This is a genomic window from uncultured Sphingomonas sp. (genome assembly GCF_913776855.1).
In the GTDB taxonomy this organism is placed as follows: domain Bacteria; phylum Pseudomonadota; class Alphaproteobacteria; order Sphingomonadales; family Sphingomonadaceae; genus Sphingomonas.
The window spans coordinates 1-42,956 of the sequence record NZ_CAJYQD010000012.1; the positions used below are offsets into that span (position 1 = coordinate 1).

Below are 42,956 nucleotides of genomic sequence, written 5' to 3' on the forward strand. Positions count from 1 at the left end.
CGTCGACATCGAGGTTGCTGACGCCCCATTGGCGGATCTTGCCGGCGGACTTCAGCGCGTTCATCGCCTCGACCGTCTCGTGCAACGGCACCGATCCGCGCCAATGGAGCAAGTACAAATCCAGGCGATCCGTCCCCAGGCGTCGCAGGCTCGCTTCGCAGGCCGCCTGCAAGCGATGCCGAGAAGCATTCTGTGGGTAGGCCTTGCTCACTAGAAAAAGTTCGTCCCGCACAGCCCCGAGCGCCTCACCGACAAGCACCTCGGCCGCACCGTCGCCGTACATCTCGGCGGTATCGATCAACGTCATACCGAGCTCAACGCCGGCGCGCAGTGCTGCGATCTCATGGTCGCGGCGATCGGCCCGCTCTGCCATCATCCACGTGCCCTGCCCCAGCGAAGGTACGGTCTCGCCCGATGGTAGTCGAACATTTCGCATGGCGGGTCCTTTCCCGGATGAAGGTGATAGCAAACGGGCGGGGGCGCGGGAGGATGCGTCGCCTGATGGTGAAAGGCGGAAAGACCGCTTACGGGAACCCCAAGGGCGATAGCCGACGTAGCGCGGCACAGCCGTCGACGGGCGACCGCTCAAGGAGACGCTGCCCCGATAACCGACCTAGCGCGGCACAGCCTCTCTTGAAAACGACGGCTGATCAAGAACGGAAAAGCGTTCCCAAAACTTACCGCTGGTGAGAAGCCTGCGGATCAGCCGGTTACAGATTGGCGAGTGGCTTGGTGCCACACCCTGCCGTATCGTGAAGGCATGAACATTGCCCAACTTGACGCCGCGATCCGGGCGGGTGCTGTCGGCACGATCCTCCTGCTGGCTTGGCTGCTGTTCAGCGCACATCGGCGGGTTGGCTTGCCCGCGGCGCTCTTCGCGCCTTTGGCGCTCTGCCTATCCGGCTTCGTAATAGGCAACACTCCGATCGCTGCGCTGTCCCCGGCCGGGATCTTTGGCACCATTGCTCACACCGCGAGCGGTTTCGCAGTCGTTTTCCTATGGTGGTTCTGCCTGTCGTGCTTCGATAGCCGGTTCAGGTTGGGAGGGGGCGTGCTGGGCGTCGGTCTGGCCTGGGCCGCCGTCGCCGCAGTGGATCGCGGGCTGCTTGGCGACGCGCTCGCGGGAAAGGGGCTTTCTCTCCTGCTCGTACCTATGGGTTTCGCAATCGTTGGCCATTTGGTCTGGCGGCTGCTGGCCGAACGTCAGGGCGATTTAATCCAGCAACGTTCCAACGCCCGTATCATGGTTGCTGTTCTTCTAGGCGGAATGCTCTTTATCGACCTAGCGGCCGATGCGCTGTTCGGCTTCACCTGGCGCCCGCTCGCGTTCGCCATGACCCAGAATGCAATGGCGCTCGCCTTTGCCCTTTGGTTGGCGGGTAGGCTGCTGACCGTACGTGCCGATGTGCTGACGTTCGGCATCATCGAGGAAGCATCGTCGCCGGCGGAAGTAACGCCGCAGCCCGGCCTGCGGCATGACGGCGAGCTGCATCGCCGGCTGTCCGGCCTGATGGAAACCGAGCGTGTGTTCCTCGATCCCGAACTGACCTTTGCGGCTTTCGTCGAGCGCATGGGAGCATCGGAACGCAACGTGCGAACGCTCATCAACCACGAGCTGGGCTACGATCATTTCCGCACGTTCCTGAACCACTACCGGGTGGCGGAGGCATGTCGGTTGCTGAGCGACGAGGGCCATGACAAGCTCATCACCATCGCGCTGGACAGCGGCTTCGCCTCGCTTGCCAGCTTCAACCGCGCTTTCAGAGCCATCCAAGGATGCGCCCCCAGCGATTACCGAGCCGCTGCACGCCAAGGCGAAACTAACGACCCGCACTTGGCAAAAGCCGGGTTTTGAGGAGCGAGATGCAGCTTTCTGAGAAGGCGCATCGTCTCCATACGAGTAGCACGCTTCTACTGCATGGCATGAAGGTGGGCGCGTGAACGGAATGATTAGTTTGGGAGGAACGCTGGCGATCCTCCTTGTCTTGGGAGTGTTGGTAGGATGCACCGATCGGCAACGCTTTTCACCGCGTTGGCTACTGATCGCGGCGCTACTGGTAGCGGTCAACGATGGGCTCCTGACCCGCGCCTACGGCTTGCTGCCTGACCTGATCGGCGGGGAATGGAACTGGCAAGGCAAACTTCTGTCGCTGATCGCCACGCTCGCCATCGCCGCGGTGCCGGCATTCGGCTTTCGCCGTGTCGGTCTGACGATCGCGCAGGAACCGGGTAGCCTGAAGGCCGCATTGCCGGTCGCGGCAATCTACTGTGCCTTCTTCGCCGTGATAGCGATCGCCTTTCAAGGCGGCAGGTCCAGCGGCGAAGAAATCGCATTCCAGTTGACCATGCCTGGTCTAGAGGAGGAACCCTTCTATCGCGGCATCCTGCTCCTCGCGCTCGATCAGGCGTTCACCGGCAGGAAGCGTCTTCTCGGGGTCGACTGGAGTTGGGGTGCCGTGCTGTCATGCTTCCTCTTCGGGATGGCGCACGCATTCGGCTTTTCGCACGGCAGCTTTTCCTTCGACCCTATGACTATGGCGTTGACGGCTATCCCTTCGTTTGTCGCCGTCTGGATCCGTCTGCGAACGGGTAGCCTGCTCCTGCCGATCCTGCTGCACAATTTCGGCAACTCATTCTCGCTGCTCGCATAGAAGCTGCCTTCCCGATCGGGACCGCTGCGGCTTCCCAGAAGGATGCTGAAATGGAAAACCGGAGGTTCGATTTTGGCATACGCCCCGCCCGTGCCGCCCCTTATCGGAGAGCGTTAACGGTACCCCGCATGGCGACCTCGTGCACCTTGTCGAGATACGCGTCGAACTGCGGCTTGTGCGCTGGCCCGACGATGACAAGCAAGCGCGCCCCTAAACCAACCGATAGGCAGCGTTAATTGGGCCAAACACCCGCATTAGCGTGCCCAAAGCGAACGGCGTTTCCCAGCCTGCCCCCCGAGGCAAGAAACCCCGTGAGACGGTGCGGGAGCACACCCAATCCGACGGCTCCCACTATGCCCCGCCCGCGCTAAGCCGTTGATAGTTAATGGTAAGCTTTCTAAGCCGTATAGGGCAACCAACATTGATTCTATTCAACAAATTGGCTCCACGGCGAAAACACGAGTTCGATTCTCGTAGGGGTCACCAGCCCGGCTATTCGGCCGCCGCCGCCTCCGCATCGGCCCATGACGGGAACGGATCGCGCAGGTCACGCCACTGCGCCGGCGTAAAGGCCGCCGCGGGCAACAGGCAGGCGTCCAGCCGCCGGCGAATGCGCGCCGCGTCCATCCCGATCCCGATGAACACCAGCTCCTGCCGCCGGTCGCCCCAGAGCGGGTCCCAGTGCTTCGCGACGAATTGCTCGAACCGTCCATCGTCGGGCCAATGATGTTTCGGGATCGATCCCCACCACCGCCCCATGCGCGATGTCATCGTCTGGCTGCCGGCGACCGCCAGTTCGCCGACCCAGTCGGGCCGGGTCGCAAGCCAGAAATGCCCCTTTGCCCGGACGACATGATCGAGGCCGCCATCGGTCAGAAAGGCGTGGAACCTGGCCGGGTCGAACGGGCGACGGGCACGATAGACGAAGCTTTCGATGCCATATTCCTCGGTCTCTGGCTGATGATGGGCATAGCCGTACAATTCCTTGGCCCAAAGCGGGTGGCGGGCCGCCTTCTCCTCGTCGAACAATCCGGTGGCGAGGATTCGGTCGAGCGCGACGCGCCCATGATCGGCATTCACTATCACCGCATCGGCGTTCAGGCTGGCCACCAGCTTGCGGACGATGGCCAGGTGATCGGCCGGCACCGACGACGCCTTGTTCACCACCACCACATCGGCGAACTCGATCTGTTCGACCAGTAATCCTACCAAGCTGCGCGTGTCGTCCTCGCCCAGCGTCTCGCCCCGGTCCGCCAGGAAATCCTGGCTCGAATAATCGGCCAGCAGGTTCACCGCGTCGACCACCGTTACCATCGTATCCAGCCGCGCGACATCGCCCAGCGAGACGCCCGTTTCGTCGCGGAACGAAAAGGTGGTGGCGACCGGCAGCGGTTCCGAAATGCCGGTGCTTTCGATCACCAGGTAATCGAACCGCCCAGCCTCGGCCAGGGCACGCACCTCTGCCAGCAGGTCGTCGCGCAGCGTGCAGCAGATGCAGCCATTGGTCATTTCGACCAACGCCTCCTCCGATCGCGACAGTGCCGCCTCGCCCCCGCGGACCAGATCGGCGTCGATATTCACCTCGGACATGTCGTTGACGATCACTGCGACGCGTCGACCCTCCCGATTGGCAAGAATATGGTTGAGCAGCGTGGTCTTTCCGGCGCCGAGGAAACCGGACAGCACCGTAACCGGCAGGCGATGATCAATCGGAACGGGGGTTGCCATATGCAGGCTCCATAATGATATGTTGTATCATTCTATAAAAGGTGACGCCGCGACATGTCCAGTCCCCCGCCTGCCCTCCAGCCCCATCCCATGCCGCGTCGGCAACGCTTGCTCGACGGATTCGCCGTTACCGCGTCGCTACTGTGCCTTGTCCATTGCCTGTTGCTTCCGATGCTGCTGATCGCGCTTCCGGTATTGGCGACGGTGCTGATCGTGCCCGAAGCGTTTCACGCCGTGGCGTTCGCCGTCGCGCTGCCGACCAGTTTCCTCGCGATGGCATCGGGCCGTGCCCGGCACGGTCGCCACCAGCCGGCGATGCTGGCGACCGTGGGGCTGATCCTGCTCGGCCTGGGCGCCTTCGCGATCGAGGGGGAAGCCCTTGAGCGGATCGTGACGTCGATCGGCGCGGTGACGCTGGCGATCGCCCATCTGCTGAACTGGCGCGCCCTGTCCGCCCGGTCCGCGACGATCACAGCCTGAGCGCGGTCCCACGCCCGGCCGATTTCGGACTTTCGACACTGCGACAGGGAGCGTAGAGCCGCTCGAGGCGTTCCGCCCCCGCAACGAAATCGTCCGGCAGCAGCGCCGGCATGACCGAAACCGAGGCTGTCCAGCATGGCAATCGTCCGTCAACGCGTCGAGAATGGCGGGTTCCTACTCTTTCTTGCGCTGGTCACCGTTGCGCTGACGCTGGTCGTATCGAGCTTTATCGGCGCATTGCTGTGGGCGGCGCTGGCGGCGTTGCTGTTCCAGCCGCTGTTCCAGCGCCTGCTGCGCTGGCGGCCGGGCCAGCGCAATCTGGCCGCTGCGTTGACGATGCTGATCATCACGGTCGCGGTCGTCATCCCGGCGATGGTCATCGTCAGCATGGTGATCGACCAGGCGGCGGGCGTGTACAGCCAGTTGCGCAGCGGGCAGATCAATTTCGCCACCTATTTCGAACAGGTTCATGGCGCCCTGCCCGCCAAGCTCCAGCGCACGATCGACAGCGCGGGTTTCGGCAGTTTCGAACGCGCCCAGCTGAAGATTTCGCAGGCGGCCAGCGCGAGCGCGAGTGTGCTGGCCCGCAGCGCCCTGTCGATCGGGGCCAATGCCGCCGCGTTCCTGCTGGCGTTCGGTGTCGGGCTGTACGTCACCTATTTCCTGCTGCGCGACGGCGACCGGATCGGACCGTCGATCGTCCGGGCGCTGCCGCTGGAGCCGGCCGTCGCCGGGCGGCTGGCCGACAAGTTCGTCGCGGTGGTCCGCGCCACGATCAAGGGGTCGGGCGTCGTTGCGCTGGTGCAGGGGGCGCTGGGGGCAATCACCTTCTGGATCGTCGGCCTGCCCGCCGCCTTGCTGTGGGGCGTGGTGATGGCGATCGTTGCGCTGTTGCCGGCGGTAGGGCCGGCGCTGATCTGGACCCCGGTCGCGATCTACCTGCTGGCGACGGGCGCGATCTGGCAGGGCGTGGTCGTGATCCTGTCCGGCGTGCTGGTCATCGGGCTGGCCGACAATATCCTGCGGCCGATACTGGTCGGGCGCGATACCGGCCTGCCCGACTGGCTGGTGCTGGTCACGACACTGGGCGGGATCGACCTGATGGGACTGAGCGGCATCGTCGTCGGGCCGGTCGCCGGGGCGCTGTTCCTGACCGGGTGGCAGGTGCTGACCGAACAACGCAAGCTGCGCCTGGCCCGCGCAGACGATCCAGACGAACAATAAAGTATAATCATACGAATGGCTTGAACGGCATCTCCTGCGGCGGCATCGTTACCATGCAACCGCCGGAGACGCCGACATGACCCTTGCCCGCCGCGACCTGATCCTCAGCGCGGCCGCGCTGTCGCTGGCCTCCAGCACACGGGCCGTTGTCGCCCGCGACAGGCCGCTCGGCTATGCGATCGTCGGTCTCGGCAATTACGGGCTGGGCCGGATCATCCCGGAATTCGCCAATTGTCGACACAGCCGCCTGGCTGCCGTGGTCAGCGGCGACCGGGCCAAGGCGGCGAAGGTCGCGGCCGATCACCGGCTCTCGCCCGATGCGATCTATCACTATCGCGATTTCGACCGCATCCGCGACAATCCGGATGTCGACATCGTCTATGTCTGCCTGCCTAACGCGATGCACGCCGAATACACGATCCGCGCGGCGCGGGCGGGCAAGCATGTGCTGTGCGAAAAGCCGATGGCGGTATCGGTCGCCGAGGCCGAGGCGATGATCGCCGCCTGTCGCAAGGCGGATCGCAAGTTGATGATCGGCTATCGCTGTCATTTCGAACCGTACAATCTGGAAGCGATACGGCTGGCGCGCAGCGGGGCGGCGGGCAGGATTCGCTATGTCCGGTCCGAACACGGCTTCGTCGCGGGCGACCCGACGATGTGGCGGCTCAAGCGCGCGATGTCGGGCGGTGGGTCGCTGATGGATATGGGTATCTACAGCCTGCAGGCGGCACGCTACCTGACCGGCGAGGAACCGGTCGCGGTCACCGCGCGCGAATCGACCGATCGCCACGACCCGCGCTTTGCCGAGGTCGAGGACATGATCGACTGGACGCTGGAATTTCCCTCCGGCGCGATCGGCAGTTGCCAGTCCTCCTATAGCGCCAACCACAACCATATCCTGCTGATGGGCGACAAGGGCCGGATCGAGCTGGAACCGGCGACCGGCTATGCCAGGCAGCAGATGTGGGTCGGGAACGGCCGCGACCGCGCGGTTACCCCGCCGGCGGGTCCCGGCAAGACGCAGTTCGCCGGACAGCTCGACCATATGGCAGACTGTGTCCGCGCCGGGCGGACCCCGATCGTGTCGGGAGAGGAAGGGCTGCGCGACATGCGGATCATCGAGGCGATCTACCGCTCCGCACGCGAGGGGCGGACGATCCGGCTGGATGGCCGGGCATGAGGATCGGCTTGCGTATCGCGCCGCTGCTCCTGTTGGCGACCGCCCCGGCGATAGGACAGGACCTTGCCAGCGGCAGCGACATCGCCGCCCGTGTCGAGGCGATGGGCAAGGCGATGAAGCCGGGTCAGGGCTTTGCGTGGGAGCCGGTCGTGCGCGATGGCGATCGCGTCGCGGCGCTGGAATATTGGAAGGCCCCCGGACGTCCGGCGGTCCACCCAGAACAGGCCGAATATGCGATCGTCGTCGCTGGAGAAGGGACGCTGCGCACCGGCAGCCGCATGGAGGGTGGACGCGAAACACAGCCCGGACTGGTCGAAGGCGACCGGATCGTCGATGCGGTCGACCGGCCGCTAAAACCCGGCGATGTCCTGCTGATCCCGGCGGGCGTCCCGCACTGGTTCGGGATCACCGGAGACCGGCTGGTGCTGCTGGGAACCAAGCTCCCCGCAAAATAAGCGGCGGGCAGGCGCGATGCCCCTGCCCGCCTGCCCCCGTCAGAACTTCACGCCGGCACGGGCGTACAGATAGCGCCCGTTGAAGCCGAACGGCGAGAAGCTGGAATAGGGGATGAAGTAGTTGTTGATCGCCGTCGCGCCCAGGATCGGGTTGCGCGTCGGATACACGTCGAACAGGTTGTTCGCGCCGATCGCCAGCTCGAACTGCCCCGGCGTCGCCCGGACTTCAAGGTCCGTCAGCCACTTCGGCGCGAGTTCGACGTCGGTGATCGCCGCCCCGCCCGGCGACAGGGTGTTGCCGAACCGGTTGGTACGCGCGGTGACGCCGAAGATGCCCTGCGACCAGTCGAGACCGGCATTGATCTTAGAACGTGGCTGCCCCTGCGTCAGGCGCAGCGATTCCTGCCGCCCGAACAGGGTGACGCCTGGAATCGCCGACAGCGTCGACCGGTTGGTGATGTCGGTCTGGTTATAATTGTAGCCGGCGGTCAGCGTGACGCTGCCGATGCCCAGGTCGGGCACGCGGTACGTGCCGACCACCTCGACGCCCTGCGTCCGGGTGTCGATGCCGTTGATGAAGAAGCGGGCCGAGGTGATGTCCTGGATACCCGCCGCGCGCAGCACCGCGACGACCGCCGTACCCTGCAGGTTTTCGGACAGGATGATGCGGTCGTCGATCTTGATGTTGTAATAGTCGGCGGTCAGCGTCAGCCCGCGCAGCGGCGTGAGCGTCAGGCCCCCGCCGATGTTGACCGACTTTTCCGCCTGCAACTGGCGCGACCCCAGCGCACGGGCGACCGGATCGCCGACGCGGAACGTGCCGATCTCGACCAGCGTGCCGCCAAGGTTCTGCGTCGCGAAGGACGAGAAGAACTGCTGCGCCAGGCTCGGCGCGCGGAACCCGGTCGAGATCGACCCGCGTGCCGCGATCCAGTCGGTCGGGGCGAAACGCGCCGCGACCTTGCCGTTTACCGTATCGCCGAAATCGCTGTAATGTTCGTAGCGGCCGGCGGCGACGATGTTGAACGCATCGCTGACCTTCGCATCGAGTTCGCCATAGCCGGCAAAGCTGTCGCGCGACGCGTCGACCCGGCTATTGGGCGAGAAGCCGGGGAAACCCTGCGACCCGGCGGCCGCGCCATTGCTGAACGCGAACGGTCCGGCCGCATAGCTCTGCAGTTCGCCGGCGACGATCTTGTAATTCTCGTTGCGATACTCACCGCCCAGCGCCAGCGACAGCGAGGACAGGAACCCGACGCTCAGTTCACGTTGCAGGTCGAGGTTGACGGTCTGCTGCCCAAACCGCGTCCCGCCCGCATTGAATGCCCGCTGCGACTGGGGACCGAAGGAAGCATTGTAGCTGTTCTCGATCCGGAAATCGAAGCTGTTGGTGCCGTACACATAGGACAGGTCGTATTTGAACCCGGCCATTTCGCCCTTCACGCCCAGCGCACCGGAGAAATCCTCCATCTGGCTGGTGATGAGCGGGAGGAAGCCACCGTCGTAGAAGGGCGTGCAGACCGTACCGGTGAAGGTGCAGTTGCGCAGGTCCTGGATGTTGCTGTTGCTGTCGCGTCCCGATGCCCGGCGATAGAAGGCCGCGCTTTCGCCGTCGCGTACGCCGTAGCTGCCGAAGATGTAAAGTTCGGACGTCGCGCCGATGTCGACGCCACCGTTCAGGAAGAAGTTGAAGTCGGTCGTCTTCGCATCGCCATAGCGGTGGTTCACACGGTTGACGCTGAACTCCCGCGGATCGACGGTGCCGGTCGACGACAGCGGATAGATGCGGCGCGGATCATAGCCGGCCCGGTCGGTCGGATTGCGGTCGCGATACTCGCCGGTCAGGTTCAGATAGGCGGTTTCACCCATCGGCAGGCCCATATTGGCGGCAAAGGTGACGGTGCGGCCATCGCGCACTTCGCGATCACGCCCGGTTTCCTCCAGCACATAGGTGCCATCGGCGCGGACCTGCGGCTGGCCGTTCGCCTGGCGCGCGACGCCCGATACTTCGGCGACACCCTCCATCGACGAGACGTACTTGCCGTAGGTCATGGTCGCCCGACCGCCTTCGCGGCGCTTCAACTGGACGTTGATGACGCCGGCGATCGCGTCCGAACCATATTGCGACGAGGCGCCGTCGCGCAGCACGTCGATCCGTTCGATCGCGAGGCTGGGGATGGTGTTGAGGTCGACCGCCGACGATCCGCGCCCGACCGAGCCGTTGGCGTTGAGCAGCGACGTGGTGTGGCGCCGCTTGCCGTTGACCAGCACCAGCGTCTGGTCGGGCGACAGGCCACGCAGCGTCGCCGGGCGCACCACGTCGGTACCGTCGGTGATCGATGGCTGCGGGAAATTGAACGACGGGACCAGCTGGTTCAGCAGCTTGTTGGTTTCGGTATAGCCGGCGTTGACCAGCGCATCACCGGTGATGACGTCGACCGGCACCGGGCTTTCGGCGACCGTACGTCCCTGCGCACGCGTGCCGACGACCAGGATTTCCTCGCCAGCGGGCACCTGATCGGCGGGCGGCGGCGCATCGGCGACTTGGGCGATGGCTGGCACCGCGACGAGCGCGCTCGACAGGACCAATGCCGTGAAAACGGATTTACGCATGAAAATCTCCCCCTGACCCGGCGTGTTGGCCGGGCCGTTGCGCCGCAACCCTCCCTTGCGCAATTTTCTGAGGCAAGCCTTTGCAGCCATCCGTAACTCGATTGTCACAGCACCGTTGCGGCAGTGCAACACGGCTTTCGTCGTCGAATCGCGCCTTCGCCATTGACAGCGTGCGTAGGCTTGCCTAGTCACAATCCACTTGCCGCGTGGGGTATCTCCGCGCGGACATATGCATTTGGGAAAGAAGCAAGGGCCATGTTCGCAATCGTGCGCACGGGCGGCAAGCAGTATCGCGTTGCCGCAGGAGACAAGATCGTCGTCGAGAAGCTCGATGGCGAAGCTGGCAGCAACGTGACGCTCGGTGACGTGCTCCTTGCTGGCGAAGGTTCGGAACTGAAGTCGGTCGCAGGGCTGACGGTTTCGGCGGAAATCATCGCGCAGGCGAAGGGCGAGAAGGTCATCGTCTTCAAGAAGCGCCGCCGGCACAACTACCGTCGCAAGAACGGTCATCGCCAGCAGCACACCATCCTGAAGATCACCGCGATCGGCGACAAGCGCGCCGACGACAGCGCCGCCGCATAAGCGCCTGAGCGAATACGAGGAGTTTGATCCATGGCACATAAGAAAGCAGGCGGTTCGTCGCGTAACGGTCGTGACTCGGCCGGCCGTCGCCTTGGCGTGAAGAAGTTCGGTGGCCAGGAAGTGGTCGCCGGCAACATTATCGTGCGTCAGCGCGGCACCAAGTTCTATCCGGGCGTGAACGTCGGCATGGGCAAGGACCACACCCTGTTCGCTCTGGTCGATGGCCGCGTGGCGTTCAAGGAAGGTAAGCTGGGCCGCAAGTTCGCGTATGTCGAAATGCTGGCGCAGGCCGCAGAATAACGGGCTACCACACGGGTCGCCCACCAGGGTGATCCGGGTTCCGGCGACGGAACCAGCCAACAAGAGGGAGGCGGGTCACCCCGGCTCCCTTTTTTTATTGCTCTCTCCGGCCCCTGCCCGCCTCTTAGCGGAGGCGTGGCGCATTGGAGAGACGCTGATGTTCGCCCGTACCGAACGCCTGACGCTGCGCCCCGGCTGGACCGAGGACGCCCCCGCCCTGCTTGCCGCGATCGGCCATGAACCGGTCGTGCGCAACCTGTCGCGTGTCCCCTGGCCGTACACGCTGGCCGATGCCGAAGCATTCATCGCCGGCTGGACGGGCGATGCGGGACCGACCTTCCTGATCTTTGCCCATGACGGCGGGCGTTGCGATCTCATCGGCGGGATCGGGATCGGGCCGCTGGGCGATGTGCCACACATGTTGGGATACTGGCTGACCCCGTCGGCATGGGGGCACGGCTATGCGACCGAGGCGGGGCGCGCCGCGCTCGACATCGCCGCGACGCTGGGCATCGGCCGGATCGATGCCGGCCATTATGTCGACAACCCCGCATCGGGTGCGGTGCTGCGGCGGCTGGGCTTCGTCGCGACCGGCACACGCAGCATGATCCATTCGCGCGGCCGGAGCATGACGGTCGAGACGATCGACTATGCCATCGACCTGTCCGATCGTCACAACGTTCCGCGGCTCGCGGCCTGATCGCGACGGAACGCGGCGCCCGCCCGGCTGGTTGATGCCGGGCGGCGCTGCTGCCGTATCGAGAGGACGCCCCGATGATCGATCCCGAAACGCCCGAAGAACAGGAAATGGAAGAGGTTCAGGAAGAGGCCGCCGAGGAACGCGAGGAAGAAGGCGGCTATCAGTGATGTCGGCGGCCGGGGCGCGTGTCGTGCGTCGCCCCGGTTACCCCTCCAGCAGATCGAGATAGCCGACCACGTCGTTGCTGGTCTGCAGATACAGCCCGGCCTGGATTTCCTCCGGCTCGCGCGCCGCCGCCGCCATCGCTTCGGTCAGCGTACCGTACAGAATCGTCGTGGCAACCCCACCTTCGTCATCGAGGTGGTAGAGCCGGACCGAGGCGTCTTCCGAAACCGTTCGCATGGCCTTCCCTCTGCCGTGGCGCGGCCGGGGCAGCAAGCCTCTAGACGCGGATAAGCCGTGCAGCTTCGAATTCGCTGTCGATCAGCCCGATCAGGTTGCGGTCGTCATGGTTCCACGGGTGGAAGCCGGGCAGGAAGAAGGCGAACCACAGCCCCATCACCTTGCGCGCCATGCCGGGCCGCCCAAACGCATAGGCGAACAGGCGCCATTTCACGCGCGGGCCGGTCAGGCCGTCCTGCGCCAGCAGGTCCAGCATTCCTTCGGTCCGGCCGCGAAAGAATTTGGCGGTGACGATCAGCATGACCAGCGCCTTGATCCGCCAGCGCCTGAACCGGCTCCAGTGCCGCGTCGCGTGCAACCAGGTGTCGTAGGCGACGCCCTTATGTTCGATCTCCTCGATCGCGTGCCAGCGCCACAGGTCGGCTGCAGCCTGGTCCCCGCCGGCCAGATGGCGCGGATTGGCGACCAGCTGATGCGCAAGGATGGCGGTGAAATGCTCCAGCGCCATCGTCGCGGCCAGATTGGCGATCGGAGGCCTGCCTCGCGTGATCGCCAGTTCGCGATCGACCCGCGCCTCCAGCCGGGAAGTGTCATATCCCTGGTCGGCGACGTGGCGATTGAACGCCACATGTTCGCGCGTGTGGATCACCTCCTGCTTCACGAAGGCGCGGATTTCGGCAGCGAGGCGCGGGGGAACGTCGTCGCGGAACTGGCGCACGCTGTCGATGAAGAAACCCTCGCCCTTCGGAAAGGTCACCGACAGCGCGTTGTAGAAGGCGGTAGCGACCGGATCGTCGTTCAACCAATAGCGCCGATAGCCGCCTTCCCGCCCGAACCGTACGTCGCGCGGGGTGATGGTCAGGTCGTCGGGAGTCTTTGCTTTCGCCACGGTTCTGCTCCACATCATCCCATGCCAATTGCGAATTACTTACACGGATGTCAATAGTTCGTCGCCGCCTGTCGCCCGAGGCATCGCGCGATGCCGCGTTGGATGCGGCGCGCGATCTGCTGATCGAGGCGGGGCCGCAGGCGGTCACGCTGAAGGCGGTGGCGACGCGGATCGGGCGGACCCATGCCAATCTGCTCCACCATTTCGGGTCGGCGTCGGGCCTGCAAAAGGCACTGGCGGAACGGATGGCGACGACGATCACTGCGACGATCGGTGCGGCGGTCCTGCGCGCGCGCGATGGCGACCATGACCCGCGCGAGATCGTCGACCTCACCTTCGACGCGTTCGACCGCGAGGGTGCCGGGGCGCTGGCCAGCTGGATGATCCTGTCGGGCAATGACGACGCGCTCAACCCGATTCTCGATGCGATCCACGCGCTGGTCGACCGGCTGGGCAGCGAGAACAGCCTGAGCGGGATGCCGCTGGCAGACGAGACGCTGCAACTGGTACTGATGGCGTTGGGCGATGCGTTGCTGGGCGGGGCGATGGCGAAGGCGCTTCGCCTGCCGCGCGAACGGGCGCGCGAACTGGCGATGCGCAGCCTGATCGCGGTGCGCGACGAAACGCAGCCATGTTGATCCGCGCGGCGACGACCGCCGACCGGGCGGCGATCGCCGGGATCATCATGCCGATCATCCGCGCGGGCGAGACCTATGCGCTCGACCGCGACATGGACGAAGAACCGGCGCTGGCCTTCTGGTTCGCGCCCGGCAACGCCGTGTTTGTCGCGGAGGTCGAGGGCCAAGTGCTGGGCAGCTATTTCTGTCGCGCGAACAAGGCCGGCGGGGGTGCCCATGTCGCCAATTGCGGCTATGCGACCCACCCGCAAGCTACCGGGCGCGGCATCGCACGGGCGATGGCACTCCATTCGTTCGACCATGCCCGTGCCGCCGGTTTTCGGGCGATGCAATATAATTTTGTGGTCGCGACGAACGACCGCGCGGTGCGACTGTGGCTGTCGCTCGGCTTCGAACAGGTCGGGCGCCTGCCGCAAGCGTTCGATCATCCGGCATCGGGCGAGGTCGATGCGCTGGTGCTGTACCGGCGGCTGTAGCACAATCCCCTTCCCGTTTGGGGCGACTCGGACTAAGCGCACGCCATGCATTTTCTCGATCAAGCCAAGATCTTCGTCCGTTCGGGCGGGGGCGGCCCCGGCGCCGTCAGCTTTCGCCGCGAAAAATTCATGGAATATGGCGGCCCCGATGGCGGCAATGGCGGCAAGGGCGGCGACATCATCTTCGAAGCGGTTCCCGGCCTGAACACGCTCATCGATTTCCGCTATACCCAGCATTTCCGCGCGCCGCGCGGGTCCGGCGGTTCGGGCGCCAATCGCACCGGGCCGGGCGGGCGCGATCTGATCATCCGCGTACCGGTGGGAACCCAGGCCCTGTCGGAGGACAAGGAAACCGTCCTCGCCGACTTCACCTTTGCCGGCCAGCGCGAGGTGTTCCTGCGCGGCGGCGACGGCGGGCGCGGCAATGCCAGCTACAAGACGTCGACCAATCGCGCCCCGCGCCAGCACGGCACCGGCTGGCCGGGCGACGAGGCATGGGTCTGGCTGCGCCTCAAGCTGCTGGCCGATGCCGGGTTGGTCGGGCTGCCCAATGCCGGCAAGTCGACCTTCATCAACGCGGTGACCAACGCGAATGCCAAGGTCGGGGCCTATGCCTTCACGACCACCCGGCCGCAACTGGGCGTGGTCAGCCACAAGCAGCGCGAGTTCGTCGTGGCGGACATCCCCGGACTGATCGAAGGTGCCGCCGAAGGGGCCGGGATCGGCGACCGGTTTCTGGGCCATATCGAGCGGTGCCGCGTGCTGCTGCACCTGATCGACAGCCATGCCGACGATCCGGTCGAGGCGTATCGCATCGTGCGCGGCGAACTGGAGGCGTACGGCGCCGACCTGGACCAGAAGCCCGAGGTGATCGCGCTCAACAAGGCCGACCTGCTCGACGAGGAACTGACCGAGGCGCTGATCGCCGAACTGGAAGCCGAAAGCGGGGCGAAGGTGCTGCCGCTGTCGGGCGCGACCGGTCAGGGGCTGGAGGCGGTGCTCGACCGGCTGATCGAGGCGATCGGTCCGAGCGAGATGCACGCGCAGGACACGGGCGAGGACGAGGAACCGCGCGAATGGTCGCCAATCTAGGGGCGAACGACCTGTTCAGCCCGGCCGCCTGCCCGCGCCTGATCGTGAAGGTCGGGTCGGCGCTGCTGGTCGCGCCCGATGGACAGGCGCGGCGGGAATGGCTGGCGTCGCTGGTCGCGGACATTGCCGTGCGCGTGGCCGCCGGGCAGCAGGTCGTCATCGTTTCGTCGGGCGCGATCGCACTCGGAGCGCGACGGCTCGGCCTGTCCAAGGGCGGGCGAGCGAGCCTCGAGGATGCGCAGGCGGCGGCGGCGACCGGACAGATCGCACTGTCGAGCATCTGGGCCGAACTGCTCGGGCAACATGGCCTGACCGCCGCGCAGCTGCTGGTGACGCTCGACGATCTGGAGGATCGGCGGCGCTACCTCAACGTGTCGGCGACGCTCGGACGGCTGCTGAAGCTGGGCGTCGTGCCGGTCGTCAACGAGAATGACAGCGTCGCGACCGAGGAAATCCGCTTCGGCGACAATGACCGGCTGGCCGCGCGGGTCGGGGCGGCGGCGCGCGCCAACGGCGTGGTGCTACTGTCCGATATCGACGGGCTGTACGATTCGAACCCGCACAGCAACCCCGATGCCCGGCTGATCCCCCACGTCGCGCAGATCGATGCCACGATCATGGGCATGGCCGATGGCAAGTCGTCCTCCGGCATGGGATCGGGCGGGATGGTGTCGAAGGTGGAGGCTGCACGGATCGCCACCGCCGCCGGCGCGAACCTCGCCATCGCGACCGGGCGGATCGACCATCCGCTCGCCCGGTTCGGCGATACCGGTCATGGCACGGTATTCGCCACCGCCGGCCAGGCGCCCGCGCGCAAGGCATGGCTGTCGGGCGGGCTGACCGATCGCGGATCGATCCGCATCGATGCGGGCGCGGCCCATGCGCTGTCGACCGGACGCAGCCTGCTGCCCGCCGGAGCGACCGAGATCGCGGGCGATTTCGCACGCGGCGACCTTGTGCGGATCATCGATGGCGCGGACCGCGTGATCGCACGGGGCCTGGCCGAATATGACGCCGCTGATGCCGCGCGGATCGTCGGGCGACGCAGCGAGGAACTGGCCGAGCTACTCGGCTATGCGCCGCGTTCCGCGCTGATCCATCGCAACCATATGGCCTTGCTGTGAGGACGATGGCGCTGACCGGCGGGACCGGTTTCGTCGGTCGCCGGGTGATCGCGCAGGCGGTCGGCCATGACTGGCACATCCGCGCGCTGACCCGCCGCGCGCAACCGGCAGAGCCGAACGTGAACTGGCTGCGCGGCGCGCTCGACAAGCTGGACAGCCTCGTTGAGCTGATGACCGGCGCCGATGTCGTGCTGCACGTCGCCGGAGTCGTGAGCGCACCCGATGTCGCGGGCTTCACCGCCGGCAATGTCGCGGGGACGCAGGCGGTGCTGGACGCGGCACGGGCGGCCGGGGTGCGGCGCTTCGTCCATGTTTCCTCGTTGTCGGCGCGCGAGCCGCAGCTTTCGGCCTATGGTGCGTCGAAGCGGGCGGGCGAAGATCTGGTGCGGGCAAGCGATCGCGACTGGACCATCGTCCGGCCGAGCGGCGTCTATGGCCCCGGCGATACCGAGATGCGCGACATGTTCCGCATGGCGCAGATGGGCCTCGCCCTTCTCCCTCCGCCGGGCATGGTCGCGCTGGTTGCGGTCGACGACCTTGCCCGGCTGCTGCTGGCGCTGGCCGAACGCGATGGTCCGCGCGACGTGCTGGAGGTCGACGACGGCAATCCGCTGAGCCATGCCGACCTCGCCCGGTTGATCGGCGATGCGGTAGGGCGGCGGGTAATGCCGATGCATCTGCCCGCCGGGCTGTTGCAACTGGGAGCACGGATCGACCGCAGGTTGCGCGGTGCGGGCGCGAAACTGACGCCCGATCGGGCCAGCTATCTTGCCCATCCCGACTGGACCGCCGATCCCGCACGGCGTCCACCGCCCGACCTGTGGGAGCCACGGATCGACACGGCACGCGGCCTTGCCGACACCGCGGCATGGTATCGCGCGCATCGTCTGCTATAGCCCCGCGCAATCATCTATTCTGGAAAGACCCGCATGAGCGACCGCGCCGCAACCCTCGCCACGATCACCAACCTGATCGAACCGTTCAACAAGAAGGGCGTCGAACTCACCGAGGCGACGACCTTTGCCGGCGATCTCGAATGGGACAGCCTGACCGTGATGGATTTCGTCGCGGCGGTGGAGGACGAATTCGACATCGTCATCACCATGAACATGCAGGCGGACATCGAAACCGTCGGCCAGTTGGCCGATGCCGTCGAGAAGCTGAAGACCGCCTGATCCCCCTGCCCGGCCCCGAAAGACCGACATCATGACCGAAGCCGCCGCCACCCCCCACGCCCTGCCCGCATCGCCGGAAACGGTCACGCCCGAACGCGACCTGTTCAGCAAGTTCGACGCGCTGATCGCCGAACGCGAGGCCTTGCTGGCGACGGGCGTGCGCGATCCCTTCGCCATCGTGATGGACAAGGTGACGTCGCCGACCCAGGCAGTAATCCGGGGCAAGGACACGATCCTGCTCGGCACCTATAATTATATGGGCATGACGTTCGATCCGGACGTCGTGGCGGCGGGCAAGCAGGCGCTGGACGAATTCGGATCGGGCACGACCGGCAGCCGGGTGCTGAACGGCACCTATGACCCGCACAAGGACTGCGAAGCGGCGCTGCGCGAATTCTACGGCACCGATCATGCGATGGTGTTCTCGACCGGATACCAGGCGAACCTCGGCATCATCTCGACGCTGGCCGGCAAGGGCGAATATATCATCCTCGACGCCGACAGCCATGCGTCGATCTATGACGGCTGCTCGCTCGGCAATGCCGAGATCGTCCGTTTCCGTCACAATTCGGTCGAGGACCTCGACAAGCGGCTGGGTCGCCTGCCCAAGGAACCGGGCAAGCTGGTCGTGCTGGAGGGCGTTTATTCGATGCTCGGCGACATCGCTCCGCTACCCGAAATGGTCGCGGTGGCGAAGAAGCATGGCGCGATGGTGCTGGTCGACGAGGCCCATGGCATGGGCTTCTTCGGTCCCAATGGGCGCGGCGTGTACGAGGAACAGGGTGTCGAGAAGGACGTCGATTTCGTCGTCGGGACCTTTTCCAAATCGGTCGGGACGGTCGGCGGCTTCTGCGTATCGAACCACCCCAAGTTCGACGTGATGCGGCTGGTGTGCCGCCCCTATGTCTTCACCGCGTCGCTGCCGCCCTCGGTCGTCGCGACCGCTGCGACCTCGATCCGCAAGCTGATGCACGCTGGCGACAAGCGCGCGCATCTGTGGCGCAACTCGAAGCGGCTCCACGGCGGGTTGAAGGACCTCGGCTTCAAGCTTGGCACCGACACGCCGCAATCGGCGATTATCGCGGTAATCCTTGAGGACCAGCAGCAGGCCGTGCTGATGTGGCAGGCGCTGCTCGAAGGCGGGCTGTACGTCAACATGGCCCGCCCGCCCGCGACCCCGGCGGGCACCTTCCTCCTGCGTTGCTCGCTGTGCGCCGAGCATAGCGCGGAACAGGTCGAGACGATCCTCGGCATGTTCGAGGCCGCCGGAAAGGCAGTAGGGGTTCTCGCCTGAGATCCTCCCCGCTTCGCGGGGAGGGGGACCGCCGCGAAGCGGTGGTGGAGGGGCTGGGCCGCGAACGCGACCATTCAGTCTGTGGAAACGCCCCTCCACCATCCGGCGGATGGCCCCCTCCCCACCGTGTGGGGAGGATCGCTAGGGACTAGCATCCCGCCGCACCTTCGCTATAGCCTTGGCCCATGCCATCGATCGATCGCTACATGGCCCGGCTGATCGCGGTGCCGCTGTTCTCCACGCTGCTGATATCGGCAATGCTGCTCGTCCTCGACCGGATGCTGCGGCTGTTCGATTTCGTCGCGGCGGAAGGCGGCCCGGTCAGCGTCGTGTGGCGGATGCTCGCCAACCTGTTGCCCGAATATCTGGGCCTGGGCATCCCGATCGGCCTGATGCTCGGCATCCTGCTGGCGTTCCGCAAGCTCGCCACCAGTTCCGAACTCGATGTGATGCTGGGCGTCGGCATGAGCTATTGGCGGCTGCTGCGCGTGCCGTTCTACTATGCGACGGTGTTGGCGGCGGCGAACTTGGCCATCGTCGGCTTCGTGCAGCCGCTGGCGCGCTATAATTACGAAGCGCTGCGCTTCGAATTGCGCACCGGTGCCTTGGGCGCTTCGATCAAGGTCGGCGAATTTACCAAGCTCGGCGAACGGATGACGCTGCGGATCGAGGAGAGCCGCAATTCGGGTTCGGACCTTCGCGGCATCTTCGTGCAGGCGAGCCGCCCGAACGGCCAATGGCTGGGCGTGACGGCGGAGCGCGGACAGTTCCTGCGCACCGACGATCCCAACACGATCATCTTTCGTCTGACCAACGGCACCCTGATCCATAACGCACCCGATTTCCGCGTTCCCCGGACGCTGACCTTCACCGCGCACGACCTGCCGATCGATCTGCCCAAGTTCGGCAGTTTCCGCCCGCGCGGCGGACGCGATCTGGAGCAGACGCTGCCGCAACTGGCGATCACGGGCCACAATCCGAAGGTCAGCGAAGAAGATCGCGACGCGGCGCGGGCAAACTTCCATTTCCGGCTGGCGGAGGTGGCGACGATGTTCCTGTTGCCGATGCTGGCACTGGCGCTCGGCGTTCCTCCCAAGCGGTCCTCGTCCGCGCTGGGCGTGTTCCTGTCGATCGTAATCATCGTGACCTACCATAAGGTCAACGAATATGGCGAAGCGGTCGGCGGCCTCGGCCGGATCGATCCGATCATCGCGCTATGGGGACCGTTCCTGTTGTTCGCCGCCCTGGTATTCCGCCTCTACTGGGTCATTGCACGGGTGCCCGGCGGTGAACCGATCGGCGGACTGGAACGCGGCGCGTCGAAGGTCGGCAAATTCATCGGCCGTTACTTGCCCGGCCGGCGCAAGGCCGCGGCGTGATGCGCGGCTTCTTTCCATCCTCGACCGTCGCGATATACATGGCGCGACTGTTCCTGATCCGCACCTTTGCGATCCTGTTCGCGCTGGTGCTGGTGTTGCAGGCGCTCGACCTGTTGAGCGAAAGCGGCAAGATCCTGGCGGTGCCTGGGAACGGCCAGGCAGAAATCCTGCGCTATGTCTCGCTGCGCACGCCGCAGATCATCGCGCGGTTCCTGCCCTTTTCAGTGCTGCTCGGCACGATCCTGACGCTGACCCAGCTGAACCAGAATAGCGAGATCATCAGCCTGAAGGCAGCCGGCCTGTCGGCGCACCAGGTGCTGGCTCCGCTGATCCTCGCCAGCTTCGGCGTGGCGGCGCTATCGTTCGCGTTCAACGACCGGGTGGTGGCGCGAGCGACGGCAACGCTGACGATCTGGGACAATGTCGATTACGGCCCGTTGCCGATCGATCGGGGGGAACGGACCAATGTCTGGGTGCGCGATGGCGACAACCTGATCCAGGTCGCCCGTGTTGCCGGTCGCGGCGAAGCCACCCGACTGCGGGGCATCACCGTCTATAATCGCGAAGGCAGTTCGCTGCGCGAGCTGGTCACCGCCAGTAGCGGCCGGCGCGAAGCCGGGGCGTGGCGGATCGAAAACGCCGAGCGCTTCACCGTCGCGACCGGCATTCGCGAGCGGCTGGGATCGCTCAAGATCGCCGGCGGCGTGCGGCCCGATCAGTTCACGTTGCAGAATGTCGATCCCGATGGGCTGTCCTTTGGCCAGTTATCGACGGCGATCGGTGACCTCAACGAAGCCGGCCGTCCGACCAAGGCGCTTGAGGGAGCGTTGTGGCACAAGCTGTCCGGCCCCCTGTCGGCGGTGCTGATGCCGCTGCTGGCGGCGGTCGCGGCGTTCGGCGTTGCCCGATCGGGCAAGCTGTTCGTCCGCGCGGTCATTGGCATGGCGCTCGGGTTTACCTATTTCGTGGCGGACAATTTCGCGCTCGCGATGGGCAACCTTGGGGCCTATCCGCCGTTCCTAGCGGCGTGGGCACCGTTCCTGCTGTTCTTCCTGATCGGCGAAGCGGTGCTGATCCGGACCGAGGAATAGCCCCAGGATCGTCCCACTTTGGCCGCAAAGCGCGGGCAGAGCGGAAACGATGGGCGAATCGTCCGGTTAAAGGAATGGATTGAGGAAGTTAGGCCGATGAACGCGATCACCGAGAAGCAGGGCTTCTGGAAAAAGTCGCACCATCTCGACAAGATGACCTTTCGGCAGCTTGTCGTTGCGTATTTTCAGTATCCGGCGATCATCGCCTACATCGCGCTGTCGTTCGTCGCGATGGGTCTGTTCGCGTGGCGCCCGGCGCCGTTGGTCCCGACGCTGGCGTCGGTTGGCATCGCGATCATCGCCTATCCGCTCGTCTGGTACGTGCTGCATCGTTGGGTGCTGCACTCGAACTGGATGTTCAAATTCGCGCCGCTCGCCGCGACGTGGAAGCGGATTCATTACGATCATCATCAGGACCCGAATCACCTTGAGGTGCTGTTCGGTGCGCTGCACACCACGCTGCCCGCGATCGCGATCGCGACCGCGCCGATCGGTTACGCGATCGGTGGGTTCGGCGGGGCGATGGCAGCACTGGCGACCGGCCTGCTAACCACCTGCTTCTACGAATTTTGCCACTGCATCCAGCATCTGGCTTACAAGCCCAAGAACAAGCTGCTGGTGGAATGGAAGCGCAAGCACATGGCGCACCATTTCCACGACGAGCATGGCAATTTCGGCATCACCAACTTCTTCTGGGACAAGATGTTCGGCACCCATTACGAGCGTTCGGAACGTCCGGAAAAGAGCCCGACGGTCTTCAACCTCGGTTATACCGAGGAAGTCGCGAAGAAGTATCCGAAGGTCGCCGAGCTATCGGGCGGCGTCGCCAAGGGGCACCCGCGCTATCGCGGATGATCGGATGACCGATTTGTCATTTGAAGTTTGACACGGGGCGGCGCATTGCCGCCCCGTTGCTGTTTGGGGGATAGCCATGTCGATCACCGTCCGTCCGGTCCTGACCGCTGCCGATCGCAAGGCGTTCATCGCCCTGCCCTACCGGCTGTACGCCAACGACCCGCATTGGGTCCCGCCGCTGAAGAGCGAAGTGGCCGGGCAGATCGATCCGAAGAAGAATGGCTGGTTCAGCCATGCCGAGGCCCAGCTCTACATCGCGGAGCGGAACGGGCAGGTCGTCGGGCGGGTGTCGGCCCATATCGACACGCTGGCGCTGACCATGCCGACGGACAAGGGCTTTGGCCCCGGCGTCGGCTTCTGGGGGATGTTCGAGGCCGAGGACGCGGCAACGGGATCGGCATTGATCGCACAGGCCGAATCGTGGCTGCGGGGCAAGGGCATGACCCGCGCGGTAGGGCCATGCGGCCTGTCGGTATGGGAAGAACCAGGCCTGCTGATCCAGGGGCATGATCACAGCCCGACGGTCCTGATGGGCCACCATCTTGCCAGCTATCAGGGCTGGATCGAAGCAGCCGGTTACGCCCCGGTCAAGCAGATGGTCACGTACGAACTGGACATCACCAAGGACTTCCCCCCGATCGTGCAGCGCATCGTGGCGGCGGGCGAGAAGAACGCGCGTATCCGTATCCGCCGCGTCGACAAGTCGCGCTTTGCCGACGAAGCCAAGATCATCGTGTCGATCCTGAACGATGCCTGGTCGGACAACTGGGGCTTCGTGCCCTTGACCCAGCCCGAGGTCGACGACGTCGGCAAGAAGCTGAAACCGTTGGTGTTCGAGGACCTGATCCGTATCGCCGAGCTGGATGGCGAGCCGGTGGCGTTCATGATCACGTTGCCCGACATGAACGAACCGCTGAAGCCGATGGGCGGATCGCTGCTGCCGTTCAACTGGCTGAAGCTGCTGTTGTGGCTGCGCGCGCCCAAGGCGCGGACGATGCGCGTGCCGCTGATGGGCGTGGTCAAGAAGTTGCAGGCCTCACGCATGGCGAGCCAGCTGGCCTTCATGATGATCGAATATATTCGCCGCGACGCAGTGGCGAAGTTCGGGGCTTCACGCGGGGAGATCGGCTGGGTCCTCGATGACAATCAGGGCATGAACGCCATTGCGACCACGATCGATAGCAAGATCAACCGCGTTTATCAGATGTACGAACGGACCCTGTGAGCGCCGCCGCCGGGATCGTTTCCCGGCGGCCCAAGAGGCAGGCATAGCCGATTCCGATTGGGATATTCCGGAGTACCGGTCATCCGGCGCCGGTTGGCAACCGATGCGCAGGCTGCCCCGTCCCTGCTTGATCGGACGTTATATCCCGCCGATCGTCACGACCGGGTCGAACCCCCGCGCGCGCCATTCGTCGCGCGTCCGGCAGATTTTGGGGCGGATGTCCGCACCCTCACGGCGATCCTTGATGCAGTAGCGTTTTTCCCGGACGACCGGTACGGCCGCAGCCTGTCCAGCGGCCGCGGCCGATAGGGGCATCGCGATCGGAGCGCCTTGTGGTTCCGACAAGGGCGGCGTGGTCGCCACGACCAGCCCGAGGACGGTCGAGGTGATGAGATGGATGGCGATCATGACGTGTCTCCCGATGATGTCAGCGATGGTTCGCCGGACTTGCCGGAAGCATTGCAGCGACCGTGCCAAGCTGTTGCCGCATCTGATTTCAACTACTTAGCGGCAAATCACCACAGCATTGGTGGCATACGCCACCAACACACAGCATGATAGACCAGATGTTCGCACGCGAACGACTTGCGCTGCCGCGATCAGAAGCGCCGGGAAATCCCGCTATAGAGCCGAAGCTCTGGCGTGTGATCGTCCAGACCGGCCGCACCGCCCGTATCGATGAAGAAATCATCCGAAACCTGCCAGGCCACCGCCAGCGCGACGCGATGCTCGGTCACATGGTCGGCGCGCTCTACCTGAACCTCGGTAGTGAACTGACAGGCGTCGTTGAGCGCAACGCCCAGCCCGAGCGTTGCGGTAGTGACGACCGCATTGCCGCCGCGGTCCTCACGCGGCAGCCAGGCGACTTCGGGCGAGAATTGCAGGTTGAGCCGGTCGCTGAGGTCATAGGAAACCGGCGCGACTACGCCCGTGCCCCATCCGCCACCGCCGATCGGCGTACGCCCTACCGGCACCACCACCGATGGTTGCAGACCATAGGAAAGTCCTTTCCCGTCCGGGTTACGCAGCGCAATGCGGGTACCGATCTGCAAATCGCCGACCCGCGCGGTATTGCGCCCGGCCGGTCGGTCGCGGGCAATGCCGATCGGAGTCCACTCGACCTGCACTTCGGTCCGAGCGGTCATGCCCAGTCGGAACAGCGTGTCACCGAACAGGACCGTGTCGCTATCGCTCGACCGCTCCCAATCCGACAGCGCCGTTTCGATCGCATAGCGGCCCGGTTCGATGGTGCAGGCCGATTGGCCGAGGCTGGGCCGGGTCGGACAATAATCCCGCGCGGCAGCAACCGACGGCACCAGCAACGCCATGCCGACCATGGCGAACGCTGCGCCCTTCAACGCAGGCGAACCCAGGTCGGCGCGTGATCGCTGGCCTTCTCACGACCGCGATAACCCTTGTCGACACCGGCATCGACGAAGCGGTCGGCGGCGATCGGGCTAAGCAGCAGATGATCGATGCGAAATCCGGCGTCGCGTTGCCACGCACCCGCCTGATAATCCCAGAAGGTCCAGACGCCCCCCTTCGGAAAGCGGGTTCGCAGCGCGTCCGTCCACCCCTGTGCGAGCAGCGCGCGATAGCCAGCACGCGATTCGGGCTGCATCAGCGCATCGGCCTGCATCGCCCGGACCGAGAACACATCGTCGTCGTTGGGAATGACGTTATAGTCGCCGGCCAGGACCACCGCGCGCTCCTCCGCTAACAATTCGGCCGCCCGCGCGCGCAGCCGGTCGATCCAGCGCAGCTTATAGTCGAATTTGGGTCCGGGCAGCGGATTGCCGTTAGGCAGATAGATCGACGCGATGACGACGCCGTTGACCTCCGCCTCCAGATAGCGGCTCTGCTCGTCCTCCGGCTCCCCGGCCAAGCCACGTTGCCGTTCGACGGGGTCGACGCCCCGTGCCAGCACCGCGACCCCGTTAAAGCCTTTCTGCCCATGCCAGATGGCGCCATAGCCGGCGGCATGGATATCGGCTTCGGGAAAGGTTTCGTCGCTGGCCTTCAGTTCCTGAAGGCAGACCACATCCGGCTGTTCCTCGGTCAGATATTCGATCAGCCGGGGCAGTCGCGCCTTGATCCCGTTGACGTTGTAGGAAACGATCCGCACGTCAGACCGCGAAGCTGGTGCCGCAACCGCAGCCCGACGCCGCCTGCGGATTGGTCACGCGGAATGCCGCGCCGCCCAGCGATTCGACGAAATCGACTTCGCTGCCCCGAACCAGATCGATGCTGACCGGATCGACGACCAGCGTCACGCCATCGGTTTTGGCAATGCTGTCATCGGGTTCGATGCCTTCGGCCAAACCGAAGCGATACTGGAACCCGGAACAGCCGCCCCCTTCGACCGACAAGCGCAGGATCGCGGGCTTCGACTGCTTTTCGGCTATGGCCGCAACGCGCGCGGCGGCGGCGGCGGACAGGGTGACGTCGGTCATGGTCATATCCATCCCGCCCAGATAGGCGCACCGCCCTGCAACGGCAACGGCCGTCGCGTCGCCTCATTCGGCGACGACGGGACCGCCCATCGCCAGACGCTGCCGCTGGGCACGATCGGCCGCCATGGCGAGCTGCCCGGCCTGCAGATAGGGCGCGGGATTGACCGCCGATCCGTCGATACGGACTTCGTAATGAAGGTGACTGCCGGTCGAACGACCGGTCGATCCCATCAGTGCGATCAGCTGTCCACGCTTCACGCGCTCATGATCGCGGACGAGGATTTTCGAGAGGTGACCATAGCGGGTCGCGATGCCCTTGCCATGGTTGACCTCGACCAGATTGCCATAGCCGCCGGCGCGTTCGGCGCGCGAGACGATGCCGTCGGCGGTCGCATAGATCGGCGTGCCGATCGGCCCGGGAATGTCGACCCCGGCGTGCATCGCGGCGGTGCCACGGAACGGATCGGAACGGACGCCGAAATTGCTGGTAAAGGACAGGCTTTGCACCGGCTGGTAGGACGGGATCGAAATCGCGGCCTGCTCGATCGTGTCGAGCTTCTTCCAGCTCATGAACAGCGCGCGGAATTGGGCGTCCGCCTGCGCATCCGCCGTCGCCGATCCGGCAGCGGCCGCCGCGGCGGTGGCGGCGTCGACGGGTTCATAGGGACCACCCATCGCCGGCATCACGCGGCGCGGGTTCAGGCCCAGCTTGCGCAGCGAACCCGCCGTCTGGGCATAGCGCGCATCGGCGACTGACTTTGCCTGTGCGGCGATCGCCGCCTGCTGCCGCGCGACGCGATCGAACGGGCGGGTCACGCTGTTGGAGGCACCGGCCGGCTGCTGGTCGAGCGCGGCAAGCGCCAGCGTCTTGGCATCCTCCGAACCGGTGAGCACGGCAGCGAGAGCCGCCTGCCGCTTGTCGAGACGTGCGGCATGGGCCCGCGCATCGGCGTGAAGCCGGGCGACATCGGCACGCATCTCGGCCACTTCCTGCTGCATCGCCGCGACCTTGTCGTCGCTTGCGACCGCACCCGCCATCGCCGTACCGATGGTCGCTTGTCCCATGCCATAGGCCGAGAAGGCGATCATCACAGCAGCGAGGCCGGCGGCCGCGGCCTGATTACGACCGGAAATCGTGTGGCGGCGCAGCTGCTTACCGTCATGCAGGATAAAATGGCGGGTCCGAAAGATCGAACGGAACCCCGTGATCGGAGCGACGTTGTTTTTCAATACGGAGGTAATCGACATTATGTCCCGCTATCCGAGCGTTATGCGCGCCGGACGAGCCGACACGAACGATGATCCCCAATGTCTTGACGGTATGCCCCACCGCGTTGACCGAGGCTGCACTTGCCGGAAATTTGATACGCGGCGCAAGCGTGGCACCGGTTCGCCGCGTTAAAGTGCCGTACACGCACGGCGAGCCGTTTAACCATAGAATGTCGCTGGGATTTTGCCGGCGATTGCCGTCGGATCTTTTAGACTGCAATCGATTCGCGCGGGTTCAGGCGGGTATGGCCTCCAGCACTTCAGCGGCGTGACCGGCGACCTTTACCTTGCGCCACTGGTGGGCCAGTTTGCCCGTCGCGTCGAACAGGAACGTCGCCCGTTCGATTCCCATATAACTGCGCCCGTACATCTGTTTTTCGACCCAGGTGCCGAACGCGTCGCACACCGTTCCATCGGCGTCGCTCGCCAGTTCGACGATGAGCGCGTGCTTGTCGGCGAAGCGGGTCAGCTTGGCCGGGGTATCGCGCGATACGCCGATCACGATCGCGCCACGCGCACCAAACGCGTCCGCCAGTGCGGTAAAGTCCTGCGCTTCCCGCGTGCAACCGGTGGTATCGGCCTTGGGATAGAAATACACCACCAGCGGCTGGCCGATCCGGTCGGTTAGCGCGAAGCGCGTCCCATCCGCTCGGGTCAAACTGGCCGAGGGTAGGTTGTCACCGATCTCCATCCTGTCCTCCTGTCGCTATCGCGCCCCATGCCGCCGCGACGATCTGCCGCACCGCGTCCAGCCGGGCAAGCGTAGCCGTCCAGTCGGAACAGCCGAGCGCGGCGGCAAGGATCGGCTGCGTCGCCGCCGAGGGCACCTGTCCATCGGGCGCGACCAGTCGCATCGTCACCAGCAGCCGAGTCAGAAAATCATGCGCCGGGACAAGCGTGTCGGGAAGCAGCCCTTCCCTCGCAAGCGCATCGATCGCGGCGCCCAGTTGCGGAACAAGGCCACGCCCGGTCGACAACTGCACGACATGGACGGCAAATTCGAGATCGACCAGCCCCCCCGGCGCCAGCTTGGCATCGAGCGGCCCCGATGGCGGCTTGTGCCGTGCCATCTCCGCCCGCATTGCCGTCGCTTCCGCCGCAATGTCGCGCGACGGGCGATCGCCGCCCAGTACGCGCGTAATGATCTCCGCCGCCTGTCCCTGCCCCGCCGCCGATCCGACGATCGGGCGAGCGCGGGCCAGCGCCATATGCTCCCATGTCCAGGCATCCTCGCGCTGATAGCGGTCGAACCCGGCGAGCGAGACGACCAGCGGCCCTTGCGCACCGGACGGGCGCAGGCGGGTGTCGACATCGTAGAGCGGTCCCGATGCGGTCTGGACCGACAGTGCCGCCGTCAGCCGCTGGGCGAGGCGGTTGTAATAGAGGACCGCCCCCAGCGGTTTGGCGCCATCCGATTCCGCTGCGAAATCGCCAGTGAAACAATAGATGAGGTCGAGGTCCGATGCATGGGTAAGTGCCCCGCCGCCCAGCCGACCGAGCGCCAGGACGATCAGTTCGCTGTCGGGCACCCGCCCGTGACGCTGGGCGAACTCGTCGATCGTGGCGGCGGCCAGCACCCGGACCGCCGCCTCCGCCACGCGCGCATATCCCGCCGCCGCCGCCAGCGGATCGCCGGTCCCGGCCACGACCTGCACGCCCAGCATGAACCGCTTTTCGTTGACCGCATCGCGGACGTGATCGAGCAGCCGTTCATAGCCATCGCCACTCCGCGCCTGCATTTCGCCCGCGAGATCATCGACCGTTCCCACCGGTTCCAGCGCGCGGGCGTCGATCAGCGCATCCAGCAGCACCGCGCGGCGGGCCAGCGCCTCGGCCAGGGTCGGCGCGTGGCACAGGATCGTGCTGAGCAGACGGGCGAGCGCCGGCTGCGCCTCCAGCAGGCGGAACAGGTTGATCGCGCTTGGCAACCGCGCCAGCATCGCGTCCAGTCGCAACAACGCCGCCTGCGGGTCGGCCGCCGTGGCAAGGCCCGCGACCAGTCCGGGCAGGCTGTCCTCCAGCGCGGCCCGCGCCGCCGGACTGCGCAACGCCGGATAACCGCCGCCCCGCCAATCGGCGATCCGCCGCGCACCCTGTTCACCCGACGCAAAGCCCAGCGCCTCCAAGCGATCGGCCAGCGACTGCGGATCGGCGGGCAGGCGCGAGGTGGCCGCACCGTCGAGCCGGTCGTAGATCGCGCCGACCGCCAAGACATGCGGCGCGAGCAGCGCGAGGAGCGCGGCACCATCGGCCACGCCATGCAGTCGGGCAACCCGGTCGAGCGCCTCTGCCTGATCGGGCAGGTTGTGCGTCTGCCGGTCGTCGACCATCTGCAACCGGTGTTCGATCGTGCGGAACAGCGTGTAGGCGGCGTCCATCTCGATCGCCTCTTCCGCGGCTATACGCTCGCTCGCCGCCAGTGCCGCCAGTGCATCGCGCGTCGCCGCCGCCCGCAACAGGGGGTCGCGACCGCCATGAACCAGCTGATGCACCTGTGCGAAGAATTCCACCTCGCGGATGCCGCCGCGCCCGCGCTTCAGGTCGTATCCCGGCCCGAACGCCTGCCCCTGCGCGTAATGTTCGCGGATGCGGCGGGTAATCTCGCGGATTTCGCCGATTGCGCCATAATCGAGCGCACGGCGCCAGACGAATGGCCGGATCGCGTCGAGAAAACGGTTGCCGAGCGCCACGTCGCCGGCGACCGCGCGGGCGCGGATGAATGCCGCCCGCTCCCATGGCAGCGCGGCAGACTCATAATAGGAAACGGCGGCATCAATCGGTAGCGCGATGGGCGTAGCCTCCGGTGACGGGCGAAGCCGCAGGTCGACCCGCAGGACATAGCCATCGCCATCGCGCGCCTGCAGCAGTTCGACGGCACGTTTGGCGATCCGCACCGCCGCCTCGGCCGGGGAATCCTTCTCGCGCCGGGGCAGCACTACAGGGTCGTAGAGCAGGATCGGGTCGATATCGGAGGAATAGTTGAGTTCGTGACTGCCCTGCTTGCCAAGGGCGATAGCGGTAAAGCCGATGGGAGCCGCGCCCGGCGTCCGTTCCTCGATCGCCTGTACGATCGCTCGGTGCAGGGCATGATCGGCAAAGTCGCTGAGCGTTCGCGTCACCCGCGTCAGGTCGTAGGCACCGGACAGGTCGCCAAACGCAACCAGCAGCGCGACCCGCCGCCGCTCGATCCGCAACTGCCGTGCCAGTGGCAGGTCGGGTTCGGCAGCCACGGCAGCCAGCACATCGGTATCGAACCCATCGACGCGACTGAGGAAATCGGCTTCCCGATCGATGAGCGTCGACAGGAAGGGAGAACCGGCACGAACGCGCGCCAACAAGTCGGACGAAAACTGCATCATTCCTCCGGCGATCAATACGACGGACGGCGATACCTATCGGCTAAAAGGATGAAACGAAACGCCTATGCGGTCGTTGGAAACGCATGGCACCGCAGACCTCCTCAGCCGGAAAACGGCCCTGCACCGCGCAGATCGTGCGGCCGCCCAGCCCGACGGACGGCGTGGGTCGCGCGTTGCGTCATGTCTATGGGCGGGAGGCCGCGTTGCCGAACGACTGGGAACAGTATCTCCGGTCGCTCGACAGTCTTTCGCAGCAATAGACGACCTCAGCGTTCGCGGCTGAGGTCATCGACTTCGCCCATGATCGTATCGAGGACGGTCTGTCCGTTATTGTCCGGCTGTTCCGCACGCGACGGCAACTTTCCGTCGTTCATCAGTGCTTCCAGCGCGACCCTGCCCCGCGCGACGCGGCTTTTGATCGTACCAACCGCAACATTGCAGATTTCGGCGGCCTCCTCATAGGCAAAGCCGCCCGCGCCAACGAGGATCAGCGCCTCGCGCTGCGGCTGCGGCAGGTGGAGCAGTGCGCGCTGCATGTCGGCGAGTTCGACATGCCGATCCTGACTGGCCGGTGCCGCCAGAATACGATCGGCAACCAGATCGTCCCACTCTCCCTTGAACCGCGCCCGACGCATCTGCGACAGGTACAGGTTACGCAGGATGATGAATGTCCAGGCACGCATATTCGTGCCGGCCTGGAACCGCTGGCGCGCGGCCCATGCCTTCAGCAGGGTTTCCTGCACGAGGTCATCGGCAAGATCGCGGCTGCCCGACAGCGACCTGCCAAAGGCGCGCAGGTGCGGGATGACCTGTGCCAGCTGTTTCTTGAACTCGGGGTCCGGCAGCGCGACATGCTCCCGCACCTCGCCCGCCACGTCCTCGCTGATATCGGATTCAGTCATTCTTATCCGTTCGATACGCAGTCGGCCCGGTGTGGGGCGGACCCGAACATAGGGTTGCCGATGGCCGATTGCCAGCCGTGGCGCGCCGACCGGGTCGACGCGCCCGCCGCATCAGGTGAGCAGGATATACGCCATGACCGCGATCGCCGCGACCAGGGATACCAGCAACACATAGCGGGTAACGCCGGGGGTTGCGCCGGCACGCGCTTCGGTCGCGCTGACATGGATGCGTTCGTTATCGTCTGCCATCACCTACCAACCCCCGAAAGTCGTTTTGGGTCCGTACCGTTACGCCACAGCGTCCGGCACGGTCGCTTCGTCGAAGAACAACGCCTGGCTGATCGCGGCCTTGACCGTCGAGCGCTGGAACGGCTTCGTGATCAGGAACGTCGGTTCGGGCCGTTCGCCCGTCAGCAGGCGTTCGGGGAAGGCGGTGATGAAGATCACGGGCACATTGAATTCCGACAGGATGTCCTTGACCGCATCGATGCCCGAACTGTCGTCGGCCAGCTGGATGTCGGCCAGCACCAGGCCCGGCCGATCCTGCATCGCCAGGGCCACCGCTTCGTCGCGGGTTACCGCCACGCCGGTCACGTCATGCCCCAGATCGCGGACGATCTGTTCGAGATCCATCGCGATCAGCGGCTCGTCCTCGATGATCATCACGCGCGAACGTGTCTGCTGCTCGATTTCGCGCAACGCTTCGGCGACCAGTTCCTCGACCTCTTCGGGGCTGGCCTCGATCAGATAGGCCGCATCCTCGGTCGTGAATCCTTCCATTGCGGTCAGCAACAGCGCCTGGCGCGACAGCGGCGCGATACGCGCAAGCCGCGCCTGCGCGATGGCTTCGTTGTCGGTGCCCGACGCGCTGGCAGCGCCGAATGCCTCGGGCTGCGACGATGCCCAGATCGCCTGGAACGTGCGGTACAGGCCGAGGCGGGGGTCGACGTCGCGCGGGAATTCTTCCGGCGCGGCCACGATCGCTTCCAGCGTCGCGCGGACATACTGGTCCCCCTCGGTCTGGCTGCCGGTAAGCGCTCGGGCGTAGCGCCGGAGAAAGGGAAGGTGCGGCGCAAGCTGCTGTCCGAGCGACATGGTCAGGTAATTCTCCTTCGATGCGCCGCCTGCGGGGCGGACGGCGCGAATCCCAAAAATATCCACGAAACGGCAAGGAGAAGACGCCTCCCCCGAGTTCGCGTCAGGTCATGGAACCAACGAGCGCGTCTTTAGTTTCATGTGCGCCTGACGCGCTGAACCAAGGTCGCCTTGAAGCCGTCCGGCAAGGGATTCTACAGTTTCGTACCGGAAATCTGGTTCGGGTATCGGGGGAAGGCATTGCTTCGTGAAGGATGGTGAACAGGCGGCCAAGCAGTCGAACGCGAACCCACCGGCAACGCTTTCATCGGACAAGAAGGATTCGTCGAGCCTGGGGAACGCTCTGCGCGCCGTCTATCAGGATGCCGCTGGCGAGGCCGTGCCAGACGAGATGCTCGACCTGCTGAGCAAGCTGAAATAGCTCTAACGGTGTGACGACATCCCCTCCTGCCCGGCGTGCCGCGCCTAGCCCGGCTGCCGCGCTGCGCCGCGCGCCGACCGGCGCCAAGCTAATGCTGATCCTCAGCGCGGCGTTGCTGCCGCTCGCGCTGATTGCCTTGTTCGCCACGTTGCAGACATCGCGTATCGCTGACGTCGACCTGCGCGCGCGGTTGCGCGTGGCGGCGACCGAAGCGTCACGCGCGCTGGCGATCGAACTGGTCGGCGACATGACCGCGCTTCGCGTCGCGATGACCGCCTTGTCGACCGACCCGGCAAATTCACCGAGCTGCGCCCGTGTCGAAGGCGTTTTTGCGCAACAGACCTCGGTCGGCGCACGCTTCGGCATCTATTCGGCCGATGGTCGCCTCGTCTGCGGCACCGCCATTCCGGTGCAGATGGTGGGCGTGCCGGACGCAGGCGGCGTTCGGGCGCAGGTCGTTCCCGATGCGGGGCTGGTCCTCGACATTCGCGGCGTCAGTTCGGCACGGGCCGTGGCGTTTTTTCCGGTCACGATGTTGCGCGAACTGGCACAGCCCAGCGGATTCGCCACCCCGTACGAAGGGGGCCTGCGCCACGGTACCGACGCAGAGCTGCTGCTGTCGCAGCTGCCGGAACAGGGCGGCATCGATCGGCGGGAACGGGTCGAGATTCCGCTGGGGATCGACGACTTGGCCTTTACCATGGCGGTGCGACGCGCGCCGTTCACGTCCTCCGCGATCATTGCGATGCTGTTGCCGCTGGTCATGTGGATCGCGGCGACCGGCATTGGCTGGTTCGTGGTCGACCGGCTGCTGATCCGGCCGCTGCGGCGCCTGCGCGATGATATCGAACGCTATCGTCCCGGCAACTCGATGGCCGACGTCAATCTGGGCGCGGTGCCGGCGCAGGAGATCGCTGATCTGGGTGAGACGTTCCAGGAACTGACCCATACCGTCGAACGCCACGAACAATCGATGGCGGACGGGCTAGTGCGCCAGACGAAGCTGACCCGCGAAGTGCATCACCGGGTGAAGAATAACCTGCAGGTCATTGCCAGCCTCATCAATTTTCACGCCCGCAGCGCCCATGGTGCAGCGGCGGCCGATGCCTATGCCACCATCCAGCGGCGGGTAGATGCGCTGGCGGTCGTCCACCGGCACCATTACGCCGAGATGGAGGAAAATCGCGGGTTGGAGCTGAAGTCGGTGATCGGTGAACTGGCATCGAACATCCGCGCCACCGCGTCGGGCAGCGCTACCAGGCTCGGCATTACGCTGCATGTCGAATCGGTGCTGGTGACGCAGGATGTCGCGGTAGCCGTTTCTTTCCTGCTGACCGAACTGATCGAACTTGCCGTGTCGGTGAACCCACAGGCGCAGATCGGCATTTCGCTGCGCCATGTCGCCGACACCGATACGGCCGTCCTGCGTGCGACATCGCCGGCACTGGTCGAAAGCGAGGAGCTGGAGGCGCTGGTCGCCAGCCGGTACGGCCGGATCATCCTCGGTCTCTCACGCCAGTTGCGGGCACCGTTGCACCATGATCCGCTGACCGGCGCCTATGAGATCGTGATCGCCGCCCGCGCCGGTTGACCCAGCGCGTCAGCGCAGCCCGAGCAGCTTGTGCGTCTGGAGCGACAGGCGCCATTTCGGACGGTCCATCGCGAAATCGACGGCCGCATCGCGATGGATCGCTTCCATGCCGATCGCGTCCATCGGCTGGACCAGATGGTGGGCGAAGTCCCATCGTTCCATGGCGTCGACGTCGATGCCCTCCTGCGGCCAGACCAGCTTCAGCTCGTCACCCTTCCGCTGGACCACATCGCTACCCGCCTTGGGACTGACGCAAACCCAATCGATGCCGGGATGCGCCGCGATGGTGCCGTTGCTTTCGATCGCGATCGTGAAGCCGGCATCGTGCAAGGTTTCGACCAACGCGTCATCGACCTGGAGCATCGGCTCCCCACCGGTCAGCACAACGAAACGACGGGTTTCGCCGCTACCCCACTGCGCCACCACCGCAGCGACCAAGGCGGCCGCGTCGGCGAACTTGCCGCCGCCAATACCATCGGTGCCGACAAAGTCGGTGTCGCAGAAGCGGCAGACTGCCGTCGCCCGATCCTGTTCGCGCCCGGTCCATAGATTACACCCGGCAAAGCGCACGAAGACCGCGCGGCGGCCGGCGTGGACCCCTTCCCCCTGCAGGGTCAGGAACATTTCCTTGACGGAATAGGTCATCGACCGGCGTCGGGCCGTTCGGCGTAGCGGGTCGGATCGGGCAACCCCGCCTCAACGAAGCCGCGCGCGCGCAGGCGGCAGCTGTCGCAGCGCCCGCAATGCAATTCACCCACCGGGTCGTAACAGGACCAGCTCATGCCGGCGTCGATGCCCAGCCGATCCGCTTCGCGCGCGATATCGGCCTTGGTCATGTGCTGCAGTGGCGCGTGGATCCGGAACCGGTCGCCCTCGACCCCCGCTCGCGTGGCCAGTTCGGCCAACGTCTCGAACCCGGCGATGAATTCCGGACGGCAATCGGGATAGCCCGAATAATCGAGCGCGTTGACGCCGATCCACAGGTCGCGTGCGCCCGCGGCCTCGGCCCATCCCAGCGCGAGGCTGAGAAAGATCGTGTTGCGCGCCGGGACGTAGGTCACCGGGATCACGTCCGCTTCGACGCCGTCCTTCGGCACCGCGATCGATGCGTCGGTCAGGGCCGATCCGCCAAAGGCCGAAAGGTCGAGCGGCAGGACGACGTGGCGTTCGGCACCCAATGCCTTGGCGATCCGCCGGGCGGCGGCCAGTTCGACCAGATGCCGCTGGTTATAATCGATCGACAGTGCGAGCAGCCGATGGCCAGCCTCTCGCGCCAGCGCCGCCGACACCATCGAGTCCAGTCCGCCCGACACCAGCACCACGCTGAAGGGAGTTTTCGTCATGCTGCGCCTGCTAAGGCTTTCACAAGGTCAGGGCAACCGCCCCGAAAAAGGGCGGGCCGCACAAGGGCGGCCCGGAGGAGTTTCATGCTTAGGGATAACATGCATGTCCCGTCAGAACATGACCGTTTCCTACATCACCGACGCTAAACATGCGCTTAACGACCGCGCGGACCACAATTACCCATGCGACGCGCCTCGAACGCATCGGCAAAGGGCATCCCGTCGACGATCCCCTCGCTTTCGATGCGCAGCGTACGCGGCGTGTCGACATGGATCGTGGTGCGAACATGGCCGGCGCCGGGACAGGTATAATGTACCGTGGCGATGCGCGGCGTATCCTCGATCACGAACCGGGTGCATTGCGCCGACCGGAGCCGCAGCCGGAACAGGACGGCGGTGTCGGCAACGCAACTCTCGCGCGCAGCCTCGGCCGAACCGGGACTGCGCAGCGACCAGTTGCCAGGCGTTACGGCACGCATCGCCGCCAGCGTCGGCGCAGACGCGGACTGCGCTACACCGGCCGATCCAATGGCCAGCGACGCCGCCAGCCCCCACCGCAGTCCCATCCCCATCGCCTGTCCCCCTTGGTCGCTTCAGGCCGCTATATCGGACAGCGCGAGCGGGAATTTCGTCGCACAGAAGGCGCAATCGACGGTGATGATCCCCTGTTCGTCCGCCATCGCCACCCGCTCTTCGGCAGGAAAGCGCGAAATAACGCCGGCAATATAGTCCCGGTCACAGCGGCATCCGCGCGACAGGTCGGTGCTGGCCAGAACGCGAACCTCGCGCTCTTCGTTGAACAGCCGCCAGACCAGCGTCTCCAACGGAAGCATCGGGTCGGCCAGTTCGTCGGACCCCATGGTCGACCCGAGCGCCTCGACATGATGCCATTCGGGATGGTCGAGCCGGGTGTGCAACCGCTCGCGCCCCTCCTCACCCTCCGGCAGATGCTGCAGGAAGATACCGCCGGCAATCCGCTGGCCATTATCGTCGACACCTATGCCGAGCCGGACGAGCGATGGGATCTGTTCGGACTGGAGAAAGTAGCTTTCCGCCGCCTGCGCGACCGATTCGCCGTCGAGTGGCACGATGCCCTGATAGCGCTCGCCGGACGTCACCTGATCGAACGTGATCGCCAGATACCCCTGCCCGAACAGCGCGAACAGCGACGGATCCTCGCCCAGTTCGGCGAGCCGGTCGGCGTCGTAGTCGACATAGCCGCGCAGTTCGCCATTCTTATAGTCGCATACCATCAGGCGGATGATTCCGCCCTGCGTCTGCGCCTGCAGCGTCAACTGCCCCTCGGCTTCTTTCAGCGTCGATCCCAGCAGCGCGGTCAGCGCCAGCGATTCCGCCAGCAGCTTCTCGATCGGCGCGGGATAGGCATGGGCAGCCAGGATCGACTGGACGACCGGACCCAGCCGCACGACACGGCCACGGGCGTGATGATCGGGCAGCGTGAACCCGATCGCGCGATCGAGGTCGGGCAGGCGGACGGTATCGGACAAACGAAAGCTCCTCATGCCCCCTCAGGGGCAAACTGTGATCGATCACTCACATGGTGGCGCGCGGGACATTTCGCAAGCGCTTTGACGCTTGCCGCGTTCGCACATGCAAAAACCGGGCGGCCTGCGTCCCGTTACGGAACGCGGACCGCCCGGCAGCTTTGCCGGTCGTAATCGGCGATCAGCCGATCAGGCCGAAGCACCAGCGTAGCACCGCCTTCTGCGCGTGGAGGCGGTTCTCCGCCTCCGACCAGATCAGCGATTGCGGCCCGTCGATGACATCGGGCGTCACTTCCTCGCCACGATGCGCGGGCAGGCAGTGGAGGAACACGGCGTCCGGCTTCGCGTGTGCCATCAATGCCGTATCAACCTGATAAGGAGCCATCGCCACCAGTTTCTGCTCGGCATGGGCCTGCCCCATCGAAATCCAGGTATCGGTGACGATCACATCGGCATCGCGCACCGCCGCGACCGGATCGCGAGTGATCGTCGCGCGACCACCCGCCGCCTCGATCACGTCCGGGGCGGGATCATAGCCTTCCGGGCAGGCGGCAATGACGTCGAAGCCCATCAGCGCGCCCGCCTCGACGATCGAGTGCAGCACATTGTTACCGTCGCCAAGCCATGCCCATTTCAGGCCGGGCAACGGCTTACCCGATTCGATTACGGTCAACAGGTCGGCGACGATCTGGCACGGATGCGAATGGTCGGTCAGGCCGTTGATGACCGGCACCGACGCATAGCGCGCCATTTCGTCCAGTTTGGCCGTATCGTCGGTCCGCACCATGATCGCGTCGCAATAGCCCGACAGGACGCGAGCGGTATCGGCGACCGTCTCCCCGCGACCCAACTGCGTCGTGCCAGCGTCGAGTACCAGCGCCGATCCGCCGAGCTGGCGCATTGCCATGTCGAACGAGACGCGGGTGCGGGTCGAGGATTTTTCGAACACGCAGGCGAGCGTGTGGCCGGTAAGCGACGCATCGGCGTCGGCGCGGCCCTTCGGCCAGCCCTTGCGTGCCGCCTTCGCGTCGAGGGCGTCGTTCAGGATGGCGGCGATGCCGTCGGCACCGGCCGAGGCAAGATCGAGGAAATGGCGCATCTGGGTAAAAATCCTCCCCGGCACGGGGAGGGGGACCGGCCGCAGGACGGTGGAGGGGGGCCTCCACCGGTGCTGCGCCATGATTTCATCCCCCTCCACCATGCTTCGCATGGTCCCCCTCCCCGTTCCGGGGAGGAGCGTCAATCAATCGTCGGCGACCGGAACGTACACCCGTGCCGCTGCCGACAGCTTCTCCACCGCTTCCGCGATATGGCTCTCGTCAATCACCAGCGGCGGCAGCACGCGGACGACATTGTCGCCGGCGGCCACCGTCAGCAGGTTGTGATGATCGCGCAGATGGGCGACGAAGCGGCGGCTGTCCGACTTGAGCTTCAGACCCAGCATCAGCCCCATGCCCCGCACTTCCTGAAACAGATGGTCGTGGTTCGGGATCATCTGCTCCAGGCTGGACCGCAGCCGATCACCCATCGCCTTCACATGGGCGAAGAAGCCTGGCTCCAGCATCACGTCCAGCACCGCCTGCCCCGCCGCCATGGCAAGCGGGTTGCCGCCATAGGTGGAGCCATGGGTGCCGAACACCATGCCCTTGGCCGCTTCCTCGGTAGCGAGGCACGCGCCGAACGGAAAGCCGCCGCCGATCCCCTTGGCGGCCGAAACGATGTCGGGCGTCACACCATACTGCTCATGCGCGAACAGCGTGCCGGTCCGGCCATAGCCGCACTGCACTTCATCGAGGACCAGCAACAGGCCGTGTTCGTCGCACGCCTTGCGCAGGCCGGTCAGGAATTCAGGCGTCGCGGTGCGCAGGCCGCCCTCCCCCTGCACCGGCTCGACCAGAAAGCCCGCCGTGCTGTCGTCGATCAGCGCCAGCGCGCCGTCCAGATCGTTGAACTCGGCATATTTGAAGTCGGGCAGCAGTGGTTCGAACCCGTCACGCATCTTGGCCTGGTTGGTGGCCGAGATGGTGCCGAGCGTCCGGCCGTGGAATGCCTGGTTGAAGGTAATCAGCGTATGCCGCTGCGGATTGCCATTGGCGAAATGGAAGCGGCGCGCGGTCTTGATCGCGCACTCGACTGCTTCGGCACCCGAATTGGTGAAGAACACCGTGTCGGCAAAGCTGTTGTCGACGATCCGTGCGGCAAGCGCCTCGCCCTGCGGCGAGCCATAGAGGTTGCTGACATGCATCAGCGTCGCGGCCTGTTCCTGGATCGCTTTCGTCAGGTGCGGGTGGCCGTGCCCCAGCGCATTGACGGCGATGCCGGCGGCGAAGTCGAGATATTGCGTGCCGTCCTCACCATAAAGATAGCAGCCCTCGCCTCGGACCGGACGCACGCCGCACCGTGGATAGACGGGCATGAGCGCGGGGGTCGTCATCGAACTGCTCCTTCATGAGAAATATCGGCGTTCAAAACGCAAAAGGGCGGCCACGCCGGCCGCCCGGAGCGGCGCTGTACCGCTCCTTGACTAGATTCGTCAATTCTTGAGCTTCCACCCCGAGCGCAGCAGCGCATAGCAGGCGACCGCCATCGCGATGTCGACCGCGAGGATCACCGCGCCGCCCAGCAGCACCGGCGAATCGGCACGCTCTAGGAAACCGTAGCGGAAACCCGAGATGATGTAGAAGAACGGGTTCAGGTGGCTGATCGAGCGGAAGGTCGGGGTCAGCGCCTCTACCGAATAGAAGGTGCCCGACAACAACGTCAGTGGCCCGATGACGAAATTGGTGATCGCCGCGGCATGGTCGAACTTTTCCGCCCAGATCGATGTCATTACACCGGCAAGCGCGAGGAAAGTCGACCCGAACAGCCCGAACCACAGCACGGCGCCGGGATGCCGCGGCAGGACATGAACACCCGGATACAGCAGCATCGCGCCCCACAGCACGAGGCCGACGAGGAACGCGCGGGTCACCGCGCCGCCGACCAGCGCGGCCAGCAACTCACCCGTCGACAGCGGCGGCATCAGATAGTCGACCACCGTGCCCTGGATCTTGCCGACCAACAGCGCGAAGCTGGAATTGGCAAAGGCGTTGTTGAGCATCGCCATGGCGATCAGGCCCGGCGCGACGAAATCGGGGAACGGCACGCCTAGCACGGTACGCCCCGCCCCGCCCATCGCGACCGAAAAGATGACGAGGAACAACAGCGTCGTGACCGCCGGTGCCCAGATGGTCTGAAGCTGCACCTTGAAGAAACGGCGCACCTCCTTGATATAGAGCGTGCGCAGCCCACCCCAGTTCACGTTCCGGATGACCGGCACGCCGGGGTCGGCGATGATGATTTTTGCGCGCGACGGGGATTGTTCCTGCATGGCTGTGTCGCCTAATCGCTGGCGCGCGCGGCGGCAAGGATCATGGTCGTCTGCGCGGTCACGAAGTGAAGGACGAAGACGGGCATGAGCTGGACCGAAGAACGCATCGCGACACTGGCCAAGATGTGGGAATCGGGGATGACCGCCAGCCAGATCGCCGAGGAACTGGGCGGGATCAGCCGCAATGCGGTGATCGGCAAAGCCCATCGCCTGGGCCTGCAGTCGCGGCCGTCGCCGGTGAAGTCGAACGACACGACCAAGGCGTCGGCACCTGCGCCCAAGCCCGCCGCTTCGGAGCCTGCGCCGGTCGTCGCCGCACCGCCGCCACCTCCGCCGCCCGCTCCGAAGCCGGTGCCAGCGCCCGAACCAAAGCCCGAACCCGTCGCGGCTGCTCCGATCGAAAACGACCCGTTCACGCCGCTTCCGGAAGAGGATCAGGGCGACGAGGTGGAAGAAGAGGACGATGACGCACCGGTCGCCGCGCCGCGCCGTGCCGAACCCGTGATGCGGTCGGTCGGCCCCGGCGGCTTCCTGCGACAGAATCCCGGCGAGCAGAGCGCCCCGCTGACCCCCGCCCCGCCACGCCGGCTGGTCCCGGCCCGGCCGAGCGATGCGATCGCGGGCAAGACGACGCTGCTCGACCTGAACGACCGCATCTGCAAATGGCCGATCGGCCATCCGGGCGAGCCGGACTTCCACTTCTGCGGCGAAAAAGTGAACCCCGGCTTCCCCTATTGCGTCGATCATTGCGGTCATGCGTATCAGGCGCAGCTGCCCCGTCGCGATCGCCGCCCGCCGCCGCCGCTGCCTTATGGTGGGCCTAGGGTTCGCTGATCGCGCAAGGCCGAGCAAACTCGGCCGCGCTCCCGGCGATCAGCACGGCCGGCGCGGCGAGAAGCCGCGACCGACGGCATGGGCTTCACCCATGCCCGCCCAGCATTCTACCCCACCCGCCGCTTTGCGGATGACCCCGTTTCGTTCTATACGGCCGCCATGGCCGAAAATCTGTTCGAAGCGAACGTCCCTACCCCGCCCACCTATGACGCCTCCTCGATCGAGGTGCTGGAGGGGCTGGAGCCGGTCCGTCGCCGACCAGGCATGTATATCGGCGGCACCGACGAACGCGCGTTGCACCATCTTGCCGCCGAAGTCCTCGACAACGCGATGGACGAAGCGGTCGCGGGCCACGCGACCCGGATCGAGGTGCAGCTGGACACGGGCAACCGGCTGACCATCATCGACAACGGGCGCGGCATCCCGGTCGATCCGCACCCGAAATTTCCCGACAAGTCGGCGCTCGAAGTGATCCTTTCGACCCTGCACTCCGGCGGCAAGTTCGCAGGGAAAGCCTATGCCACATCGGGGGGTCTGCACGGCGTCGGCATCTCGGTCGTGAACGCCCTGTCGGTCGATACGGTGGTCGAGGTCGCGCGCGACCGGCAGCTGTATCGCCAGCGTTTCTCGCAGGGGCAGACGATCGGGCCGCTGGAGCATGTCGGCGCGGCACCCAACCGGCGCGGTACGCTGGTCGCGTTCACGCCCGACACCGAAATCTTCGCCGACCTGCAATTCAGGCCTGCCCGGCTGCACAAGCTGGTGCGGTCGAAGGCCTATCTCTTTGCCGGGGTCGAAATCCGCTGGAAATGCGCGCCCGAGCTGGTCGAGGGCAGCGACGTGCCCGCCGAAGCGGTGTTCCAGTTTCCCGGCGGCCTCGCCGACCACTTACGCGAACAGGTTGGCGGCCGCGAATGCGCGACGGCGGATTTCTTCACCGGGCGGCAGGATTTTCCGGGTGAACAGGGCCGTGTCGAATGGGCGGTCGCATGGCCGCTGTGGAGCGACGGCAGCTACAGCTATTATTGCAACACCATCCCGACGCCCGATGGCGGCACCCATGAACAGGGCTTGCGGCAGGCGCTGGTACGCGGCCTGCGCGGCTTTGCCGATCTGGTCGGCAACAAGCGCGCGAAGGACATGACCGCCGACGACGTGACGGTCGGTTGCGAGCTGATGCTGTCGGTCTTCATCCGCGACCCGCAATTCCAAAGCCAGACCAAGGACCGCCTGACCAGCGTCGAGGCCGCCAGCCTCGTCG

45 protein-coding genes and 1 pseudogene are annotated in these 42,956 nt (G+C 65.5%); 24 read left to right on the forward strand and 22 right to left on the reverse strand.

The annotated features are described in order from the left end of the window. A partial coding sequence (locus QZ755_RS02455) for an aldo/keto reductase (RefSeq protein WP_294319404.1) occupies window positions 1-436 on the reverse strand: 436 nt, incomplete at its 3' end. 324 nt (window positions 437-760) lie between these two features. Between QZ755_RS02455 and QZ755_RS02460 the strand changes: the two genes are divergently transcribed. Next, entirely contained in the window at window positions 761-1,855 is a 1,095-nt protein-coding gene (locus QZ755_RS02460) for a helix-turn-helix domain-containing protein (RefSeq protein WP_294319405.1), read from the forward strand. A gap of 91 nt (window positions 1,856-1,946) precedes the next feature. Then, window positions 1,947-2,651, forward strand: coding sequence for a CPBP family intramembrane glutamic endopeptidase (locus QZ755_RS02465; RefSeq protein WP_294319477.1), 705 nt, complete (start codon window positions 1,947-1,949; stop codon window positions 2,649-2,651). A gap of 492 nt (window positions 2,652-3,143) precedes the next feature. Here QZ755_RS02465 and QZ755_RS02470 read toward each other — a convergent pair whose 3' ends face one another. Then, a complete protein-coding gene (locus QZ755_RS02470) occupies window positions 3,144-4,379 on the reverse strand; it encodes a GTP-binding protein (RefSeq protein WP_294319407.1) in 1,236 nt (411 codons plus the stop codon). A 90-nt stretch (window positions 4,380-4,469) separates the two neighbouring features. Here QZ755_RS02470 and QZ755_RS02475 point away from each other — a divergent pair, with 90 nt between their 5' ends. The 4 genes from QZ755_RS02475 (at window position 4,470) to QZ755_RS02490 (ending at window position 7,718) form a co-directional block, all read left to right on the forward strand. Further along, window positions 4,470-4,859, forward strand: a complete 390-nt coding sequence (locus QZ755_RS02475; RefSeq protein WP_294319409.1) for a MerC domain-containing protein — start codon at window positions 4,470-4,472, stop codon at window positions 4,857-4,859. Window positions 4,860-4,994: 135 nt separating this feature from the next. Beyond that, window positions 4,995-6,083: an AI-2E family transporter gene (locus QZ755_RS02480; protein ID WP_294319412.1), complete on the forward strand. Its 1,089-nt coding sequence runs from the start codon at window positions 4,995-4,997 to the stop codon at window positions 6,081-6,083. 76 nt (window positions 6,084-6,159) lie between these two features. Further along, window positions 6,160-7,263, forward strand: a complete 1,104-nt coding sequence (locus tag QZ755_RS02485; protein WP_294319414.1) for a Gfo/Idh/MocA family oxidoreductase — start codon at window positions 6,160-6,162, stop codon at window positions 7,261-7,263. Further along, window positions 7,260-7,718: a cupin domain-containing protein gene (locus tag QZ755_RS02490; protein WP_294319416.1), complete on the forward strand. Its 459-nt coding sequence runs from the start codon at window positions 7,260-7,262 to the stop codon at window positions 7,716-7,718. Before QZ755_RS02485 ends, QZ755_RS02490 begins: the two co-directional genes overlap by 4 nt. 39 nt (window positions 7,719-7,757) lie before the next feature. On the opposite strand, the gene QZ755_RS02495 is transcribed toward QZ755_RS02490, so the two are convergent. Further along, complete coding sequence (locus QZ755_RS02495) at window positions 7,758-10,331, reverse strand: TonB-dependent receptor (RefSeq protein ID WP_294319418.1); 2,574 nt, start codon at window positions 10,329-10,331, stop codon at window positions 7,758-7,760. Window positions 10,332-10,586: 255 nt separating this feature from the next. Between QZ755_RS02495 and rplU the strand changes: the two genes are divergently transcribed. The 3 genes from rplU to QZ755_RS02510 all read left to right on the forward strand — a co-directional run bounded on the left by rplU (window position 10,587) and on the right by QZ755_RS02510 (window position 11,913). Continuing rightward, window positions 10,587-10,913 (forward strand): 50S ribosomal protein L21, encoded by a 327-nt coding sequence (gene rplU, locus QZ755_RS02500; protein ID WP_055760895.1) that lies wholly within the window; start codon window positions 10,587-10,589, stop codon window positions 10,911-10,913. 30 nt (window positions 10,914-10,943) lie between these two features. Then, a complete protein-coding gene (gene rpmA / locus QZ755_RS02505; RefSeq protein ID WP_055760892.1) occupies window positions 10,944-11,213 on the forward strand; it encodes a 50S ribosomal protein L27 in 270 nt (89 codons plus the stop codon). 157 nt (window positions 11,214-11,370) lie between these two features. Next, window positions 11,371-11,913, forward strand: a complete 543-nt coding sequence (locus QZ755_RS02510; protein ID WP_294319422.1) for a GNAT family N-acetyltransferase — start codon at window positions 11,371-11,373, stop codon at window positions 11,911-11,913. 204 nt (window positions 11,914-12,117) lie between these two features. Here QZ755_RS02510 and QZ755_RS02515 read toward each other — a convergent pair whose 3' ends face one another. Together QZ755_RS02515 and QZ755_RS02520 are read right to left on the reverse strand one after the other, a co-directional pair. Further along, window positions 12,118-12,315 (reverse strand): hypothetical protein, encoded by a 198-nt coding sequence (locus QZ755_RS02515; RefSeq protein ID WP_294319423.1) that lies wholly within the window; start codon window positions 12,313-12,315, stop codon window positions 12,118-12,120. Window positions 12,316-12,355: 40 nt separating this feature from the next. Continuing rightward, a complete protein-coding gene (locus QZ755_RS02520) occupies window positions 12,356-13,204 on the reverse strand; it encodes a metal-dependent hydrolase (protein ID WP_294319425.1) in 849 nt (282 codons plus the stop codon). A 47-nt stretch (window positions 13,205-13,251) separates the two neighbouring features. Between QZ755_RS02520 and QZ755_RS02525 the strand changes: the two genes are divergently transcribed. From QZ755_RS02525 to QZ755_RS02575, 11 genes are all read left to right on the forward strand, one after another. Next, window positions 13,252-13,842, forward strand: a complete 591-nt coding sequence (locus tag QZ755_RS02525; RefSeq protein WP_294319426.1) for a TetR/AcrR family transcriptional regulator — start codon at window positions 13,252-13,254, stop codon at window positions 13,840-13,842. Next, the gene (locus tag QZ755_RS02530) at window positions 13,836-14,318 is read left to right on the forward strand and encodes a GNAT family N-acetyltransferase (protein ID WP_294319428.1); all 483 of its coding nucleotides are present in this window, start codon (window positions 13,836-13,838) and stop codon (window positions 14,316-14,318) included. Before QZ755_RS02525 ends, QZ755_RS02530 begins: the two co-directional genes overlap by 7 nt. 45 nt (window positions 14,319-14,363) lie before the next feature. After that, window positions 14,364-15,410 (forward strand): GTPase ObgE, encoded by a 1,047-nt coding sequence (gene obgE / locus QZ755_RS02535; RefSeq protein ID WP_294319431.1) that lies wholly within the window; start codon window positions 14,364-14,366, stop codon window positions 15,408-15,410. Continuing rightward, the gene (gene proB / locus QZ755_RS02540; protein WP_294319433.1) at window positions 15,395-16,534 is read left to right on the forward strand and encodes a glutamate 5-kinase; all 1,140 of its coding nucleotides are present in this window, start codon (window positions 15,395-15,397) and stop codon (window positions 16,532-16,534) included. The genes obgE and proB overlap by 16 nt, the downstream gene beginning before the upstream one ends. A 5-nt stretch (window positions 16,535-16,539) precedes the next feature. After that, the gene (locus QZ755_RS02545) at window positions 16,540-17,430 is read left to right on the forward strand and encodes an NAD(P)H-binding protein (protein WP_294319479.1); all 891 of its coding nucleotides are present in this window, start codon (window positions 16,540-16,542) and stop codon (window positions 17,428-17,430) included. 33 nt (window positions 17,431-17,463) lie between these two features. After that, entirely contained in the window at window positions 17,464-17,709 is a 246-nt protein-coding gene (locus tag QZ755_RS02550; RefSeq protein WP_294319434.1) for an acyl carrier protein, read from the forward strand. A 31-nt stretch (window positions 17,710-17,740) separates the two neighbouring features. Then, window positions 17,741-19,003: an aminotransferase class I/II-fold pyridoxal phosphate-dependent enzyme gene (locus tag QZ755_RS02555; protein WP_294319435.1), complete on the forward strand. Its 1,263-nt coding sequence runs from the start codon at window positions 17,741-17,743 to the stop codon at window positions 19,001-19,003. A gap of 185 nt (window positions 19,004-19,188) precedes the next feature. Next, on the forward strand, window positions 19,189-20,382 hold the full coding sequence (gene lptF / locus QZ755_RS02560; RefSeq protein WP_294319436.1) for an LPS export ABC transporter permease LptF: 1,194 nt from the start codon (window positions 19,189-19,191) through the stop codon (window positions 20,380-20,382). Further along, a complete protein-coding gene (gene lptG, locus QZ755_RS02565) occupies window positions 20,382-21,473 on the forward strand; it encodes an LPS export ABC transporter permease LptG (protein ID WP_294319438.1) in 1,092 nt (363 codons plus the stop codon). Before lptF ends, lptG begins: the two co-directional genes overlap by 1 nt. Before the next feature lie 96 nt (window positions 21,474-21,569). Next, window positions 21,570-22,328 carry a sterol desaturase family protein gene (locus tag QZ755_RS02570; protein WP_294319439.1) on the forward strand — a complete coding sequence of 253 codons (759 nt, stop codon included), beginning with the start codon at window positions 21,570-21,572 and terminating at the stop codon, window positions 22,326-22,328. A gap of 76 nt (window positions 22,329-22,404) precedes the next feature. Continuing rightward, window positions 22,405-23,553, forward strand: coding sequence for an N-acetyltransferase (locus QZ755_RS02575; protein ID WP_294319441.1), 1,149 nt, complete (start codon window positions 22,405-22,407; stop codon window positions 23,551-23,553). A 138-nt stretch (window positions 23,554-23,691) separates the two neighbouring features. Here the strand turns inward: QZ755_RS02575 and QZ755_RS02580 are convergent, their stop codons facing one another. The 10 genes from QZ755_RS02580 to QZ755_RS02625 form a co-directional block, all read right to left on the reverse strand. Further along, a complete protein-coding gene (locus tag QZ755_RS02580) occupies window positions 23,692-23,961 on the reverse strand; it encodes a hypothetical protein (RefSeq protein WP_294319442.1) in 270 nt (89 codons plus the stop codon). A gap of 191 nt (window positions 23,962-24,152) precedes the next feature. Next, window positions 24,153-24,911 carry a transporter gene (locus QZ755_RS02585; protein ID WP_294319444.1) on the reverse strand — a complete coding sequence of 253 codons (759 nt, stop codon included), beginning with the start codon at window positions 24,909-24,911 and terminating at the stop codon, window positions 24,153-24,155. After that, window positions 24,908-25,678, reverse strand: coding sequence for an exodeoxyribonuclease III (gene xth / locus QZ755_RS02590; RefSeq protein ID WP_294319446.1), 771 nt, complete (start codon window positions 25,676-25,678; stop codon window positions 24,908-24,910). Before xth ends, QZ755_RS02585 begins: the two co-directional genes overlap by 4 nt. A gap of 1 nt (window position 25,679) precedes the next feature. Further along, complete coding sequence (locus tag QZ755_RS02595) at window positions 25,680-26,006, reverse strand: iron-sulfur cluster assembly accessory protein (protein ID WP_294319448.1); 327 nt, start codon at window positions 26,004-26,006, stop codon at window positions 25,680-25,682. A gap of 63 nt (window positions 26,007-26,069) precedes the next feature. Next, window positions 26,070-27,254 (reverse strand): M23 family metallopeptidase, encoded by a 1,185-nt coding sequence (locus QZ755_RS02600; RefSeq protein ID WP_294319450.1) that lies wholly within the window; start codon window positions 27,252-27,254, stop codon window positions 26,070-26,072. A gap of 256 nt (window positions 27,255-27,510) precedes the next feature. Continuing rightward, window positions 27,511-27,966, reverse strand: a complete 456-nt coding sequence (locus tag QZ755_RS02605; RefSeq protein ID WP_294319452.1) for a peroxiredoxin — start codon at window positions 27,964-27,966, stop codon at window positions 27,511-27,513. Next, window positions 27,953-30,631 (reverse strand): bifunctional [glutamine synthetase] adenylyltransferase/[glutamine synthetase]-adenylyl-L-tyrosine phosphorylase, encoded by a 2,679-nt coding sequence (locus QZ755_RS02610; protein WP_294319481.1) that lies wholly within the window; start codon window positions 30,629-30,631, stop codon window positions 27,953-27,955. The genes QZ755_RS02605 and QZ755_RS02610 overlap by 14 nt, the downstream gene beginning before the upstream one ends. Before the next feature lie 269 nt (window positions 30,632-30,900). Next, window positions 30,901-31,536, reverse strand: coding sequence for a sigma-70 family RNA polymerase sigma factor (locus tag QZ755_RS02615; protein ID WP_294319454.1), 636 nt, complete (start codon window positions 31,534-31,536; stop codon window positions 30,901-30,903). A gap of 111 nt (window positions 31,537-31,647) precedes the next feature. Further along, window positions 31,648-31,788, reverse strand: a complete 141-nt coding sequence (locus QZ755_RS02620) for a hypothetical protein (protein WP_294319485.1) — start codon at window positions 31,786-31,788, stop codon at window positions 31,648-31,650. Window positions 31,789-31,824: 36 nt separating this feature from the next. Then, on the reverse strand, window positions 31,825-32,631 hold the full coding sequence (locus QZ755_RS02625) for a response regulator (protein ID WP_294319456.1): 807 nt from the start codon (window positions 32,629-32,631) through the stop codon (window positions 31,825-31,827). A 247-nt stretch (window positions 32,632-32,878) separates the two neighbouring features. Here QZ755_RS02625 and QZ755_RS02630 point away from each other — a divergent pair, with 247 nt between their 5' ends. Together QZ755_RS02630 and QZ755_RS02635 are read left to right on the forward strand one after the other, a co-directional pair. Then, window positions 32,879-33,052, forward strand: a complete 174-nt coding sequence (locus tag QZ755_RS02630) for a NepR family anti-sigma factor (RefSeq protein ID WP_294319458.1) — start codon at window positions 32,879-32,881, stop codon at window positions 33,050-33,052. A gap of 10 nt (window positions 33,053-33,062) precedes the next feature. Continuing rightward, window positions 33,063-34,643, forward strand: coding sequence for a sensor histidine kinase (locus QZ755_RS02635; RefSeq protein WP_366509153.1), 1,581 nt, complete (start codon window positions 33,063-33,065; stop codon window positions 34,641-34,643). Between the two features lie 9 nt (window positions 34,644-34,652). On the opposite strand, the gene queE is transcribed toward QZ755_RS02635, so the two are convergent. From queE to QZ755_RS02670, 7 genes and pseudogenes are all read right to left on the reverse strand, one after another. After that, complete coding sequence (gene queE, locus QZ755_RS02640; RefSeq protein WP_294319460.1) at window positions 34,653-35,288, reverse strand: 7-carboxy-7-deazaguanine synthase; 636 nt, start codon at window positions 35,286-35,288, stop codon at window positions 34,653-34,655. Continuing rightward, window positions 35,285-35,995: pseudogene (gene queC, locus QZ755_RS02645) on the reverse strand (7-cyano-7-deazaguanine synthase QueC); the annotation flags it as partial. The pseudogene queC and the gene queE, both read right to left, overlap by 4 nt. Window positions 35,996-36,141: 146 nt before the next feature. After that, window positions 36,142-36,558, reverse strand: coding sequence for a hypothetical protein (locus QZ755_RS02650; protein ID WP_294319461.1), 417 nt, complete (start codon window positions 36,556-36,558; stop codon window positions 36,142-36,144). Window positions 36,559-36,579: 21 nt separating this feature from the next. Further along, window positions 36,580-37,494: an Hsp33 family molecular chaperone HslO gene (locus tag QZ755_RS02655; RefSeq protein ID WP_294319463.1), complete on the reverse strand. Its 915-nt coding sequence runs from the start codon at window positions 37,492-37,494 to the stop codon at window positions 36,580-36,582. A gap of 178 nt (window positions 37,495-37,672) precedes the next feature. Further along, window positions 37,673-38,590, reverse strand: a complete 918-nt coding sequence (argF, locus tag QZ755_RS02660; protein ID WP_294319465.1) for an ornithine carbamoyltransferase — start codon at window positions 38,588-38,590, stop codon at window positions 37,673-37,675. Between the two features lie 144 nt (window positions 38,591-38,734). Then, entirely contained in the window at window positions 38,735-39,925 is a 1,191-nt protein-coding gene (locus QZ755_RS02665; RefSeq protein WP_294319468.1) for an aspartate aminotransferase family protein, read from the reverse strand. Window positions 39,926-40,024: 99 nt separating this feature from the next. After that, on the reverse strand, window positions 40,025-40,861 hold the full coding sequence (locus QZ755_RS02670) for an ABC transporter permease (RefSeq protein ID WP_294319470.1): 837 nt from the start codon (window positions 40,859-40,861) through the stop codon (window positions 40,025-40,027). A gap of 84 nt (window positions 40,862-40,945) precedes the next feature. Between QZ755_RS02670 and QZ755_RS02675 the strand changes: the two genes are divergently transcribed. Further along, a complete protein-coding gene (locus tag QZ755_RS02675) occupies window positions 40,946-41,695 on the forward strand; it encodes a GcrA family cell cycle regulator (protein WP_294319473.1) in 750 nt (249 codons plus the stop codon). 159 nt (window positions 41,696-41,854) lie between these two features. Then, window positions 41,855-42,956, forward strand: a 1,102-nt coding sequence (locus QZ755_RS02680; protein WP_294319475.1) for an ATP-binding protein, incomplete at its 3' end; no start/stop codon positions are given.

What these genes read in the sequence shown, in the direction of transcription:
- QZ755_RS02460 (WP_294319405.1), top strand. Translation starts at nt 761, where the DNA reads ATGAACATTGCCCAACTTGACGCCGCGATCCGGGCGGGTGCTGTCGGC.
- QZ755_RS02465 (WP_294319477.1), top strand. Translation starts at nt 1,947, where the DNA reads ATGATTAGTTTGGGAGGAACGCTGGCGATCCTCCTTGTCTTGGGAGTG.
- QZ755_RS02470 (WP_294319407.1), bottom strand. Translation starts at nt 4,379, where the DNA reads ATGGCAACCCCCGTTCCGATTGATCATCGCCTGCCGGTTACGGTGCTG.
- QZ755_RS02475 (WP_294319409.1), top strand. Translation starts at nt 4,470, where the DNA reads ATGCCGCGTCGGCAACGCTTGCTCGACGGATTCGCCGTTACCGCGTCG.
- QZ755_RS02480 (WP_294319412.1), top strand. Translation starts at nt 4,995, where the DNA reads ATGGCAATCGTCCGTCAACGCGTCGAGAATGGCGGGTTCCTACTCTTT.
- QZ755_RS02485 (WP_294319414.1), top strand. Translation starts at nt 6,160, where the DNA reads ATGACCCTTGCCCGCCGCGACCTGATCCTCAGCGCGGCCGCGCTGTCG.
- QZ755_RS02490 (WP_294319416.1), top strand. Translation starts at nt 7,260, where the DNA reads ATGAGGATCGGCTTGCGTATCGCGCCGCTGCTCCTGTTGGCGACCGCC.
- QZ755_RS02495 (WP_294319418.1), bottom strand. Translation starts at nt 10,331, where the DNA reads ATGCGTAAATCCGTTTTCACGGCATTGGTCCTGTCGAGCGCGCTCGTC.
- rplU (WP_055760895.1), top strand. Translation starts at nt 10,587, where the DNA reads ATGTTCGCAATCGTGCGCACGGGCGGCAAGCAGTATCGCGTTGCCGCA.
- rpmA (WP_055760892.1), top strand. Translation starts at nt 10,944, where the DNA reads ATGGCACATAAGAAAGCAGGCGGTTCGTCGCGTAACGGTCGTGACTCG.
- QZ755_RS02510 (WP_294319422.1), top strand. Translation starts at nt 11,371, where the DNA reads ATGTTCGCCCGTACCGAACGCCTGACGCTGCGCCCCGGCTGGACCGAG.
- QZ755_RS02515 (WP_294319423.1), bottom strand. Translation starts at nt 12,315, where the DNA reads ATGCGAACGGTTTCGGAAGACGCCTCGGTCCGGCTCTACCACCTCGAT.
- QZ755_RS02525 (WP_294319426.1), top strand. Translation starts at nt 13,252, where the DNA reads ATGTCAATAGTTCGTCGCCGCCTGTCGCCCGAGGCATCGCGCGATGCC.
- QZ755_RS02530 (WP_294319428.1), top strand. Translation starts at nt 13,836, where the DNA reads ATGTTGATCCGCGCGGCGACGACCGCCGACCGGGCGGCGATCGCCGGG.
- obgE (WP_294319431.1), top strand. Translation starts at nt 14,364, where the DNA reads ATGCATTTTCTCGATCAAGCCAAGATCTTCGTCCGTTCGGGCGGGGGC.
- proB (WP_294319433.1), top strand. Translation starts at nt 15,395, where the DNA reads ATGGTCGCCAATCTAGGGGCGAACGACCTGTTCAGCCCGGCCGCCTGC.
- QZ755_RS02545 (WP_294319479.1), top strand. Translation starts at nt 16,540, where the DNA reads ATGGCGCTGACCGGCGGGACCGGTTTCGTCGGTCGCCGGGTGATCGCG.
- QZ755_RS02550 (WP_294319434.1), top strand. Translation starts at nt 17,464, where the DNA reads ATGAGCGACCGCGCCGCAACCCTCGCCACGATCACCAACCTGATCGAA.
- QZ755_RS02555 (WP_294319435.1), top strand. Translation starts at nt 17,741, where the DNA reads ATGACCGAAGCCGCCGCCACCCCCCACGCCCTGCCCGCATCGCCGGAA.
- lptF (WP_294319436.1), top strand. Translation starts at nt 19,189, where the DNA reads ATGCCATCGATCGATCGCTACATGGCCCGGCTGATCGCGGTGCCGCTG.
- lptG (WP_294319438.1), top strand. Translation starts at nt 20,382, where the DNA reads ATGCGCGGCTTCTTTCCATCCTCGACCGTCGCGATATACATGGCGCGA.
- QZ755_RS02570 (WP_294319439.1), top strand. Translation starts at nt 21,570, where the DNA reads ATGAACGCGATCACCGAGAAGCAGGGCTTCTGGAAAAAGTCGCACCAT.
- QZ755_RS02575 (WP_294319441.1), top strand. Translation starts at nt 22,405, where the DNA reads ATGTCGATCACCGTCCGTCCGGTCCTGACCGCTGCCGATCGCAAGGCG.
- QZ755_RS02580 (WP_294319442.1), bottom strand. Translation starts at nt 23,961, where the DNA reads ATGATCGCCATCCATCTCATCACCTCGACCGTCCTCGGGCTGGTCGTG.
- QZ755_RS02595 (WP_294319448.1), bottom strand. Translation starts at nt 26,006, where the DNA reads ATGACCGACGTCACCCTGTCCGCCGCCGCCGCCGCGCGCGTTGCGGCC.
- QZ755_RS02600 (WP_294319450.1), bottom strand. Translation starts at nt 27,254, where the DNA reads ATGTCGATTACCTCCGTATTGAAAAACAACGTCGCTCCGATCACGGGG.
- QZ755_RS02605 (WP_294319452.1), bottom strand. Translation starts at nt 27,966, where the DNA reads ATGGAGATCGGTGACAACCTACCCTCGGCCAGTTTGACCCGAGCGGAT.
- QZ755_RS02610 (WP_294319481.1), bottom strand. Translation starts at nt 30,631, where the DNA reads ATGCAGTTTTCGTCCGACTTGTTGGCGCGCGTTCGTGCCGGTTCTCCC.
- QZ755_RS02615 (WP_294319454.1), bottom strand. Translation starts at nt 31,536, where the DNA reads ATGACTGAATCCGATATCAGCGAGGACGTGGCGGGCGAGGTGCGGGAG.
- QZ755_RS02625 (WP_294319456.1), bottom strand. Translation starts at nt 32,631, where the DNA reads ATGTCGCTCGGACAGCAGCTTGCGCCGCACCTTCCCTTTCTCCGGCGC.
- queE (WP_294319460.1), bottom strand. Translation starts at nt 35,288, where the DNA reads ATGACCTATTCCGTCAAGGAAATGTTCCTGACCCTGCAGGGGGAAGGG.
- QZ755_RS02650 (WP_294319461.1), bottom strand. Translation starts at nt 36,558, where the DNA reads ATGGGGATGGGACTGCGGTGGGGGCTGGCGGCGTCGCTGGCCATTGGA.
- argF (WP_294319465.1), bottom strand. Translation starts at nt 38,590, where the DNA reads ATGCGCCATTTCCTCGATCTTGCCTCGGCCGGTGCCGACGGCATCGCC.
- QZ755_RS02665 (WP_294319468.1), bottom strand. Translation starts at nt 39,925, where the DNA reads ATGACGACCCCCGCGCTCATGCCCGTCTATCCACGGTGCGGCGTGCGT.
- QZ755_RS02670 (WP_294319470.1), bottom strand. Translation starts at nt 40,861, where the DNA reads ATGCAGGAACAATCCCCGTCGCGCGCAAAAATCATCATCGCCGACCCC.
- QZ755_RS02675 (WP_294319473.1), top strand. Translation starts at nt 40,946, where the DNA reads ATGAGCTGGACCGAAGAACGCATCGCGACACTGGCCAAGATGTGGGAA.